The sequence below is a fragment of the Cellulomonas edaphi genome (genome assembly GCF_030362815.1).
GTDB lineage: Bacteria > Actinomycetota > Actinomycetes > Actinomycetales > Cellulomonadaceae > Cellulomonas > Cellulomonas edaphi.
In genome coordinates this window covers 228393-286063 of the sequence record NZ_JAUCGR010000003.1, presented here as the reverse complement: position 1 = coordinate 286063, position 57671 = coordinate 228393, and the positions used below count along the sequence as shown (strand labels likewise).

The following is a 57671-nucleotide window of genomic DNA, read 5'->3' as shown; positions in this document are numbered from 1 at the left end:
AGCGCCGTGCAGTACTTCCGGGAGGAGTTCGAGGCGGGCTGCCACACCCCCGCCGACGCGCTGTTCCCGCCGCAGGCCAGCGCACTGTTCGACTACACGCCGCGCAGGTCCGCGGCCCTCGTGGGGGTGCACGCATGACGATCACGTCCGCCGGACCGACCACGCCGCTGGTCCCCGCCGCGCCCGCACCGGTCGCGGCGAGCGACGCCGAGCTGGTGAGCTTCTCCATCGACGGCATCGAGACGTCGGCGCCCAAGGGCACGCTCGTGATCCGTGCCGCCGAGGAGCTGGGCATCCAGATCCCGCGCTTCTGCGACCACCCGCTGCTCGCGCCCGCCGGCGCCTGCCGCCAGTGCCTCGTCGAGGTGTGGGCGCCCGGGCGCGACGGCAAGCTCGCCAAGATGCCCAAGCCGCAGGCCTCCTGCACGCTCGAGGCTACCCCCGGGATGCAGGTCAAGACGCAGCACACCTCGCCCGAGGCCGACAAGGCGCAGCACGGCGTCATGGAGCTGCTGCTCATCAACCACCCGCTCGACTGCCCGGTCTGCGACAAGGGCGGCGAGTGCCCCCTGCAGAACCAGGCGATGAGCAACGGCCGAGCCACCACGCGGTTCGTCGACGTCAAGCGCACGTTCCCCAAGCCGATCGCCGTCTCGACGCAGATCCTTCTGGACCGCGAGCGGTGCGTGCTGTGCCAGCGGTGCACCCGGTTCTCCGAGGAGATCGCGGGAGACGTGTTCATCGACCTGCAGAAGCGCGGCGCGCAGCAGCAGATCGGCCGGTTCGACACGGACGTGCTGGGGTTCGTGGGCGACGTGCCCGCGGGCGCGGCGACCCTGGACACCAGCGGCAAGCCGTTCGCCTCGTACTTCTCGGGCAACACCGTGCAGATCTGCCCGGTGGGGGCGCTCACCAGCGCGGCCTACCGGTTCCGCTCGCGGCCCTTCGACCTGGTGTCCACGCCCTCGGTCGCGGAGCACGACTCCAACGGCTCCGCGATCCGCATCGACCACCGCCGCGGCGTGGTGCTGCGCCGCCTCGCGGGCGACGACCCGGCGGTCAACCAGGAGTGGATCAGCGACAAGGACCGCTTCGCGTTCACGTGGCAGTCCGCGCCCGACCGCATCACCACCCCGCTGGTCCGCTCTCGGAACGACGACGGTTCGCGCGGCGAGCTGGTCCCCGCCAGCTGGGTCGAGGCGCTGGGTGCCGCAGCGGCCGGGCTGCGTGCGGCCGGTGCCGTGGGCGTGCTGCCCGGCGGACGGCTCACGCTCGAGGACGCGTACGCGTACGGCAAGTTCGCGCGCGTGGCGCTGGGCACCAACGACGTCGACGGCCGGGCGCGCCCGCACTCCGACGAGGAGGAGGCCTTCCTGGCGCACCACGTCGCGGGCCGCACCCTCCAGGTGACGTTCGCGGACCTGGACCGGGCCCCCGCCGTGCTGCTCGTCGGGCTGGAGCCCGAGGAGGAGGCCGGGATCCTGTTCCTGCGGCTCCGCCAGGCCGTGGTGCACCACCGCACCCGCGTGGTGTCGGTGGCGGCGCTGGCGACGCGCGGGCTCGAGCGGCTCTCCGGCACGCTGGTCGCGGCCGCGCCCGGCACCGAGGCCGAGGTGCTCGACGGCATCGTCGGCGGCGCCCAGGACCAGCTGGGCGAGGCGGCAGACCTGCTCGCCGCGGACGGTGCGGTGATCCTGGTGGGCGAGCGCCTGGCCGCCGTCCCCGGCGGCTTCACCGCCGTGCTCGCGCTCGCGGAGCGCACCGGAGCACGGCTGGCGTGGGTGCCGCGCCGCGCCGGGGAGCGGGGTGCCGTCGAGGCCGGCCTGCTGCCCTCGCTGCTGCCGGGCGGTCGCACCGTCGCGGACGGCGCGGCGCGCGTCGACCTCGCCGCGGCCTGGGACGTGGACTCGCTCCCCGCGGCGCCCGGTCGCAACGCGTCCGCGATCATCGCCGGCGCGCGCGACGGGAGCCTGGGCGGGCTGCTCGTCGGCGGCCTGGAGCCCGCGGACCTGCCCGACCCGGCGCTCGCGCGCGACGCGCTGGACCGCGTGGGCTTCCTCGTCTCGCTCGAGGTGCGTGCGTCCGAGGTCACCGACCGGGCGGACGTCGTCCTGCCGGTCGCGCCGCCCGTGGAGCGCGGCGGCACGTTCGTCACGTGGGAGGGCCGTCCCCGACCGTTCCCGCAGGCGCTCGTCTCCCACGCGCTGCCCGACCACCGCGTGCTCGACCGCCTCGCGGACGAGCTGGGTGTCGTCCTCGGGCTGGGCAGCCTCGCGGAGGTGCACGCCGAGCTCGACCAGATCGGCGGCTGGGACGGTGCGCGTGCCGAGGCGCCGCGGGTGGCGGGCGCCGAGCCCGCCGCGGTGGCCCCGGGCACCGCGGTGCTGGCCACCTGGCACCAGCTGCTCGACGCCGGTCGCCTGCAGTCGGGCGAGCCGCACCTCGCGGGTACCGCGAAGGTCGCCACCGCGCGGATCTCGGCCGCCACCGCGGCCGCCGTGGGCGTGGCGGACGGGGGATCGCTGGCCGTGAGCACCGACGCGGGCACGATCACGCTCCCGGTGGCCGTCACGGACATGCCGGAGCACGTGGTCTGGCTGCCCACCAATGCCGCGGGCAGCGCCGTCCGCGACACGCTGCACGCCGACTCGGGCGACGTCGTCCGCATCGCCGCGGGGAACAGGGAGGTGGTGTGATGCTCACGGCTGCCATCGCACCCGTCACGGCCGACTTCAGCAACGACACCTGGTGGCTGTGGGTCATCAAGGCGGTCGCCATCATCGCGTTCCTGCTGACCAGCGTGCTGTTCGCCATCTGGTTCGAGCGCAAGGTCGTGGCCCGCATGCAGGTGCGGCCGGGCCCGAACGTGCACGGCCCGTTCGGCCTGCTGCAGTCCCTCGCGGACGCCATGAAGCTGCTGTTCAAGGAGGACATGACCGTCACGGCGGCGGACAAGGTCGTCTACGTCGTCGCGCCGATGATCGCGGTGTTCTGCTCGCTCCTGACGTTCGCGGTCATCCCGCTCGGCCCGTCGGTGAGCATGTTCGGGCACGAGACGCCGCTGCAGCTCACGGACTTCCCGGTGGCCGTCCTGTACATCCTGGCCTGCGCCTCGGTGGGCGTGTACGGGATCGTGCTGGGTGGCTGGGCGTCCAACTCCACGTACCCCCTGCTCGGCTCCGTGCGGTCGACGGCCCAGGTCATCTCCTACGAGCTCGCCATGGGCCTGTCGCTCGTCAGCGTGTTCCTCCTGGCGGGGTCGATGTCGACCTCGCAGATCGTGGAGTCGCAGAACACCATCTGGTGGGTGCTGCCGCTCCTCCCGGCCTTCGTGATCTACGTCGTGTCGATGGTGGGCGAGACCAACCGGCTCCCGTTCGACCTCCCCGAGGCCGAGGGCGAGCTGGTGTCCGGGTACATGACCGAGTACTCGTCCATGAAGTTCGCCTGGTTCTTCCTGGCCGAGTACATCAACATGCTCAACGTCTCGGCCGTCGCCACCACGCTGTTCCTGGGCGGCTGGCACGCTCCGTTCGGCATCTCGCAGATCAACGACGGGATGTTCAACGAGGGCTGGTGGCCCGTGCTGTGGTTCCTCGTCAAGCTCTGGGCCGTGATGTTCTTCTTCGTCTGGGTGCGCGGCTCGGTGCTGCGGTTCCGGTACGACCAGTTCATGAACATCGGCTGGAAGCGGCTCATCCCCGCCGCGCTGGTCTGGGTGGTGCTCGTCGCGGTGGTGCAGGGGCTGCGCACGTTCTGGCACCTCGACCGCTCGGCGCTGTTCGCCGCCGCCGCCGTACTCGGCGTCCTGGTGGTGATCAGCCTGCTGATCCCGGAGAAGAAGAAGCCTGTCGCCGCGGCGCCGACCGGGCCCCAGGTCTTCGACCCGTACGCCGGCGGGTACCCCGTGCCGCCGCTGCCGGGCCAGGTGCTGCCGCCCTCGCCGCGCGCCCAGCGCCGTGCGGCCGCGGCACTCGTCGGCTCGTCGTCCGAGCCCGTCCCGACCGCTGGAACTCCCGAGACCGACCCGGAGGTGCACGGTGGCTGAGCCGCGCAAGAAGCCCGCCCCCGCCGGCGGGCAGGTGGCCCGCCCGACGGGCCGGCAGGTCGCCCGCCCGGCAGGGAAGCCGGCACCAGCGCAGTCGTCCGCGGCCGTCCAGCCGCGCTCGGCCGCGGCCGACGTCGGCGCACCCGCCAGCTACGAGCCGCTCATGAAGCCGGCGGGCGGCCTGCGCGGCCTGCTCGCTCCCGTCGGCGGGTTCGGCGTGACGCTGTCCAACATGTTCCGGCCGACCGTCACCGAGGAGTACCCCTCGGAGAAGGTGCCTGCCAAGCCGCGCTACCACGGCCGCCACCAGCTCAACCGGTACGCCGACGGCCTGGAGAAGTGCATCGGGTGCGAGCTGTGCGCGTGGGCCTGCCCGGCGGACGCGATCTACGTCGAGGGTGCGGACAACACTCCCGACAACCAGCGCTCGCCCGGCGAGCGGTTCGGCGCGGTCTACCAGATCAACTACCTGCGCTGCATCTTCTGCGGGCTCTGCATCGAGGCGTGCCCCACCCGCGCGCTGACCATGACCAACGAGTACGAGCTCGCGGGCCCCACGCGCGCCGGGATGATCTGGGAGAAGCAGGACCTGCTGGCGCCGCTGCGCTCGGGCATGCTCGCCGCCCCGCACCCGATGGTCGAGGGGACGACGGACACGGAGTACTACCGCGGCGAGGTCACCGGAGCCACCGACGCCCAGCGCGCCTGGGTGCGCGAGCACCGTCCCGACGACCCGACGCTGCCCGAGGGCGACGGCATCGACGCCGCGAACGAGCGGCTGGCCGAGGCGGGCGCGACCGCAGCCGAGATGGCCCGCCTGGTCGCGGCCGCCAACAAGCAGGGCACCCGATGAGCGCGCTCGTGGCGGCCGTGCCGGCCGTGCTCGCGGAGGGCGGGCAGACGTCCGGCGCCGAGGAGGCGCTGTTTTGGGTGCTGGCGCCCGTGATGGTGCTGGCTGCGCTCGGGCTGCTCTTCGCCCGCAAGGCGGTGCACGCGGCGCTCTCGCTGATCGTCGTGATGATCTCGCTCGCGTTCATGTACGTGGCGCAGGGAGCCGTGTTCCTGGGCGTGGTCCAGGTGGTCGTCTACACCGGCGCGATCATGATGCTGTTCCTGTTCGTGCTCATGCTGGTGGGCGTCGGCTCGTCCGACTCGCTGGTCGAGACCATCCGCGGGCAGCGCTGGGCGGGCTGGATCGCGGCGCTCGGGCTGGTCGCGGTGCTGGCCGGCGTCCTGGGCACCGCGCTGTACCCGGAGTCGGTGGGCCTGGAGGAGGCGAACGCGCGCTCGAACCCCGAGGGCGTCGCGGAGGTCATCTTCGCCGACCACGTCTTTGCCATGGAGGTGGTGGGCGCGCTGCTGGTCACGGCCGCCCTCGGTGCCCTGGTGCTCACGCACCGCCGGCGCCTGGGCCCCAAGCGCGGCCAGCGCGAGCTCGCCGACCTGCGCGTCGAGGGTGGTCACCACCTCGCGCCGCTGCCCGCCCCCGGCGTGTACGCGCGGCACAACGCGATGGACGTGCCCGCGCTCGACCCGTACGGCAACCCGCTCGAGTCGTCCGTGCCGCGCGTGCTGCGCGTGCGGGGGCAGGAGGCGGATGCCGCCGAGTACGCGGCGCGCATCGACCGTGTGCTGGCGGGCCGGGCCGCGAAGCCCGACGAGAACCCGCCGCCCGCGGCCGACCCCGCCGGACAGGCCGTCAACGCGCCCGACATCGCCGACGCCGTCGCGGGCGTCGACCTCGAGGGGGAGACCAAGTGAGCCTCGACAACTACCTCGTGCTCGCAGCGATTCTCTTCTCGATCGGCGCGGCGACCGTGCTGCTGCGACGCAACGCGATCATCGTGTTCATGGGCGTCGAGCTCATGCTCAACGCGACCAACCTGCTGCTCGTGACGTTCTCGCGCCTGCACGGCCAGCTGGACGGCCAGGTGCTGGCGTTCTTCGTCATGGTCGTCGCCGCGGCCGAGGTCGTCGTGGGCCTCGCGATCATCGTGTCCATCTACCGAACCCGACGCTCGGCCTCGGTCGACGACGTGAACCTGCTGAAGAGCTGAGGGGCGGACCGTGAACACCCTGACGTCCTGGGCGACGAGCGCGCCCTTCGCCGACATCGGCCCGGCGGCCGCCGAGCCCGTGAGCGCCGGGATCTACGCCGTCGCGCCGCTGCTCGTCGGGCTCCCCCTCGGCTCGGCCGCGCTGCTGCTGCTCCTGGGCCGCCGCTCCGACAGGTGGGGGCACTGGCTCGGCGTGCTCGCCTCGGCGGCCGCGTTCGTCGTCGGGCTGCTGACCTTCCTGGCGATGCTCGACCGGGACGCGAGCAACCGCGTGCTGGACGTGCGCGTCGGCGACTGGATCGATGCCGGCGCCTTCCACCTGAGCGCAGGCATGCGGCTGGACCCGCTGTCGATGACGTTCGTGCTGCTCGTGACGTTCGTCGGCACGCTCATCCACGTCTACTCGGTCGCCTACATGGACCACGACCGCGACCGCCGCCGGTTCTTCGCCTACCTGAACCTGTTCGTGGCCGCGATGCTCGTTCTCGTGCTGGCCGACAGCTACCTGCTGATGTTCGTCGGCTGGGAGGGTGTCGGCCTGGCGTCGTACCTGCTCATCGGCTTCTGGAACCATCGCACGCCGTACGCGGTCGCGGCCAAGAAGGCTTTCGTCGCGAACCGCATCGGCGACATCGGGCTCATCGTGGCGCTCGGGCTCATGTTCGCGACCTTCGGCGGCGTCGACTTCACCACGGTGCTCGGCGCGAACATGTCCGGCGTGAGCGAGGCGACGCTCACGGGCATCGGGCTCATGCTGCTGCTGGCCGCGTGCGGCAAGTCGGCGCAGTTCCCGCTGCAGTCCTGGCTCGGTGACGCGATGGCGGGCCCGACCCCGGTGTCCGCGCTGATCCACGCCGCGACCATGGTGACCGCCGGCGTCTACCTCATCGTCCGGTCGGCCCCGGTGTTCGACGCGGCGCCGACCGCGCAGCTCGTCGTGGTCGTCGTCGGAGCCATCACGCTGCTGTTCGGTGCGATCGTCGGCTGCGCGAAGGACGACATCAAGAAGGCGCTCGCCGCCTCGACGATGTCCCAGATCGGCTACATGGTCCTCGCCGCCGGGCTGGGGCCCGTGGGCTACGCGTTCGCGATCTTCCACCTGGTGACCCACGGCTTCTTCAAGGCCGGGATGTTCCTGGGTGCCGGCTCGGTGATGCACGGGATGGACGACCAGGTGGACATGCGCCGCTTCGGCGGCCTGGCCCGGTACATGAAGATCACGTACGTCACCTTCGGCCTCGGCTGGCTGGCGATCCTCGGCGTCCCGCCGTTCTCCGGGTTCTGGTCGAAGGACAAGATCATCGAGGCCGCGTTCATCCCCACGGACGGCCACACGTGGCGGGCCTGGCTGTTCGGCAGCGTCGCGCTGCTGGGCGCCGGCATCACCGCGTTCTACATGTCGCGCCTGTTCTTCATGACGTTCGAGGGCGAGCGCCGCTGGTCGACCAGGACCGACGGCAGCCAGCAGCACCCGCACGAGGCCCCGGCGCTCATGACCTGGCCGATGATCATCCTGGCGATCGGCTCGGCCGGCCTGGGGCTGGTACTCGGTCTCGGCAACCGGTTCGTCGACTGGCTCGCGCCGGTCACGGGGGAGCACGAGCACGGGGAGCCCGTGCTGGCCCCGGGCGTGCTCGTGGCGCTGACGCTCGTGCTGGTGGTCGTGGGGGCGGTCCTCGCGTGGCGCCGGTACGCCATCTCGACGGTCCCGGTGATCCCGCCCGTCGGCACCGCGCTCACCCGTGCGGCCCGCGTCGACCTCTACCAGGACGCGGTCAACGACGCGCTGCTCGTCGAGCCCGGTCAGCACCTGACCCGCTCGCTGGTCTACGTCGACAAGACCGTCGTGGACGGCGCCACCGTGGGCGTCGGCCAGACGACGGTCGGCCTCGGCCAGCTGCTCCGCAAGACCCAGACCGGTTACGTGCGTTCCTACGCCGCGACCATGCTCCTCGGTCTGGTCGTCCTCGTCGCCACCGTCCTGGTCATCCAGAGCTGAGGAGCGCACAACACGATGTCCTCCGACTTCCCCTGGCTGACTGCCCTCATCGTGCTGCCCCTGGTGGGCGCTGCGGTGCTGTGGCTGCTGCCCGCCGGAGCCCGACGCCACACGCGCACCGTCGCGCTGGCCTTCACGCTCGCCGAGGTCGCCCTCGGCGCGGGCGCGCTGCTCGCGTTCGACACCGGGGACGCCGGTGCGCAGCAGCTCGCCGAGACCCACCAGTGGATCCCGTCGCTCGGGGTGTCCTACGCGGTGGGCGTGGACGGCGTGGGCCTTGCGCTCCTGCTCATGTCCGTCGTCCTGGTCCCGCTGGTGGTGCTCGCCGCCTGGCGCGAGCAGGGCTCGACGGGCGCGCCGAGCGACCGGCTGCGGCACTTCCTCGCGCTCGCCCTGGTGCTCGAGGCCTTCATCGTCGCGGTCTTCTCCGCGCGGGACGTGTTCTTCTTCTACGTCCTGTTCGAGGCCATGCTCATCCCGGTCTACTTCATGATCGGCGCCTTCGGCGGTGCGCAGCGGCGGTACGCGGCGATCAAGTTCCTCATCTACTCGCTGACCGGCGGCCTCATCATGCTGGTGGCCGTCATCGCGCTCTACCTGCAGGGCCCGGGCGGCAAGCAGGGCTTCCTCACCGACAACCTCACGGCGCTGACGATCGACCCGACGCTCGAGAAGTGGCTGTTCGCGGGCTTCTTCCTGGCGTTTGCGATCAAGGCGCCCATGTTCCCGGTGCACACCTGGCTGCCCGACGCGGCGCAGAACGCGACCCCCGGCACGTCGGTGCTCCTGGTGGGCGTGCTGGACAAGGTCGGCACCTTCGGGATGCTCACGCTGTGCCTCCCGCTGTTCCCAGCCGCCTCGCGCTGGGCGGCACCGTTCGTGATCGTGCTGGCGATCGTCTCGATCATCTACGGCGCGCTCCTGGCGATCGGCCAGAAGGACCTCATGCGGCTGATCGCGTACACCTCGGTGTCGCACTTCGGCTTCATCGTGCTGGGCATCTTCGCCTTCACGTCGACCTCGGTGGCGGGCTCGTCCTTCTACATGGTCAACCACGGCCTCTCCACCGGCGCCCTGTTCCTCATCGCGGGCTTCCTGGTGGCGCGGCGCGGCTCGCAGGACATCGCGGACTTCGGCGGGCTGCAGAGGGTGGTCCCCGTCATGGCGGGCACGTTCCTGGTGGCGGGCCTGTCCGCTCTGTCGCTGCCGGGCCTGTCGACGTTCGTCTCGGAGTTCCTGGTGCTGGTCGGCACGTTCGCGCGGCACCCGGCGGCGGCGATCGTGGCCTCACTGGGTGTGGTGCTCGCGGCCGTCTACGTGCTGTGGACCTACCAGCGGATCTTCACCGGCCCGGTGCGGGACGGTCTCGAGACGATGCCGGACCTGCGCACGCGCGAGCGGTGGGCCGTCGGCCCGCTGATCGCGGCGATGCTCGTGCTCGGCTTCGTGCCCGGCCCCGCGCTGGACCTGGTCCGGCCGCCCGCCTCCGTCACCCTCGAGCAGGTGGGCGTCACCGACGTGCCCGCCAGCGCCGCTGAAGGGAGCACCCCGTGAGCACGTTCACGGCCCCGCACGTCGACTGGGCCCACCTGAGCCCGGTGCTCATCGTCCTGGGTGCGGCCGCCATCGGTGTGCTGCTCGAGGCGTTCGTCCCGGCGCGGCTGCGGCGCACCGTGCAGCTCAGCTTCTCCCTCGCCGCGCTCGCGGGCGCGCTGATCGCGGTCGCCGCGCTGTGGAGCGGGGTCAAGTCCTCGGGCGGCGTGCACGTGCTCGGCACCGCGCTGGTGGTCGACGGGCCCACCCTGGTGCTGCAGGGCACGATCGCGCTGCTCGCGATCGTCGCGCTGCTCGTCGTCGCCGACCGCACGAGCACCGGCGAGGACGCGTTCGCCCCTTCGGCCGCCTCGGTGCCGGGCTCGGACTACGAGGAGGCCGCGCGCCGCCTCGGTCTGCAGCAGACCGAGGTCTACCCGCTGCTGCTGTTCGCGACGGGCGGCATGCTGATCTTCCCCGCCACGGCGGACCTGCTCACGCTGTTCGTCGCGCTCGAGGTGCTCTCGCTCCCGCTGTACCTGCTCACGGGCATGGCACGCCGCCGTCGCCTGCTGTCGCAGGAGGCGGCGATGAAGTACTTCCTGCTCGGCGCGTTCGCCTCGGCGCTCATGCTCTTCGGCATCGCGCTCGTGTACGGCTACTCGGGCTCCCTGAGCTACGCCACGATCGCGTCGACGACGGCCAACCCGACGGGCACCGACTCCCTCCTGCTCGTCGGCGCCGTGATGCTCCTGGTCGGGCTGCTGTTCAAGATCGGCGCGGTGCCCTTCCACGCGTGGACCCCGGACGTGTACCAGGGCGCCCCGACGCCCATCACCGGGTTCATGGCCGCGTGCACCAAGGTCGCCGCGTTCGGCGCGCTGCTGCGCGTCGTCTACACGGTCATCCCGGGCCTGAAGTGGGACCTCGACGTGGTGATGTGGACCGTCACCATCCTCACGATGGTGGTCGGCACGGTCATCGCCATGGTGCAGACGGACATGAAGCGCCTGCTGGCCTACTCCTCCGTGGCGCACGCGGGATTCATCCTCACAGGCGTGGTCGCGCTGACCCCCGGCGGCGTCTCGGCCGTGCTGTTCTACCTGCTGGTCTACGGCGCGGCGACGATCGGTGCCTTCGGCGTCGTCTGGCTGGTGCGGGAGCGTGACGCGGACGGCGTCGTCGTCGGCGAGGCCACGCACCTGTCGCAGTGGGCCGGCCTCGGCCGGCGGCACCCGTGGCTCGCCGGATCGTTCGCGCTGTTCCTGCTCTCGTTCGCCGGGATCCCGCTGACGGCAGGATTCGTCGGGAAGTTCGGGGTGTTCTCCGCGGCGGTCGACGGCGGAGCGTGGCCGCTCGCGCTGCTCGGTGTGCTGGCCTCGGCAGGTGCCGCGTTCTTCTACGTGCGCATCGTCGTGCTGATGTTCTTCTCGGACGCTCCCACGGAGCCTGCGGCGGGGGAGCCGCTCGAGCCGTCGACGCAGGCCGACGTGGTGCTCGAGGGTGGTGCCACGCCCGCCGTGGCGACCCTCGTCGCCGAGAGGGCCCCGGCGCTGACCACCACCGTGGTGGGCACCGAGGGGTGGGCCACGGTGTCGATCGGCTTCTGCGTGCTCGTGACCGTGCTGCTCGGTGTGTTCCCCACCCCGGTGCTCGACGCCATCGCGCACATGTCGACCTTCCTGCCGTGAGGTCGGACGAGCACCCCGGCTCAAGATAGGTTCGTCCCGTGACTTCGACGACGGGCATCCCGCTGGCCGACCCGGAACTCGCGGATCGGCTCACCGCCCGCCTGGCCCTGGTGGAGGAGCGGCTGCGTGACGCCGTCGCGCACGCCGACGCCCTGGCCGACACCGCCTCGCGGCACCTGGTGAACGCCGGGGGCAAGCGGCTGCGGCCGCTGCTCACGCTGCTCACGGCCGAGCTCGGCGACGGCGCGCGCCGCGAGGTGCTCGACGCGGCGGTCGTCGTCGAGCTGACGCACCTGGCCACGCTCTACCACGACGACGTCATGGACTCCGCGCCGGTGCGCCGCGGGGCGCCCTCCGCCCACGAGGTCTGGGGCAACTCCGTCGCGATCCTCACCGGCGACCTGCTGTTCGCCCGCGCCTCGTCCACGGTGGCCGGCCTCGGCCCCGAGGCCGTGCGCATCCAGTCGGCCACGTTCGAGCGGCTGTGCCTCGGGCAGCTGCACGAAACGGTCGGCCCGCGGCCCGACGAGGACCCGGTCGAGCACTACCTGCAGGTGCTCGCGGACAAGACGGGCTCGCTCATCGCGACGTCCGCGCGGCTGGGGGCGATGTTCGCCGGCTGCCCGCCGCAGGTGGTCGCGACCGTCACCGCGTTCGGCGAGCGGATCGGCACCGCGTTCCAGCTGGCCGACGACGTCATCGACCTCACGTCGGACGGTTCCGTGACCGGCAAGACGCCGGGCACCGACCTGCGCGAGGGCGTGCCCACCATGCCCGCGCTCCTGCTCCGTGCCCGGGCGGCCGGGCCCGACGGCACGGACGACGACCGGGCACTGGTGGCCATGCTGGACGCCGACCTCTCCGGCGACGCGGCCCTCGAGCGGGCGGTCGCCGCGCTCGCGGTGCACCCCGTGGTCGAGAAGACCCGCGCGCTGTCGGTCGAGCAGACCCGGGCCGCCGTCGACGAGCTCGCGCCGCTGCCCGAGGGGCCGGTCAAGGAAGCCCTGGTGTCGTTCGCCGACCTGCTGGTGCACCGCGCATCCTGACGCCGGGATCTGGCACGATGTGCCGCGCGGCCGTTGCGGTCGCGGACCGAGGCTGGGGGTCAGGTGAGCAGCTCCACGTTCGGCGGGATCGGCGTCGCCGTGACGCCGGGCACCGTCGCGCCCATCGGCGGGCGCGTGCTCGCGTTCCTGGTCGACGGGTTCGTCGTGGGCGCCGCCTACGGGCTCGGCCTGGGCATCGTCGCCGCGCTCGGTCACCCCGGGTACGCCGTCCTGATCCCCGCGCTGCTCGCCGTGCTGGTCGGGATCGGGCAGTGGGTCGCCGAGTCGTTCACGGGTGCCACCGTGGGCGGTGCCGTGCTCGGGTACCGCACGGTCGCCGTGGACGACGGCCGCCCCGCGGGGCTGCTCGCGATCCTGGTGCGCCAGCTCGTGGTCGCGGCCGGCTCCCTGGCGTGCGGGGTCGGCCAGCTCGTCGTCGTCGCGTCGGGCGCCTGGGACGACGGGCCCGCCCAGCGCGGGTGGCACGACAAGGCGGCCCGCACGCTGGTGCTGCGTGCCTCCGCGCTCAAGCCGCGCCGGCCCGGTGGCACGGGAGCGTGGAACCAGGCCGTCGAGCGGGCCGTGGGGTCACCGCCCGCACAGCCGAGCCCCGCCGCGTCCCGCCCGCTCCCCGTGGTGCCGCCCATGCCCCCGCTCGCGCCCGCGACCGCCCCGCCCGTCGCGCGGTTCGCGCTCGCGAATGCGGATGCGGAAGCCGAGCCTGCGGCCGAGGATGTCGGCTCGCCGGCTCACGCGGGCGGATCGCCCCAGCCCGCGGCCACCGCGCTCCCGCCGGCCGGGGAACCGTCGCAGGCGGTCCGACCGGCAAGCGTGGCCGAGCGCGAGCAGCCCGACCAGCCCAAGCAGCAGGCGACCGCCCCTGCCCGTCCCCGCGGCGGTCCCGTCGCGTCGGCGTACCTCGAGCGACTCGCCGCGGCGGAGGCACACACCGACGACTCGCCGGTGCTGGACGAGACCCGCGCCGCAGCCGCGCGCGCGCAGGAGCCGCCCGCCCGCGCGCAAGACCAACCGCCCGCGCCCGCCCCGCTGATCACCGGTTACCCCGGGCAGCCCTCCACGGCTGTCCCGCCCGTCCCGCGCACGCAGGACCTGGGCGAGCTCGAGTACACGCGGATGCGCGAGAGCGTACCGACGGACCGCGCGGGCGTGCTGCGGCTGACGTTCGACACGGGTCAGCGCATCGACGTCACCGGCGACGGCCTCGTGGGCCGCAGCCCGGAGGGCGAGATGGGCATCGTCCACGTGGTCGTGATCGACGACCCGCAGCGTTCGGTCTCCAAGGTCCACCTCGCGTTCGGCCTGACCCCCGCGGGCGACGAGCTCTGGGTGGTCGACCGTGCCTCGGTCAACGGGACGGTGCTCGTCGACCCGGACGGCGTGGCCGCGACGCTCCCGGCGGGCACGCGCGCGCTGGTCGGTGCAGGCTGGACCATCCGGTTCGGTCAGCGCAGCGCCAAGGTCGAACGCCGCTGACCATGCCGGCGGACGCCCGAGGAGCCAGGAGTGCATCCGGCCAGCGAAGGACCCCGATGACCCAGCGGACCACGCCCTCGGTGAGGGCGGCATCGGTGCACATCGACGTGGGCGTGGCCACGGACCGCGCGCAGCGTGCCCACAACGAGGACGCGGTGCTCGCCGCCGACGGGGTGTACGTCGTCGCCGACGGCATGGGTGGCCACGAGTCGGGCGACGTCGCCAGCCGGACCGCCGTGGAGACGCTGCAGGCCCTGTCCCGGGGCGTCCCGGACGTCGCCCGCGCCCGGGCCGTCCTGCGCGCGGCGCACGCGCGCCTGCGGGCCCTGCCCGCGAGCGACGAGCTGCGCAGGCCGGGGACCACCGCCAGCGGCGTGGTGCTCAGCGAGCACGACGGCACCCCGTGCTGGTTGGTCCTCAACGTCGGCGACTCGCGCACCTACCGCATGGCGGGCGGCGTGCTCGAGCAGGTGACGCAAGACCACTCGGAGATCGCCGAGCTGGTGGCGAGCGGCGTCGTGCCGCCCCAGGATGCGGCGCGCTACCCCCGGCGCAACGTGGTGACGCGGGCGTTGGGCGGCGGCTCGGAGACGGTGGATCCCGACGTGTTCTGGCTCCCCGTGAGCCCGGGGGACCGGATGCTCGTGTGCTCGGACGGCCTGACCGACGAGCTCCCGGACAGCCGGATCGAGGCGGAGCTCAAGGCCGAGGCCGACCCGCAGGCCGCCGCCGACCGGCTGGTCGGAGCCGCGCTCGCGGCCGGGGGGTCGGACAACGTGACGGTGCTGGTGGTCGACGCGACGCTCCAGCAGCGCGCGTGACGAGCCCGCCCGCCGCCTCCCCGGTGGCCGCCTACGCCGACGCGGACTCCGACGTCGGCAACTGACCGGCCGAGCGGCGCACCAGCGCCTCGGCGCGCGAGTGCCGCAGCCCGTCCACGGACAGGATGGCGAGCGCGACCCACACGAGCGCGAACCCCCACCACCGGGCGGGCTCCATCTCCTCGTCCAGCACGACGACGCCGATGAGGAACTGCAGCACGGGCGCGATGTACTGCAGCATGCCGACGACGCTGAGGGGCAGCCGTCGCGCGGCGCTCCCGAACAGCAGCAGCGGGACGGCGGTGACCACCCCGGCGGAGACGAGCGCGACGGCGTGCCAGCCGCCGTGCGCAGCGAACGACGCGGTGCCCTGGGCCTGCAGCACCAGCAGGTAGCCGAGCGCCAGCGGCGTCAGCACGAGCGTCTCGGTGGCGAGGCCCGGGACCGCGCCGACCGATCGTCCTACCCGGTTCTTGATCAGCCCGTAGAACCCGAAGCTGAACGCGAGCGTCAGGGCGATCCACGGCAGCCGGCCGTAGCCGACGGTGATGACGACGACCGCGGCGGCGCCGAAGGCCAGCGCGACCCACTGCACCGGCCGGACCCGCTCGCGGAGCACGACGACGGCGAGGCCCACGGTGACCAGCGGGTTGATGAAGTACCCGAGCGCGGCGTCGACCACCCGGTCGGACAGGATGCCGACGACGAAGACGATCCAGTTCACCGCGAGCAGCACCGCCGCGAGCGCGAGCAATGTGAGGGTGCGGCGGTGGCGCAGCGTCTCGACGAACGGCTGCCAGGTGCGGGTGACCCGCAGCAGGAGCAGGCAGAACAGCAGCGACCAGACCACGCGATGGGCGACGATCTCGACGGCCCCGGCAGGCTGCAGCAACGGGAAGTAGAGGGGCAGCACGCCCCACAGGGCGTACGCGCCGATCCCGGCCACGAGGCCGGATCGGGTGGTGGTCGAGGGCACGCGCCGACTCTAGGCGGTTGACGGGAGCCGGGCCCCGCCCTAGTGTCCGTTTGCAGCAAGTTTCTACGGTTCTTGCCGTGGGCTTGCAGTCCCGCGTCGCCGGCCCCGGTCGTCGCGCGGCACACCTCCTCCCGGGTCCGGTCCGCCGGTCCCAGCGCGTGCGCGAAGCATGCGTCGCAGCAACGGCCGTCGCGACGAGGCGACGGCCGGGACAGGCCCGACGCCGTCGTCGGGCCCGACCTCGAGGAGATGCCGTCGTGCACACGACCCCCCGATCCACCGGCGCACGCCGCAGCGCGCTCGGTGCCCTGCTGGCCGCGCTGCTCGCGCTCGCCGGGCTGACCGCGCTCGGAGCCGCGAACCCGGCCGCCGCCGCACCGAGCGGCCCGCGCACCACTGCGGTGAACCTGTTCCAGTGGACGTGGAACTCGATCGCCCGCGAGTGCACGGACGTTCTCGGGCCAGCCGGCTACGGCTGGGTGCAGACCTCGCCGCCCAACGAGCACGTGCGCCTCGCCGGGCAGTGGTGGACCTCCTACCAGCCCGTGAGCTACAAGATCGAGTCGAAGCTCGGCACGCGCGCCGAGTACAAGGCCATGATCGACACCTGCCGGGCGGCGGGTGTCTCGGTGAGCACGGACGTGGTGATCAACCACATGAGCGGGCAGACGGGCAGCGGCACCGGCTGGGCGGGCACGCCGTTCAGCGAGGAGAGCTACCCCGGCCCGGCGGGCGGCTACGGGCCGCAGGACTTCCACAGCTGCCGCACCAACATCGCCAGCTACGGCGACCGCTACCAGGTGCAGAACTGCCGGCTCGTGGGGCTGCAGGACCTCGACACGGGCAGCGCGTACGTGCGCCAGGAGATCGCCGACTACCTCAACGACCTGATCTCGCTCGGCGTGCGCGGCTTCCGCGTGGACGCGGCCAAGCACATCGCCGCGACCGACCTCGCGGCGATCAAGGCCAAGATCTCCGACCAGAGCGTCTACATCGTGCAGGAGGTCATCGGCGCCTCGGGCGAGCCCGTGCAGCCCAGCGAGTACACCGGGATCGGCGACGTCCACGAGTTCACCTACGCGCGCAACCTCAAGTCGGTCTTCAACGGGGGCAGCCTCGCATCGCTGCAGGGCATCGCGAGCGCGTCCTGGCTGCTGCCCTCGGATCGTGCGGGAGTCTTCGTCGACAACCACGACACCGAGCGCAACGGCGAGACGCTCAGCTACAAGGACGGCTCGAGCTACCGGCTCGCGAACGTCTTCATGCTCGCGTACCCGTACGGCGCGCCCACGGTGTACTCGGGCTACGCGTTCTCGAACAACGACGCGGGCGCTCCGCAGCAGGGCAGCGGCAAGGTCGACGACGCGGTGTGCGGGCAGGGCACCTGGACGTGCGCGCACCGGTGGAACGAGACCGCGCACATGGCCGGGTTCCGCAACGCCGTGGCGGGGACGTCGCTGACGCAGTGGTGGGACAACGGCGGCAACCAGATCGCGTTCGGCCGGGGCGATCGCGGGTACGTGGCGCTCAACCGCGCCGGGTCGGTGCTCACCCGCACGTTCACGACGTCGCTGCCGGCCGGCCGGTACTGCGACGTGATCAGCGGTGGCGTGAGCGGTTCCGGATGCTCGGGCACGGCGGTCGACGTCTCGTCGTCGGGCACGGCCACCTTCACGGTGCCCGCGAACGGCTCGGTGGCCCTGCACGTCGGCGCGCGGGTGGGCAGCACGACGAGCCCGACGACCGACCCGAGCACGGGGACCGGGACGACCGTCTACTACGCCACGACCAAGGGCTGGTCGGCCTACCGGATCCACTACCGCGTCGGCACCGGGTCGTGGACGGCCGTGCCGGGCGAGGCGATGGCGGCCGCGTGCACCGGCTGGGTGTCGCGCCAGGTGGCGTCGAGCGGGTCGGTCGTGACCGCGGCGTTCACCGACGGCAACGGGCAGTGGGACAACAACGGGTCGAGCAACTACACGTTGACCGGCGCGGTGGTCTCGGTGAAGGACGGCGTGGTGAACGGGACGAACCCGTGCGGGACCGGCAACCCGACGCCGACCCCGACGCCGACGCCCAGCCCGACGGGCACGGCCGCGCAGGCGTCCTTCGGCGTGCAGGCGACGACCGTGGTCGGTCAGAACATCTTCGTCGTCGGCTCCTCCGCGGAGCTGGGCGGCTGGGATCCGGCCCGGGCCGTCGCGCTCTCGTCGGCGACCTACCCGGTCTGGCGCGCGGCCGTGGCCCTGCCGCCCGGGTCGACCGTGCAGTACAAGTACGTGCGCAAGGAGGCGAACGGCGCCGTGACCTGGGAGTCCGGCGCGAACCGCACCGTGACGGTGCCGGCGAGCGGGACGCTCACGGTGACCGACTCCTGGCGCAGCTGAGCCGGCCGGGACCCTGACGGGTCCCGGTCATCGGACGGGGTGGCGCCGGCGCGTGGAGGTGTGGGCGCCACCCCTGCCCCGGTCCCGGCGTCCCGTTCTGTCCGCATCCTGGCTCCCGGGTGAGGTGACCCTGTGCCCCGGTCCTAGACTGGCACCAGCACAGCCCTGCTCCGTGACGTGTCCCGGCGGGGCTCCCCGACTGGAAGGCATCCGGTACTCGTGAGCACCCCGACCCTGCGCGTCGCCGTCGTCGGCGCCGGTCCCGCCGGCATCTACGCCTCGGACATCCTGTCCAAGAGCGGACTCGACGTCAGCATCGACCTGTTCGAGCGCCTGCCCGCCCCCTTCGGCCTGGTGCGCTACGGCGTCGCTCCGGACCACCCGCGCATCAAGCAGATCATCGTCGCGCTGCACAAGGTGCTCGAGCGCGGTGACATCCGCCTGCTCGCCAACGTCGACTACGGCACCGACCTCAAGCTCGACGACCTGCGGCAGTTCTACGACGCGGTGATCTTCTCGACCGGCTCGATCCGCGACGCCGCCCTGCCGGTGCCCGGTGTCGACCTCGAGGGATCGTTCGGCGCGGCCGACTTCGTCTCCTGGTACGACGGCCACCCCGACGTGTCGCGGTCGTGGCCGCTCGAGGCGCGGCAGGTCGCCGTGCTCGGCGCCGGCAACGTCGCGCTCGACGTCGCGCGGATCCTCGCCAAGCACGCGGACGACCTCCTCCCCACGGACGTGCCCGCCAACGTCTACGACATCCTCAAGGCGTCGCCGGTCACGGACGTGCACGTGTTCGCCCGCCGCGGACCGGCCCAGGTGAAGTTCTCGCCGCTCGAGCTGCGCGAGCTGGGGCACGTGCCGGACGTCGACGTCATCGTCTACCCCGAGGACTTCGAGTTCGACGAGGGCTCGATGGCCGCGATCCACTCCTCGAACCAGACCAAGCAGGTCGTCAAGACCCTCACGGACTGGACCCTGAAGGACCCGGAGGAGAACTCCGCGAGTCGCCGCCTGCACCTGCACTTCCTGCACAAGCCCGTCGAGATCCTGGGCGAGGACGGCAAGGTGGTGGGCCTGCGCACCGAGCGCACCGCGCTCAACGGGGACGGCAACGTCACGGGCACCGGCCAGACGCAGGACTGGGACGTCCAGGCCGTCTACCGCGCGATCGGCTACTTCGGCTCGCCGCTCGTCGACATCCCGTTCGACGACGTCGCGGGCGTGATCCCCAACCGTGAGGGCCGCGTGGTCGACGTCGACGGCGAGCACCTGCCCGGCGTGTACGCGACGGGCTGGATCAAGCGCGGCCCGGTGGGCCTGATCGGGCACACCAAGTCGGACGCGTCCGAGACCATCCGCCACCTGGGCGAGGACGTCGCGGCCGCGGGCGAGTCGTTCTACACGGCCACCGAGCGTGAGCCGTCCGCCGTCACGGAGTTCCTCGCCGCGCGCGGGGTGGACGTCGTCGAGTGGACCGGCTGGGAGCTGCTCGACGCGTACGAGCGTGGCCTGGGCGAGCCGCACGGCCGGGAGCGCATCAAGGTGGTGCCGCGCGACGAGATGGTCGCGGTCGCGCTGGGCCGGCCCCTGGCCTGACGCGTCGGGGAACCGACGCACCGTCGAGGTCGTTGCACGGGTGCGGCATCCTCACGGAAGGTAGGTCCATGGGTCACCGGCACTACAACGGCGTCAAGACGGCGGCACTGTTCGGCCTCATGTGGGCCGCGCTGCTCGCCATCGGCTGGCTGCTGGGCGGCGGGACCGCGCAGTACGTGCTGCTGTTCGCGGGCCTGGGACTCGTGATGACCGCGGTCAGCTACTGGAAGTCCGACACGATCGCGATCAAGGCGATGCGCGCCCGGCCGGTGAGCGAGGCCGAGCAGCCCGCGATGTACCGCATCGTGCGCGAGCTCTCCACGGCCGCGCGGCAGCCGATGCCACGCCTGTACGTCTCGCCGACCGCCGCGCCGAACGCGTTCGCGACGGGCCGCAGCCCGGCCAAGGCCGCCGTGTGCTGCACCGAGGGCATCCTGGGCATCCTCGACGAGCGCGAGCTGCGCGGAGTGCTCGGGCACGAGCTCATGCACGTCTACAACCGCGACATCCTCACCTCGTCGGTGGCCGCGGCGATCGCCGGCGTGATCACGTCGCTCGCGCAGGTCGCCTTCTGGTTCGGCGGCGACCGCGAGCGCAGCAACCCGCTGGGCGGGCTTCTCCTGGTGCTGCTCGCCCCGCTGGCTGCGACCGTCATCCAGCTCGCCATCAGCCGGACCCGCGAGTTCGACGCCGACGAGGACGGCGCCAGCCTGACGGGCGACCCGCTGGCGCTGGCCTCCGCGCTGCGCAAGCTCGAGTCGGGGACCAAGGCCCGGCCGCTGCCCCAGGAGCGGGAGCTCGTCGACGTCTCGCACCTCATGATCGCCAACCCGTTCAAGGCCGAGGGCATGGCCAAGATGTTCTCGACGCACCCTCCGATGGCCGAGCGCATCGCCCGCCTCGAGGCGCAGGCCGGCACCATTGGTGGGATCACCCGGTACTGACCCCGCCCTTTTCGCGGGTGAACACACCCCGCGGATTCGTGTCACGGCGGCGTGACAGGTGATGATGGCGTGATGAAGGCCACTCCGTTCCGCCGCCTCGCCGCCGCTGGGGGAGCGGTCGCGTTGCTCGCCGTCCTTGCCAGCCCTGGTGTCGCAGACCCGCTGCCCGTCGACGAGCCGTTCAACGGCGCGACGTTCGCGGACCCCGCCTGGGTCCTGCCAGGTGGCTCCGCGAACTCCACGACGCTGACGGGTGACGCGCTCCGCTTGACGTCGGCGTCCCCGGGCTTCCAGGCAGGCAACGCAACCCTCGACGACGCATTCCGGTCCGACGTCGCCTTCACGGTCGACTTCGACTACGCGGCCTACGGCGGCGGCAACCCCGGCGACGCGATGACCTTCTTCCTCATGGACGCCGCCCAGGACCCGACCCTCGGCGGGAGCGGCGGGTCCGCCGGGTACTACGGCATGCAGGGCGCCTACCTGGCCGTCGGTCTCGACAACGCCGGCAACTTCGCCGCCGACAACCAGTTCACCAACGCGCCCAACACGGTGGTGCTCCGTGGCCCGTCCACCGCGACCCCCGATCCGTGGCCGGTGCTCTCCCGGACAGCCGTCCCCGGCGGTTCAGTGCAGACGGTGGCCGGCTCTCCCCGCCACGTCCAGGTGGTCGTGGAGCCCAGCGGGACGGACTCGATATTCGTCACCGTCCGGGTCAACGCAGTGGCCGGAGGTCCCCTGACCACGGTGTACGACCGCGTGGACGTGCGCACGCTCGGTCGCGGCACGCCGGCCCGGCCCGCCCAGTTCAACCTCGGTTTCTCTGCCGCCACGGGCGGTGCCACCAACAACTACGAGGTGTCGAACCTCGTCGCGAGCGCTGACGTCGACCTGGCCGTGGCCAAGTCGGGCCCGGCGTCGGTGGTCCCCGGCACGCGCGTCACCTGGGAGCTCCAGGCGACGAACGACGACACCAACCCCGTGGGCGACGCCGTGCTGACCGACTCGGTCCCGGCGGGCGTCGAGGACGTGACGTGGGAGTGCACCGGGAGCGCGACCGCGTGCCCGACGCCGCCCACCGGCGCCGCCTCCGGCGGAACCATCAGCGTCCCGCTCGACCTGCTGCGGGACGAGAGCGTCACCGTGACCGTCACGGGGACGGCGACGGACGCGCTCGCCCAGTCGTCGATCACCAACACGGCGACGATCACAGCGGCGAGCCGCACCGAGCTCGCGCCCGCCGACAACGAGGCGTCGTGGACCACCCGTGTCCAGGCGCTGCCGGACCTCGCGCCCACGGTGACGGTCGACCAGAACCCGCTGCGGTTCGGTGGAGCGGTCACCTGGACGGTCGACGTCGACAACCTGGCCGACGACGACGGTGAGGCGCCCGACGCCGCGGTCTCCGTGACGGTCCCGCCGCTCGTCGACCGGTCGAGCATCACCGCTCCGGCCGCCTGCACGCCGTCCCCCGCGGGCTTCCTGTGCAGCCTCGGCCCGATCGACGCCCTCGACGGCAGGACGCTGACCTTCTCGGGTACCGCGTCGGGCGACCTCGACGACTGCACCGACGGCGACTCGAGGTTCACGGCCACGACCTCCACGTCGGCCACCGACGCCGACCCGAGCAACGACGTCGACGCGGTGGACGTGCCCTGCACGGTCCCGGTGGACCTGGCGATCACCAAGTCCGCCTCGGCGGCCGAGGTGACGACCGGCGACGACCTCACCTACTCGGTGGTCGTCGCCAACCGTGGCCAGGTCCCCGCGCCCGACACCCGCGTCGACGACGCGCTGCCCGCCGGCTTCGACGACGCCACGTGGACGTGCCGGGTCTCCGACGGCTCGCCGTGCGCGCCGGCCTCAGGCAGCGGGGACGTCGACGGCGTGACCGCGACGATCCCCGCCGGCGGCTCGGCGACGATCGTCGTCGACGGCACCGCCACGCCGGTCGGGCAGCTGACGAACACGGCAACCCTCACCGCGTGCGCTGCCTGCACCGACGCGAGCACCTCCGACGACGCGGCGACCGTGACCACCACCGTCCTCGCGGCGGTCGTCCCGCCGACGCCGACCCCGACGCCGCCCTCGCCGACGCCCACCCCGACGCCCACGCAGACGCCCGGCGACGACGGCCTGGCGACCACCGGCAGCGACGCGGGGCCCCAGCTCGCGTGGGCCGGCGCCCTGGTTGCCGCGGGCGGTCTCGCGCTCTTGATCTCCCGCCGTCGCAAGACGGGCTCCTAGCGGGGAACACTTCCATGCCGTGACCGGTTGCGCTGGGCACCTGACCGATCACGCAAGGAGCCTCCGTGGACCCGATCTACACCGCCTCAGCCCTCTCGACCGGTGACGGCCGCAACGGCCACGTCCGCACGTCGGACGGCACGCTCGACGCGGACCTCGCGATGCCGAAGGAGCTGGGCGGCGCCGGCGAGGCGCTGAACCCGGAGCAGCTGTTCGCGGCGGGCTACGCGGCGTGCTTCCACTCGGCCCTGAGAAGCATGGCGCGGGCGGCCGGTGTGCCCCTCGTCGACGACTCGGTCACGGCCGAGGTGTCCCTGCACAAGCGGGACGACGGCGGCTTCGGCCTCGGTGTGGTGCTGCGGGTCGAGCTGCCCGGCGTCGAGTCCGCCCAGGCCGACGAGCTCGTCGAGCAGGCGCACGCCGTGTGCCCGTACTCGCACGCCACGCGCGGCAACATCGAGGTCGAGCTGGACGTCACCGTCTGAGCGTCCCCGGCGCGTCCGGCGGCCTCGTCACGCGGGGCCGCCGGACCGCGGTCGACTACCGGTAGTTCACGAACTGCAGAGCGGCATCCACCTCGGCGCCCTTGAGCAGCGCGATCACCGCCTGCAGGTCGTCGCGGCTCTTGGCCGTGACGCGCAGCTCGTCGCCCTGGATCTGCGTCTTGACGCCCTTGGGGCCCTCGTCGCGCACGATCTTGGCCAGCTTCTTGGCGACCTCGGACGACAGGCCCTCCTTGATGACGCCCTCGAGGCGGTACTCCTTGCCCGACGCCTTGGGCTCGCCGTCGCCGGTGTCGAAGGCCTTGAGCGAGATGCCGCGCTTGATCAGCTTGGACTGGAAGACGTCCAGGACCGCGAGCACCCGCTCGGAGGAGTTGGCGACCAGGACGATCTTCTCGCCGCTCCACGCGATCGAGGCGCCCACGCCCTTGAAGTCGTACCGCTGCGCGATCTCCTTCGCGGCCTGGTTCAGCGCGTTGTCGACCTCCTGACGGTCGGCCTTGCTGACGACGTCGAACGACGACTCGCTCGCCATGACTTCCTCCCTCGCCCCGCTGGGGCTGCTGCTGGTCGGTCCCGTCGCGCCGGGGGCGCGACGGAGGCCGTGCGTACCCGTTTCGCTCTGGGCGCCCCGGTGTTGCTATCCTTCCACGGCACGCCACGGCGGTGCCGTCCCAGCGACGGTCCACCGGCGGCTGCATCCCCGGCGGGTTACCCGAGTGGCCAAAGGGGGCTGACTGTAAATCAGCTGGCAACGCCTACGGGGGTTCGAATCCCTCACCCGCCACGTTGCCGAAGGGGCGCTCTCCGCCAGGAGGGCGCCCCTTCGTCGTCCGCCAATGGTGGCCGTCGGGCGGCCCGCGAGCCGCGGCCGGGCGGGTCGGCGGGCGACGATTTCGTCGTCGGTGCGTCGTCTTGTACTCTTGACCGCGCTGCCCCGATAGCTCAGTCGGCAGAGCGTCTCCATGGTAAGGAGAAGGTCAAGGGTTCGATTCCCTTTCGGGGCTCTGTGGTGTGTCCGGCCCCCGCGTCGCGCGATGCGGGGGACCGGGCAGGCACATGGCGGGGTAGCTCAGGTGGTTAGAGCACACGGCTCATAATCGTGGTGTCGCGGGTTCGAGTCCCGCTCCCGCTACCAACCAAGAACGAAGCGGTGCGTCGGCCGGCGCGCTGCGATCAGGCAGAAGCGAGCGCCTCCGGGCGCGAGAGGTGGCAAGACCATGGCCAGCAAGAGCTCGGACGTTCGTCCGAAGATCACGCTCGCGTGCACGGAGTGCAAGGAGCGGAACTACATCACGAAGAAGAACCGTCGGAACGACCCCGACCGGCTCGAGATGAAGAAGTTCTGCCCCCGCGACAACCGCCACACGGTGCACCGCGAGACCCGCTGATCTCAGCCCCATCGGGGCTCTCAGTGACATCAGGCACGCCCCGGCCCTCGGCCGGCAGGCGTGCCTGTGTCGTTGCGGGCAAGGTACAGACGGACAGACCACCCGCACGACGAGGGAGCCAAGGATGCCGGTCGACACGAGCTACGCGGGGCGGGAGTACCCGCCGAACGACGTCTACGAGGTGAGCCGCGTCAAGCTCGCCGAGTTCGCGGCCGCCGTCGGCGCCACGCATGCCGCGCACACCGACGTGCAGGCCGCGCAGGCGCTGGGGCACCCGGACGTCATCGCGCCGCCGACGTTCGCCGTCGTGGTCGCGCAGCGCGCCGAGGCGCAGCTGCTCGAGGACGAGGCGGCCGGTATCGACTTCAGCCGCGTCGTGCACGCCGACGAGCGCTTCACCCACCACCGTCCCATTCGCGCCGGTGACCGCCTGGTGACCGTCCTGCACGTCGACTCGATCGTCGAGCGCGCCGGGCTGGCGATGATCACCACCCGTGCCGAGATCGGCACCGAGGCGGGCGAGCGCGTCGCCACGGTCGTCTCGACGCTGGCCGTCCGTCCCGAGGAGTCCTGATGGCTGTGACGTTCGCCGAGCTGGCGGTGGGCCAGGAGGTCGCACGCGCGGAGGTCGTCGTGGACCGCGCGCGGCTGGTGCGCTACGCGGGCGCCTCGGGCGACTTCAACCCGATCCACTGGAACGACCGGGTGGCCACGGCCGTCGGTCTGCCGGGCGTCATCGCGCACGGCATGTGGACGATGGGCGCCGCCGCCGGGCCCGTGACCGAGTGGGCCGGCGACCCGGGCGCGATCGTCGACTACCAGGTCCGCTTCACGCGGCCGGTGCCCGTGCCGGACCCCGGCTCGACGACCGTCGAGGTCGTGGCGGTCGTCGGTGCGCTCGACGAGGCTGCGGGGACCGCGCGCGTCGACCTGACCGTGGCGGTCGAGGGCGCTCGCGTGCTCGGCAAGGCCCAGGCGGTCGTCCGCCTGTCCTGAGACGGGCTGGCCCCCGAGGCTCAGGACGGGGCGGGTCCCGTCGTCGTGCCCACGCGCAGCGTCACGGGCAGCTCGCGATGGTCCGGCTCGGCGCCGGCCAGCAGGTCCCTCACGAGGTGCCCGACGGCCGCGCCCTTCTCGGTCAGCGGCTGCACGACCGTGGTGAGGACATCCGTGCCCAGCCAGGGCAGCTCGATGCCGTCGAACCCGGCCACGGAGACGTCCTGCGGGACGCGCAGGCCCAGCTCGCGCGCGGCGAGCACGACGCCCGACGCGAGCAGGTCGGACTGGCACACCACGGCCGTCGGGCGGTCGGGTCCGGAGAGCAGCGCGCGCCCGGCGGTCGCACCGTGCTCGACCAGCGACGCGGGCGTCTGCCACACCGCGACCGGCGTCACCCCGGCGTCCGCCATGCCGTCCAGGCGCCGTCGGGTGATCGCCCAGACGCGCCCCGCCAGCTCCGGCTCACCGATGAACCCCTCGCCGCGGTCCCGGTTGAGGGGCAGGGTCACGCACGCGATGCGCGTGTGACCGAGCTCGACGAGGTGCCGCGTCACCTGCTCGATGCCGCTGCGGTCGTCGATGCCCACGGCGCCGATCCCGGGCAGCAGCTGGCCCTCGACCAGCACGGTGGGGATGCCACGCCGGCGCAGGGTCTCCAGCAGGGGATCGTCGTCGCCCCCGCCCCACATGACCACGGCCACGTCCATCGCTGCCGACTCGAGCAGAGGGTCGACGCCGGGGGAGTCGGGGTCGCTCAGGCTGGGGATGAGCAGCACGCCCAGGTCGAGCGGACCGAGCGTGCCCACCAGGCCGTCGAGCACCTGGGTCGAGACCGGGTCGCGGAAGGCGCGGCGCAGGGCGTCGCCGATGACGACCCCGACGATGCCGGAGCGGCCGCGGCGCAGCTGCCGGCCCAGCGGGTTCGGACCCGCGTACCCCAGCTGGGCCGCCGCCTCGTGCACCCGCTCGCGCGTGGCAGCCGCGATGGGCCCGGCGCCCGAGAAGGCGAGCGAGGCGGTCGACACCGAGACGCCCGCGGCGGCCGCGACGTCCGCAAGGGTCGGGCGTTGGGTGGACAGCTCGTACCTCCGGGTCCAGGGCGGCAGCACGACGACCGCAAGGTGTTTGACGCAGCGGTCAGCGTACCCGCAGAATGTGCGTGACCCTCAAATCGATTCGACCTGGCCGTTCTCGTGTGGATCGAATCGATTCGACCCTGCCATGCCCCGCCATGTATCGCCACGTCCCGCCGTACGGAGCAACTCCCCGTGAACCACCCCGCCCGGTCCGGGCGCCCCGAGCTCGCCCGTGCGCGCTGGCTGCTGATGGGACTCTTCGCGCTCACTGGCATCACCTTCTCGAGCTGGCTCGCGCGGCTGCCCACCGTCCGCGACTCGCTGGACCTGTCGACCGCCGAGCTGGGCGGGATCCTGCTCGTCGGGTCCGTCGGCGCGCTGCTGACCGTCACGGCGTCCGGGATGGTCGTGCAGCGGTTCGGCAGCCGGCGTGCCCTGCTGGCCTCGACGGCCGTCCTCGCGGTCGGCTACGTGCTCATGGGCCTCGGCCCCACGTTCGGCTCCGTGCTGCTGCTCGCCGTCGGCATCTTCCTCAACGGCGTCGCCGTCGCGCTCGGCAACGTGCCCATCAACGTGGAGTCGGGCCGGATCGAGCGCGCGATGGGCCGCACGGTGATCCCTCAGTTCCACGCGGCCTTCTCCATCGGCGCGGTCACGGGCTCCGCGCTCGGCGCGGCGGCCTCGCACCTCGACGTGCCGGTCGCGACCCAGTTCTCGCTCATGGCCCTCGTCGCCGTGGTGTGGCGTCTCGCGTCGCTGCGCGGCGTGGTGCTGCCCTATGCGCCCGACGAGCTGCCCCGTGCGCGGGCTCCGCTGCCGGCGACCCGACCGTCCGGGCGGCGTCGGATCGCGTCGGCGCTCGACTCCTGGCGCGAGCCCCGGACGCTGCTCATCGGGCTCGTCGTCATGGCTGCTGCGCTGTCGGAAGGGTCGGCCAACGACTGGCTCTCGCTCGCCGTCGTCGACGGTTTCGACCGCACCGAGGCGATCGGCGGCATCGTGCTGGGGCTGTTCGTCGCGTCCATGACCGTGGTGCGCCTGCTGGGTACCCGCCTGCTCGACCGGTTCGGCCGGGTGGCGGTGCTGCGTGCGTCCGGCCTGGTCTCGATCGTCGGTCTGCTCCTGTTCGGGTTCGCGCCGAGCCTGCCTCTGGCCGGCGTCGGCGTGGCGCTGTGGGGCTTCGGCGCGGCGCTCGCCGTCCCCGTGGGTATCGCCGCCGCGTCCGACGACCCGCTCAAGTCGGCGGGCCGCGTGGCTGTCGTCTCGTCCTTCGCCTCGGTAGCGTCGATCGCGGCCCCGCCGCTGCTGGGCCTGGCGGCCGAGTCGATCGGCGCGCGGCACGCGCTCACGCTCATCGCGGTGGCGATGGTCGTCTCCGTGCTCCTCGCCCGCCAGGTCGCTCCGGAGCGCCGGGCACCCGCTCCCGCCGCGGACGGCCCCGCCGCCGCCGTCGGGCCCCGCCCCGAGCCCGTGCACGCGCACTGAGACCCGCAGGAGGATCGATGACGACTCACACCGGAGCCACCATGAGCGAGCAGCGCATCGGGGCCGCGTCGCGCGCGGTCTACGTCGTCTTCTTCTTCGCCGGCTTCAACTTCGCCTCGTGGGCCTCGCGCCTGCCCGCCGTCCGCGACGGGCTGGGCTTCTCCGAGTCGCAGATGGGTCTGCTGCTGCTGGTCGGCGCGCTGGGCTCGCTGTTCGCCCTCCCGCTCGCGGGCATCGTCGTCGAGCGGCTGGGCGCCCGGCGCACGGTGGCGGCCTTCGGGCTGATCAACGCCGCCGGGCTGGTGATCGCGTCGGTCGGCGTCGGAACGGGGTCGGTGGTGCTGACCGCCGCGGGCCTCGTCACGTTCGGCATCGGCACGGGCGTCTGGGACGCCGCGATGAACCTGGAGGGCGCGGCGGTCGAGCAGAAGCTGGGCCGCACGATCATGCCGCGCTACCACGCCGGTTTCTCGTTCGGCACCTTCGCTGCGGCCGGCGTCGCAGCCGTCGCCGCCGGGCTGCACGTGCCGGTCTGGGTGCACCTGCCGGTCGCCGTCGCCGTCGCCTCCGTGTGCGTGCTGGTCGCGGTCCGGTCCTTCCTGCCGCCCGCCGAGGAGCACGCGGTCCACCCGTCGCCCGGCCCGCAGCCCGCGTCGAGCAGCCCGCGCGGAGCCCGTGGCGCGCTCGCCGCCTGGCGCGAGCCCCGCACCCTGCTCATCGGCCTCGTGGTCATGGCCGCCGCGCTCACCGAGGGCTCGGCCAACGACTGGGTGAGCCTCGCGGTCGTGGACGGCTGGGACGCGCAGGACGCCGTGGGTGCGCTCGGTTTCGCGGTCTTCGTCGGCAGCATGACGACGGCCCGGTGGTTCGGCACGTGGGTGCTCGACCGGTGGGGCCGCGTGGCCGTGCTGCGCGCCTGCAGCGGGCTCGCCCTCGTCGGCCTGGTGCTGTTCGGCCTGGTGGGCCCTCTGTGGCTCGCCGTCGTCGGGGTGATCCTGTGGGGCGCCGGGGCGTCGCTGGGATTCCCGGTCGGCATGAGCGCCGCCTCCGACGACCCGCTGCGCGCCGCCGCGCGCGTGAGCGTGGTCTCGACGATCGGCTACAGCGCGTTCCTGGCCGGCCCGCCACTTCTCGGCCTGCTCGCGCACCACGTCGGCTACCGGCACGCGCTGCTCGCGATCACCATCCCCGTCGTGCTCGGGCTCCTCGTCACCAGCGCCGCCGCTCCTCTGCGCACGTCCTCCACGAGCGGCGACTAGCCTGGCCGGGTGACCGACGTGACCACCGCTCCCGCACTGTCCGACCTCACCACGCTGCGCGTGGGCGGTCCCGCGAAGCAGTACGTCGCGACGAGCACCGAGGCCGAGCTCATCGACGCGGTCCGCACGGCGGACGACGAGGGCACACCCCTGCTCGTGGTCGGGGCGGGCTCGAACCTGCTGGTGGCCGACGAGGGCTTCGACGGCGTCGTGGTCCGCGACGTGCGCGGTGGCATCGACGTGCCCGACCACTCGGCGTGCGCCGGCGTGACCTATCAGGTCCCGGCCGGAACGCCGTGGGACGAGGTGGTCGACGAGGCCACGAGCCACCGGCTCTACGGCATCGAGGCGCTCTCGGGCATCCCCGGTTCCACCGGTGCCACCCCCGTCCAGAACGTCGGCGCCTACGGGCAGGACGTCTCCCAGACCATCGCCACCGTCCGCGTCTGGGACCGCGGCCAGGCCCGCGTCCGCACGCTGCCCTACGTGGACCTCCAGTTCGGCTACCGCACCTCGCTGCTGAAGCGCTCCATGAGGCACACGCCCGACGACGAGCGCAGCCCGTGGCACCCCACGCCGCGCTACGTGGTGCTGGACGTGACGTTCCAGCTCCGGCAGGGCACGCTCTCGGCGGCGATCGCCTACCCCGAGCTCGCGCGCACGCTGGGCGTCGCCGTGGGGGAGCGCGCGCCGCTGCTCGACGTCCGTGCCGCCGTCCTCGAGCTGCGCGCGGGCAAGGGCATGGTGCTCGACGCCGCCGACCCCGACACGGCGAGTGCCGGTTCGTTCTTCACCAACCCGATCCTGACGGCGCACGACGCGCAGAGCCTTCCGGCCGGCGCGCCGAGGTTCCCGGTGGCCGATGGCGCCGTCAAGACGAGTGCCGCCTGGCTGATCGAGCACGCCGGCTTCGCCCGCGGCTACGGCGACCCCGCCCGCGCGGCCCTGTCCAGCAAGCACACGCTCGCGGTGACCAACCGGGGTGGCGCGAGCGCGGCCGAGCTCGTGGCCCTCGCGCGCGAGGTGCGCGACGGCGTGCGCAGCACCTTCGGCATCACGCTGGAGGCGGAGCCGGTGCTCGTGGGCGTCTCCCTCTAGCCTGAGCCGTCCGAGGGTTCAGCCCGCGAGCCAGGCGTCGACGCCGGCGAGCAGCCGCGCCTTCGTCGCGCCGGACGCGCGGCTGGCGCGGATGGACGAGCGCGCGAGGTCGGCCAGCTCGGGATCGCTGAAGCCGAGCACGTCGCGCGCGCTCTGGTACTGCGCGACCAGCCGCGAGCGGAACAGCAGCGGGTCGTCGGCGCCCAGCGCGACCACGGCTCCCGCCTCGACCAGCGCGCGCAGCGGCACCTCGTCCGCCGAGCGGTACACGCCCAGGGACACGTTCGAGGCCGGGCACACCTCCAGGGCGATGCCGCTCGCAGCCACCCGCTCGAGCACGCGGGGGTCCTCCGCCGAGCGCACGCCGTGGCCCAGCCGGTCGGGCACGAGGTTGTCCACGACGTCCTCGACGTGGGCGGGGCCCAGCAGCTCGCCGCCGTGCGGGACCGAGGCGAGGCCGGCTCGTCGGGCGATCGCGAACGCGGCGGCGAACTCCGCCGTCTCGCCGCGCCGCTCGTCGTTCGACAGCCCGAAACCGACCACCTCGCCGGGCCCGTCACCGGCGTGCCGCGCCGCGAGCCGCGCGAGCGTGCGTGCCTCGAGCGGGTGGCGCATGCGCGAGGCGGCGACGATCACCCCGACCTCGATGCCGGCATCCTGGCCCGCCTGACGGGCCGCGTCGAGCACGATCTCCAGGGCCGGGGTGAGGCCGCCGACGAACGGCGCGTAGGACGTCGGGTCCACCTGGATCTCGAGGCGCCCGGACCCCTCGGCGGCGTCGTCGAGCGCCGCCTCGGACACGATCCGGCGCATGTCCTCCTCGCCGCGCACGCACGCACGCGCCGCGTCGTACAGGCGCTGGAACCGGAACCACCCGCGCTCGTCGGCAGGCACGCGCAGAGGGTCGTCCTCGAGCAGCTGCGCGGGCAGGCGCACGCCGTGCCGGGCGGCCAGGTCGGCGAGCGTGGAGACCCGCATCGAACCCGTGAAATGCAGGTGCAGGTGCGCTTTGGGGAGGTTGTCCAGATCACGCACGCGGTCAGTGTGCCATTGCCCGCCGAGCATCACCCGGACGGCTGGCGTAGCGAGACGGAACCTGGCAATACCCTGTGGGCGGCCGTGCCGCACGTGCGCCGGCGGGGGGCACCGGGAGGGCACCATGACATACGACGACTCGACGATCGCGGCGCATCCTCAGGCTCCGGCCGCGGAGCTCGCGCGCATCGTCAACCAGCGGCCGGATCTGCGTGCGGTGGTGGCTGCCAACCCGGCCGCCCAGCCCGCGCTGCTCGACTGGCTCGGCTCCCTGCGCGACCCCGCCGTGGACGCCGCCCTCGCGACGCGTGCCGCGCAGCAGGCGGCGGCGGCCCCCGCTCCCGCGGCGGCGGCCAGCTGGGCGCCGGCACCGCTCTCCGCCGCCGGCACGAGCTGGTCACCCGAGGCGGCCCCGGCCGGCTCGACCGTCCCACCGCAGGCGGCGACGCAGGGCTGGGGCCAGCCCGCAGCGCAGGCGTGGGGCCAGCCGGCGTCGGCCGCCGCGGCCACCGCTCCCGCCTGGGGCGGCGCCGGGGCCACGACCGTCGTGCAGGAGCTGCAGTTCGAGCCCTACGAGCCGGAGACGCGCTCGCGCAAGAAGCTCTGGATCGGCCTGGCCGTGACGGGCGTGGTGCTCGTGGCCGGCGGCGCGCTCGCCGCGTACCTCATGGTGTTCAGCAAGCTCGGCGGGGCAGCGACCCCGGAGGCGGCGGTCACCCAGCTGATCGAGGGCGCCGCGCAAAAGGACGGCGTCGCCATGTACGGCGTGCTCGCACCCTCCGAGGTCTCGTCGCTCGGCGACATGATGTCCCCGCTGGCCGACGCGACGGACGAGCAGGCCGATCCGCAGGCCATGCTGGACCTCCTCGACACCCTCGACATCGACCTGACCGGTCTCAAGACGTCGAGCGAGACCATCGGCACCGGTCTGGCCAAGGTGTCGATCGTCGGGGGCACGCTGACCGTCGACGGCGACGCCAAGGAGATCACGGCCGCGCTCGGCAAGGTCTACGGGCCCGTGATGGGCACGCAGGGCATGTCCGCGACGGACCTCGACCAGATGATGGACGAGGCGGCCACGGAGCTCGACAAGCAGCTCCCGTGGACCGTCGACGCGGCCGACCTCACCTGGGACACCGACCGTGGCACCAACCGGCCGTTCCTCGTCTCCGTCAAGGAGGGCGACTCCTGGTACGTCAGCCCCCTGATGTCGGTGGGCGAGTACGTCTTCACCTCCGGGTCGGCCGACCTGGTGCGCGGAGCGGTGCCGACGCAGGACGGCAAGGGCGCTGCGTCGCCCGAGGAGGCAGGCGTCGCCTTCACGCAGGCGCTGGGCCAGCTGTTCGCCGGCGACGCGGGCCCGCTGGCGGGAGTGCTGCCCACCGCCGAGGCGCGGTTCGCCGCCGTGTACGGCCAGGCGTGGCTCGACGAGCTGGACGAGGAGGACTTCGAGGGCGTCCCCACGGTCGAGGAGGCCGCGTTCACCTCCACGTCGATCGGTGACGGGCTGGCCCGCCTGAAGGCGACCAAGGTCGTCTTCGGCGGTGACGAGCCGGTCACCATCGAGGGCACGTGCGCCACCGACCCCACCGGCAACAAGCTGTGCCTCGCCGACAGCAAGATCGGCCAGCAGCTCGGGCTCGACCAGCTGGGTCTCGTCTCCGTCAAGGACGACGGGGGCTGGCGCGTGTCGATCCTGGCGACGTTCGGGGACATGACGCGCATCGTCGCGGACAAGATGGCCGAGCTGAAGGCGTCCGGTGAGCTCGACGAGGGCTCGCTGTTCTCGGAGCTCATGATGGGCTCGGCCGGCTTCGCCGGGGGACCGCTCGAGGACTCCGGCCTCGGCGACACGTCGGACGAGTGGCCGAGCCCCGACTCGGACCTCGGCGGCGGCTACACGTTCGACGAGGACGGGAACCTGCTCGACGCCGACGGCAACATCGTCGACCCGAGCCTGGGTACGGCCGAGTCCGGGGACTGACGCCGGCACGTCGGCGGCGGGCGCACCCGCCGCCGACGTCCGGGCGCGAGCCTAGACCGCCTCGCCGAGCAGCTTCTGGATCCGGCCGACGCCCTCCACGAGGTCGTCGTCCGACAGCGCGTACGACAGCCGCAGGAACCCGCTCGGCCCGAACGCCTCGCCGGGCACGACCGCCACCTCGGCCTCCTCGAGGATGAGCGTGGCGAGCTCGGCGGACGTCGTCACGGTGACACCGCGGATGGTGCGACCCAGCAGGCCCTCCACCGACGGGTAGGCGTAGAACGCGCCCTGCGGCGCCGGCACGGTGACGCCGTCGATCGCGGCCAGCATCTCCACCATGGTGCGCCGTCGGCGGTCGAAGGCCGTGCGCATCTGCTCGACGGCCGTGAGGTCACCGGTGAGCGCGGCGATGGCGGCGCGCTGCGAGACGTTCGCGACGTTGGAGGTCAGGTGGCTCTGCAGGTTCGTCGCGGCCTTGATCACGTCGGCCGGGCCGATCATCCAGCCGACGCGCCAGCCCGTCATCGCGTAGGTCTTGGCCACGCCGTTGAGGACGATGGTGGTGTCCTGCAGGGCGGGGACCACGCGCAGCATGGGCGTGAACACCGCGTGGTCGTAGGTGAGGTGCTCGTAGATCTCGTCGGTGATGACCCAGATGCCGTGCTCGAGCGCCCAGCGGCCGATCTCGGCGGTCTGCTCGGGGGAGTAGACCGCACCGGTCGGGTTGGACGGCGAGCAGAACAGCAGCGCCTTGGTGCGCGGCGTGCGCGCAGCCTCGAGCTGCTCGACGGTGACGAGGTACCCCTGGTCGACGCCCGCGAACACCTCGACGGGCGTGGCGCCGGTCAGCCGGATCGCCTCGGGGTAGGTGGTCCAGTACGGCGCGGGCAGCAGCACCTCGTCGCCCGGGTCCAGCACGGCGGCGAACGCCTGGTAGACGGCCTGCTTGCCGCCGTTCGTGACGAGCACCGACGACGGCGAGACCTCGTAGCCCGAGTCCCGCAGCGTCTTGGCGGCGATCGCCTCGCGCAGCGCCGGCAGCCCCGCGGCCGGCGTGTACCGGTGGTTGGCCGGGTCGGCGGCGGCGGCCACCGCGGCGTCGACGATGTACGACGGTGTCGGGAAGTCCGGCTCGCCGGCGCCGAAGCCGATCACGGGGCGCCCGGCGGCCTTGAGCGCCTTGGCCTTGGCGTCGACGGCGAGCGTCGCCGACTCGGCGATGGCTGCCAGACGGGCGGAAACACGGGGACGGGAGGTCGACTCGCTCACGGCTCCCATAGTGGCAGAGGTCACGCTCGGTGACCGCAGCCTTTCGACTCCGGGTGGGGGCGGTTCGACCCACCGCCTCGCGTCGCGTACAGTGATCCGTCGGCGGTTGACGAACGCCATGATGGTCCGCGCCCTGCGAAGGCTCGCTGGTCCATCGTGACGATCAGGGCCGTCGTAGGGCAGTGGCGCAATTGGTAGCGCAGCGGTCTCCAAAACCGCAGGTTGCAGGTTCGAGTCCTGTCTGCCCTGCGCACGCAGTCCCGTTCGGTCGCCCTCGGGTGGTCACCGGGGATGTGCGAGCAGGACCGCCGGACGGTCCGGCGCGACGCGTCGGTCGTCCGCGGCGTCGGCACCCGCTCCGGGACCGACCACGACGAGACGTAGGGGCCAGACGTGAGCGAAACAGCAGCCTCCGCTGCGCCGGGCGCCGACGCGCCGCGCACGCCTCACTCGACGGGCAAGTCGTCGAAGGAAGCGCGCAAGGGACTCTTCGCCCGCATCGCCCTGTTCGTCCGCCAGGTCGTCTCCGAGCTCAAGAAGGTCGTCCGCCCGACGCGGTCCGAGCTCGTCACGTACACCTCGGTGGTGCTCGTGTTCGTGGCTGTGGTCATGGCGTTCGTGACCGTGATCGACATCGGCATCGGCAAGCTGACCTTCTGGATCTTCGGCGGCTGATCCGCCCGACCGTCGGTCGACATGCCCGCGGGGTCGCCCCGCACCAACGTTTTGAGAAAGCAGGTTCGCACGTGTCGCAGGAGTCGCAGGAGCCCACGCCGGCCGCCGCCGAGCTCGAGGACGCCCTGGCGTCGGTCGAGGCGGTCGAGGCCCAGCAGGGCGACGTCGACGTCCCCGCCGTCGACGGCGAGACCGAGCAGGCGGACGACGAGCACGCCGACGACGCCCAGGCGGACGACGAGACTGCCGACGGCGCCCAGGACGAGGTCGCGCAGGCCGACGAGCCCGACGTCGAGGAGGACCCGGTCGCCGCGTTCAAGGCTCAGCTCAAGAGCCAGTTCGGCGACTGGTACGTCATCCACTCCTACGCCGGCTACGAGAACCGCGTGAAGGCGAACCTCGAGAACCGCACGCAGAGCCTCAACATGGAGGACTTCATCTACCAGGTGGAGGTCCCCATGGAGGAGGTCGTGGAGATCAAGAACGCGCAGCGCAAGGTCGTGCGCCGCGTCCGGATCCCCGGCTACGTCCTGGTCCGCATGGACCTGACCGACGAGTCGTGGGGCGCCGTCCGCCACACGCCCGGCGTCACCGGCTTCGTCGGGCACACGCACCAGCCCGTGCCGCTCACGCTCGACGAGGTCTTCTCGATGCTCGCGCCCACGCTCGAGGTCAAGGCGCCCGCCGCCGCGGCCGGTGGCGCGAAGGCCGCCCCGAAGATCCAGGTCGACTTCACGGTCGGCGAGTCGGTCACCGTCACCGACGGGCCCTTCGACACGCTGCCCGCCACGATCTCCGAGATCAACGCCGAGAACCAGAAGCTCAAGGTTCTCGTCTCCATCTTCGGCCGGGAGACCCCGGTCGAGCTCGCCTTCAGCCAGGTCGCCAAGATCTGACTGGGTCGCCCCGCCCCGGGGCGCCATTGCAACCGGGTCATCGCCCACGGCGTAGGTCCACGAAGAGGAAACGGAAGGCATCATGCCCCCGAAGAAGAAGGTCACCGGCCTGATCAAGCTCCAGATCAAGGCCGGCGCCGCCACCCCCGCGCCGCCGATCGGTCCGGCGCTGGGTCAGCACGGCGTCAACATCATGGAGTTCTGCAAGGCCTACAACGCGGCGACCGAGGCCCAGCGCGGCAACGTCATCCCCGTCGAGATCACGGTGTACGAGGACCGCTCGTTCACCTTCATCACGAAGACGCCGCCGGCCGCCGAGCTCATCAAGAAGGCCGCCGGTGTGGCCAAGGGCTCGCCGACGCCCCACACGGTCAAGGTCGCGACCCTGACCCAGGAGCAGGTCCGCGAGATCGCCTCGACCAAGCTCGAGGACCTCAACGCGAACGACCTCGCCGCCGCCGAGAAGATCATCGCCGGCACGGCGCGTTCGATGGGGATCAAGGTCGAGGGCTGATCAGAGCGCAGACGCAGGTAGGGCGAGCGCAGCGAGCCCTGCCGGAGTCGGAGCGGCGATCAGCCCGAGAAAGAGGGACAGCGGGCACGGCGAGCCGCAAGGACGAGCCGAACGTCTGACCCGCATGGAACAGCGAGCCACCCAGGCTCCCTGAGGAAACAGTGGCAGGGCCGGTGCGGCCCGACGAAGACCACGACTGCTACCAAGGAGAACGAGCAGATGCCCAAGCACAGCAAGGCGTACCGCGCCGCCGCCGAGAAGGTCGACTCCGACCGGATCTACTCGCCGCTCGAGGCCGTGCGCCTCGCCCAGGCGACGTCGACCACCAAGTACGACGCGACCGTCGAGGTCGCGTTCCGCCTCGGTGTCGACCCGCGCAAGGCCGACCAGATGGTCCGTGGCACGGTCAACCTGCCCCACGGCACGGGCAAGACGGCCCGCGTCATCGTCTTCGCGACGGGTGAGCGCGCCGAGCAGGCCCGCGCGGCCGGCGCCGACGAGGTCGGTGGCGACGAGCTGATCGACAAGGTGGCGAAGGGCTACACGGACTTCGACTCCGCCGTCGCGACGCCCGACCTCATGGGCAAGGTCGGTCGACTGGGCAAGGTCCTGGGCCCGCGCGGCCTGATGCCGAACCCGAAGACCGGCACCGTGACCATGGACGTCGCCAAGGCCGTCGCCGACATCAAGGGCGGCAAGATCGAGTTCCGCGTGGACCGTCACGCGAACCTCCACTTCATCATCGGCAAGACGTCGTTCTCCGACGTCGCCCTGGTGGAGAACTACGCCGCGGCGCTCGACGAGATCCTGCGTCTGAAGCCGTCGGCCTCGAAGGGTCGGTACATCGCCAAGGCGACGATCTCGACCACCAACGGCCCCGGCATCGCGCTGGACCAGAACAAGACGCGCAACCTCACGTCCGAGGACGACGCGGCCTGACGCTGCTGATCCGTACGACGAAGGCCCGATCCCCCCTGCGGATCGGGCCTTCGTCGTTCGTCGGCCTCCCGCCGAGCCCGCTCCCCCCTGCGGAGCGGGCTACACCGGTGGAGCGCCGGCACGCCGCCGGGCGTCGCCCGTCGGGCTCCCGACGGACGCGCCCAGCAGCGCCAGCGGCCGGCTCCACAGACCCGACAGCCAGGCGAGCGCCTCGTCGTCGGGCTCGGACAGGACGGCCAGCTGGGCCGTCCACTCGACCGCGGTGGTCAGCGTGCGTGCCACAGCCATGTCCCGGGAGGGCAGGGCGTCGCCGCCGTGCGCCCGGTACCGGCTGACGAACGTCGCCGCGGGGTCGATGCCCCATCGCGGGTCGAGCGCGGGGCCGAGCGCCACCGCGAGCCAGTCGGCTGCGGTCGCGACGTCCCACCGCGGGTCGCCGAGCACCCCCCGGCACGGCGACCCGTCGGCTGCGTCCAGGTGCGCGCGCACGGTGCCGTGCTCGCGCTCGATCGTCACGACGTCCCCACCGGGGTCGCCGTGCGTGTTCTGCACCGCCGACCAGCCGGCCAGCGTCCGGTCGAGGGCCCGCTGCGTGGCGGGGTGCGCCCGCACGGCCCAGACCTGGCCGGCTTCGACCGGGAGGTCGTCCAGCCAGGCCGGCAGCCCGTCCTCCAGCACCCAGGGCAGAGCCGGCTCGGCAGCCGTGATCGACACGCGCGAGCGGTGCAGGCCCACGAGGGCCGAGGCCCAGGAGCCGAGCATCGACACGAGGTCCGCGCGGAGCCGGGGCGACGGCCCGAGCTCGTGCATCCGCTCGACGACGTCCTCGAGCTCGCGCACCAGCGGGCGACGGGGCAGGTCGGTCGAGCCGTGGGTGGGCTGGACCGCGTGGAGCGCCGGTCGACGGTCGACGGGGTGTGCGACGTCGGTCACGGACATGCCTCGTTCCTCTCTCGTGCGTGACGGTCTGATGCCTGCCGGTCGGTGGCCCGGTCAGCGTCCCCGCGTGATGGCGGCGATGTAGCCGGCCCAGAACGCTTCCCGCAGGCGCAGGGCAGCGACGATCCGGGCGCGGCTCTGCGGGGCGGACGGCGCTCCGGTCGCGCCCTCGGTGAAGGGCTCGGTGAACGGTTCGGTGAAGGGCTCGGTGAACGGCTCGGTGAACGGCTCCGTGAAGGGCTCTGTGAACGGTTCGGTGAAGGGCTCCGTGAACGGGTCGGCTCCGACGGCCTCGGTGAACGGTTCGGTGAAGGGCTCGGTGAAGGGCTCCGTGAAGGGTTCGGTGAACGGCTCCGTGAAAGGTTCCGTGAACGGGTCCGCGCCGACGGCCTCGGTGAACGGCTCCGTGAAGGGTTCGGTGAACGGCTCCGTGAAGGGTTCGGTGAACGGCTCCGTGAACGGCTCGGTGAAGGGTTCGGTGAAGGGTTCAGCCCCGAGCGCCTCCGTGAACGGCTCCGTGAACGGCTCGGTGAACGGCTCGGTGAAAGGCTCCGTGAACGGTTGCCCGTGCACCCCGCCCGACCCACCGGGGCGACGGGCGCTCGCGCCGGCGTCCTGGCTCCCGGCCCCGTCGGTCCAGGCACCGGGCGCGGGACGTGCTGCCGGTCGTGCCGCCGGACGCGCGTGCGCCTGACCGTCACGGCCTGCTGCGGGCCGCCGCCGGCGCCGCGAGCCGTAGGCCGCCGAGATCGGCGGCAGCGCCGCGCCCCAGCTGCTGAACGCCGGCACACGGCGAGCCTGCGCCGCCTTCGACCGCGCAGCGGCCAACGCGCGGGCGCGCTGCACGCTGAGCACGTCGACCCCCAGCGTGTCCTGGACCACCGCGATGGGGCTGGCCACCGCGAAGCTGCCGTCGTCCTCGCCCGCCCACAGCAGCGCGACCACCCGGCCCTGCTCGTCGACGACGGCGGAGCCCGAGTCGCCGCCGGCCGAGAACGGCTCGCCGCCGGTCGGCTCGATGCGGACCTGCTCCCGCAGGGTGCGCCACCCGATCCCGGGACCGAAGTCGACGGACGTCGTGTAGTCGGTCGAGGTGACGGTGCCCGTCCGCAGCCCGGTGGTACGGCCGCTCTTGCGGACCGCCGCGCCTTCCGTCGCCGGGGTGGACCCCGTGACCGGACCGATGCCGACGATGCCAGGCAGCCAGCGCGCGCCGGGTGCCAGGGCCACGACCGCTGCGTCGATACGGTCGGTGAGCGTGCCACGCACGAGCGCGCCGATCCGGTCGGTGCGCGGGTTGCCGCGGTCCGCGAGGGCGGGCTGGATCCAGGTGCTGCCGAGGTCCTCCAGACCGTCCCCGGCGGCGACGTGCCAGTTGGTGAGGCCGAAGGTGCGGCCGGTGTGCCGCTCGACGACCAGCACGCCCAGCGTCCCGTTGACCGTCCGTCGCTGCGCGACGCCGTCGACGGGGATCGTCACGGAGTCGGCCGGGCCGAAGCTGAGCCCGCCGGCGAGGGGACGGGTGCGCAGCCGGGTGGCGGGGGCGTCGGCGGTCTCGTCGGCCGCCTGCTCCTGGACCGAGAGAACCGAGACACGGTGCTGCACCACGTCGGTCGGGATGCCGTCGATGGTCGCGGGGATGCGCTCCGCGTCGTCCAGCTCGTCGTCCCCCCGCTTGGCGGCGACGTGGACGACGATCGCCTGACGCCCGGTCGGGGCGCCGCCGGACCACTTCTCGCCGATGTCCACGCCGATCACGCCGCGGCGGGCGAGCAACGCGTCCTCGACGTTGCGCTTGGTCGGGCGGATCTGGTCGCGCGTGAGGTCCGCGCTCTCCTGCTCACTCATCTCGGGCGTCTCCTGGGGGATGGGGCTCGAACGGGCAAACTCTGGCCGCCGCACCAGTCCTCGAACCGCTGCGGCACGACGTCAAGAGTCCCGCCTCCGACGGCAGATACACACGAACGGGTGAAGAAATCCGGGCGTGTATCTGGGACGGCGCAGCAGCACTCCTTCCGGGCGTTCCGAGTCAGGACCAGCCGCCGCCCGCCAGGCGCCGACGCCGGTCCTTGTCCGGTTCGTGAGGGCCGCCCTACTCTGGCCGGGGCGGCCGCCCGACGAGCCAGCTGTGAGGGGTCCATGATGAGTGACGACCTGGTGGAGCCGGTCGACACCGCGCTCCGCGACCAGGGGGAGGGCCTGGCTGACCAGGCAGCGCGTGCGGTGCTCGCCTACCGGGCGGGCGAGACGGCACCGCTCGCTGCGCTGGTGCAGGTCATGACGCCACTGCTGTGGCACACCGTCCGTGCCCAGGGTGCCGACCAGGAGCAGGCCCAGGACATCGTGCAGAACGTCTGGCTGACCCTGGTGCGGGACATCGAGCAGATCCGTGACCCGCGCGCCACGCTGCAGTGGATGCTCGTCACCGCCAAGCGCGCCGCGTGGCGCACGGTGCGCCGCTCGCGCGACGAGCAGGTGCGCCAGACCAACGACGAGCACGCCACCGACTGGCTCACCGCGCCGGCCGAGGACCTGCCCGAGAGCGTCGCGGTCCGTTCCGAGCGCGACGAGGCGCTGTGGAACCACGTCCGCGTGCTCCCCGACCGGTGCCGCAAGCTGCTCGGCCTTGTCGCGATGGTCGAGCGACCCGACTACGCGGTCGTCTCCCGAGCCCTCGGGATGCCCGTCGGGAGCATCGGCCCGACGAGAGGCCGATGCCTCGCCAAGCTTCGCGCAGCACTCGCCGCCGACCCCACCTGGAGCACCTCATGAGCCCCGACGAAGCCACCCTCTCCCTCCTGGCCGGCGGCTTGCTCGACGAGGAGGACCGGGCGATCTTCGCGAGCCTGGCGCGCATGGTCGACGTCGCCGACCCGGTGCCGGAGGGTCTCGTCGACCGGATCGGCATGGCGCTGACCATCGAGGCGCTGCACGCCGAGGTCGCCGAGCTGCGGCTCGTCGGCGAGCCGGCGCTCGCGGTGCGTGCCGACGAGACCAGCATCGAGGCCGGCACCATCACGTTCACCACCGACGTCCTCACGGTCATGATCTCGGTCCACCCCGAGGCGGGTCTTATCCGCGTCGACGGCTGGGCGGCACCCGCCGAGGAGATCGAGGTCGAGCTGCACCAGGGTGGTGACATGACGGTCACCACGTCCGACGAGGACGGTCGGTTCTCGTTCGTCGACGTCGAACGCGGCCCCGCCCGACTCGTCCTGCGCCGCCCGTCCGACCCCACCGTGCCGGTGGTCACGCCCCAGATCGAGCTCTAGGCACACATGTCACCAGAGCACGGCCCGGCTGCGGCCGGTCCGTCAGCACTCGATGCGGTTGCCGAGCAGGTCAGCCGCGCCGACGCCGACAACGGGGAGGGGCGGCCCGAGCGCGCCCGCCGGCGGCTGCTGGCGGCGCTCGCGGCGCTCGACGAGATCGACGCGAGCGACACGGACCCCGCCGTCGTGCGCGTGCGTGCGCGTGCTCTGACCGAGCTGGTCAAGAGCGAGTCCGAGACGGGCAGCCGGGCCCGTGCGGCGGCGGACCGGCTCGCGGCCATGGTCGCCGCGGGCGCAGGCACCGTCTGGCCCGGCCTGCAGCCCGCAATCGACGGGACCCGCGGGCTGGCGGCGCTGCGCGCAGGTCGGCACGCCGACGCCATGAGCCTGCTCACCGCGGTCATCGACGCGCTCGACACCGCCGACCCGATCGACGGCTGCCGCGCCCTGCTCAACCGCGGCGTGCTGCACATCGAGCGCCGCGAGCTGGGCCCGGCGCGCCAGGACCTGGCCGAGTGCGCGCGCCGGTCGCGCCGCGCAGGCTTCGAGCGCCTGCTGTTCAAGGCCGAGCACAACCTGGGCTACGTCCACTTCTACGCGGGCCACCTGCCGGAAGCGCTCGCCCAGATGGAGGCGGCCGGCCGGTCCCTGCCCGGACCGCCGCGACCGACCGCCCTGCGCGACCGCAGCGACGTGCTGCTCGAGGCCGGGCTGGTGGGCGTCGCCGACAGCACGCTGGCCGAGGCCGCGGCCATGTTCGCCGCCCAGCGACTGACCCGCGACGTCGCCGAGTGCGAGTTGGGCCGCGCGGAGTGCGCCCTGCTCCGGGGCGACCTGGAGGCCGCGCGCCGGTTCGCCGCCTCCGCGCGGCGCAGGTTCCGGCGCCGCGGGGACGAGGCGTGGGCCGTCCGCGCCACGCTCCTGGCCCTGCAGGCGGACGCCGCCTCGTTCGCGGCAGCGCCCGCGCGCGGGAGGACCCGCACGGCGTGGACGGGCCTGTCCCGCCGCGCAGCCGTGCTGGAGCAGCTGTGCGCCGCCACCGGGCGCCGCACGTGGGAGCTCGCCGCGTCGTACGTCCGGATCGAGGCCGACCTCGCTCGGGGTGCGGTGCGCGAGCCGGGGGCGCTGCTCGACGCGCTGGGACCGGTGCGCACCGACGACCCTCTCGCGGTGCGGCTGCACGGCCGCCGCATCCGGGCGATGCTCGCCCTCGCCGCTCACGAGCCCGCCCGCGCGGGCCGCTACGTCCGTGCCGGCCAGCGCGACCTCGAGACCCACCGTGCCCGCTTCGGCTCCCTCGACCTGCGGACGGCGGGGGCCGTGCACGGCACGGCTCTGGCCGACCTCGACCTCCAGCTCGCCCTCGACACCGCGCGCCCGTCGGCGGTCCTCGAGGCCGTCGAGCGTGTGCGCTCCGTGATCAGTGGCTCGCCGCGCGTCAGCCCGCCGAGCGATCCGGAGACCGCCGAGCTGCTCTGGGACCTGCGCCGGCTGATCGACGCGGGCCGCGGGGCGCCGGACCTGCCTGCGTCCGACCCCGTGCGCATCCGCCACATGCGCGAGGCGCAGCGGCTCAAGCACGAGATCCTCGCGCGCTCGTGGCACGAGCGGGGGACGGCACGCGGGGCCCGGGCGACACGCTCTGCCGAGGTGCGTCGAACCCTGGAGGACCGCTCGGGGAGCGTGGTGCTCGACGTGCTCGAGCACCGTGGCGACCTGCTCGCGGTGCGCGTCGACGCGTCCAGCACCGTGCTGCACTCGCTCGGCCCGGCGGCCGGTCTCGCCGAGCAGGTGCGCCGCGTGCACGCCGACCTCGAGGTGCTGGCCAACCCGCTCGTTCCGGCTGACCTCCGCGCGGTGGCGAACCGGTCGCTCGACCGCAGCCTGGCCCGTATCGAGTCGCAGCTCGAACCGGCGCTGCGCGCGCCCGGCGAGCTCGTGGTCGTCGCGGGCGGCTGGCTCGGCGTCCTGCCGTGGTCCCTGCTGCCCGCTCGCGCCGGGCTGCCGACGGTCGTCGCGCCGTCCGTGCACCACTGGATGCGTTACGCGGGTACCGCGGCGCCCCAGCCGGTGCGGGTCAGCGTCGCGGCGGGGCCGGGCCTGCGGCACGCGGAGACGGAGGCCCAGGAGATCGGGCGCCTGTGGCCGCAGGGGGAGGTCCTCGTCGGGCAGGAGGCGACCGTCGCGCGCATGGTCGAGCTGCTCGCGTCGCCCGGGGTGGTGCACCTCGCCGCGCACGGCCGGCACGAGCCGGACAACCCGCTGTTCTCGTCCGTGCGGCTCGCCGACGGCCCGCTGTTCGCGCACGAGCTGGACATGGGCGGGACCGTGCCGGAGCTCGTCCTGCTCTCGTCCTGCGAGGTGGGACGCGCCAGCATCCGGGCTGGGGGAGAGGCGCTCGGCCTGGCGAGCGTGCTGCTGCGCACGGGGGTGGGGTGCGTGGTCGCGGCCGTGGCCCCGCTGCCCGACGAGACCGCGCTGCGCGTCATGACCCGCACGCACGCGCTGCTCCGCGACCAGGTGCCCATCGCCCAGGCGGTGGCGACCGCCGTCGAGGAGCACCGGGCGCAGAGCGGGGCGCTCGTGCCGCTGGTCTGCTTCGGCGCTCCCGTGTGAGGCGCCGGTCCTCGACGGATTTGGTCGGGGCGTGCCCATCGCGTACTGTTGCTCCCGCCCAAGACCGCCGGTTGTCGGCCCGACTCGTCGGACCGCCCGAAGTCCCGCTCAGCGGGAGCCAGCGCAGGTGAGAGTTCAGCTTCCCGGACCTGGTCCGGATGTCGAGCCCCGCGCCTGCGCGGGGCTCTTTCGTTCGTTCGGGGCACGGAGCCGGTGGCACCACCACTGGAAGGATTGCCATGGCGAGGCCGGACAAGGCAGCCGCAGTCGCAGAGCTCACGGACAAGTTCCGCGAGTCGAACGCGGCCGTGCTGACCGAGTACCGCGGGCTCACCGTCGCGCAGCTCAAGAGGCTCCGCGTCGCGCTCAGCGGCAACGCAACCTACGCCGTGGTGAAGAACACGCTGACCGCGATCGCGGCCAAGGAAGCTGGTCTGACCGGCCTCGACGACGCGCTCGCGGGCCCGTCGGCGATCGCCTTCGTCACCGGCGACCCGGTCGAGGCCGCCAAGGGACTGCGTGACTTCGCCAAGGCGAACCCGGCACTGGTCATCAAGGGTGGTGTCCTCGACGGACGCGCCCTGACCGCTGCCGACGTCACCAAGCTCGCGGACCTCGAGTCCCGCGAGGTGCTGCTGGCCAAGGCGGCCGGCGCGATGAAGGCCAAGCTCTACCAGGCTGCCTACGTCTTCACCGCGAACACCGCCCAGGCCGCCCGTGTCATCGATGCCCTGCGCCAGAAGCAGGAATCGGAAGCCGCAGCTGCCTGATCCCGGCACCCGCCGAGATCGCGCGCCGCGCACACCCACACCCTGCTGAGGCCGGCGAAAACCACCGCCGCCTGGCACCGAAGAAAGGAACGCCTCTCATGGCGAAGCTCAGCACCGACGAGCTCATCGAGCAGTTCAAGGGCCTCACCCTCATCGAGCTCTCCGAGTTCGTGAAGGCGTTCGAGGACGTCTTCGAGGTCACCGCGGCCGCTCCGGTTGCCGTTGCCGCCCCCGCCGCCGGTGGCGGCTCGGCCGAGGCCGAGGCCGAGGACGAGAAGGACTCCTTCGACGTCGTCCTCGAGGCCGCCGGCGACAAGAAGATCCAGGTCATCAAGGAGGTGCGCGCGCTCACGTCGCTCGGCCTCAAGGAGGCCAAGGACCTCGTCGACGCCGCCCCCAAGGCCGTCCTCGAGGGCGTCAACAAGGAGACGGCCGACAAGGCCAAGGAGCAGCTCGAGGGCGCCGGCGCCACCGTCACGCTCAAGTGATCTGAGCTCCGGCGCCCGTGTGGCGCCGGAGCGCACGAAGGCCCGCACCCCCTCGGGGGTGCGGGCCTTCGCCGTCCGGTCCGCCCGCTCGTCGCGGCGGACGACGGGCGAAGTGTGCGGCGCGGAGTTTCGCCCCACGGGTGGCGTGTGTCACCATGGCGCCGACGACGACGAGGTCGTCCATGGGCGGAAACGCCCGGGTCGCTGGCGGTCGTCCGTGCGGGGTGGACTTTCCCCGACGGGCTGAGTATGCTAGCGCTTTGCGCTGGCCTGTGCCCGCGATCCCGTATAACCCGAGCCCTCACACGTCGTACGTGCGCGACGTGGAGTGCTGCGAGGCCGGGGGGTCGTGATCCGCCGGGACCCATGCGCAGCGTGCAAACGAACTGCAGGGAAGGACCCCTCTTGGCTGCCTCGCGCACCCCTTCTGCTCCGTCCGCCGACGCCGTTGCGAACCGCACCGCATCTCGTCGCATCTCCTTCGCCAAGATCCATGAGCCGCTCGAGGTCCCCGACCTCCTCGGCCTGCAGACCGAGAGCTTCGACTGGCTCCTCGGCAACGAGCGCTGGCAGGCCCGCGTGGCCGCTGCGCTCGAGGCCGGGCGCCAGGACGTGCCCGAGACTGCCGGCCTCGAGGAGATCTTCGAGGAGATCTCCCCGATCGAGGACTTCGGCGGCACCATGTCGCTGTCGTTCCGCGAGCACCGCTTCGAGCCGCCGAAGTACACGGCCGAGGAGTGCAAGGAGAAGGACTTCACGTTCGCCGCTCCGCTGTTCGTCACCGCGGAGTTCGTGAACTACACCACCGGTGAGATCAAGAGCCAGACGGTCTTCATGGGTGACTTCCCGCTCATGAGCGAGCGCGGCACGTTCATCATCAACGGCACCGAGCGCGTCGTCGTCTCGCAGCTCGTCCGCTCGCCGGGCGTGTACTTCGAGCGCACGGCGGACAAGACGTCCGACAAGGACATCCTCACCGCCAAGATCATCCCGAGCCGCGGCGCGTGGCTCGAGTTCGAGATCGACAAGCGCGACAACGTCGGCGTCCGCGTCGACCGCAAGCGCAAGCAGAACGCCACCGTGCTGCTCAAGGCGCTCGGCATGACCGAGGGCGAGATCCGCGAGGAGTTCGGCGCGTTCCCGGCCGTCATCGACACCCTCGAGAAGGACCACGTCCAGACGCAGGACGAGTCGCTGCTCGACCTCTACCGCAAGATCCGTCCGGGCGAGCCGCCCACGGTCGAGGCCGGTCGCGCGCTGCTCGAGAACTTCTACTTCAACCCGAAGCGCTACGACCTCGCCAAGGTCGGCCGCTACAAGCTGAACAAGAAGCTCGGCATCGACGTGCCCCTGGCCGACTCGGTGCTCTCGCTGGCCGACGTCGTCGCCACCATCAAGTACCTCGCCGCGCTGCACGCCGACGTGGGCACGCTGCCCGGCACGCGCGCCGGCGAGGCCGTCGAGGTGCGCGTCGAGCCCGACGACATCGACCACTTCGGCAACCGTCGCATCCGTGCGGTCGGCGAGCTCATCCAGAACCAGGTCCGCACCGGCCTGTCGCGCATGGAGCGCGTCGTGCGCGAGCGCATGACGACGCAGGACGTCGAGGCGATCACGCCGCAGACCCTGATCAACATCCGCCCCGTGGTGGCGTCGATCAAGGAGTTCTTCGGCACCTCGCAGCTCTCGCAGTTCATGGACCAGAACAACCCCCTCGCGGGCCTGACGCACAAGCGTCGCCTCTCGGCGCTGGGCCCGGGTGGTCTGTCCCGTGACCGCGCCGGCATGGAGGTCCGTGACGTCCACCCGTCGCACTACGGCCGCATGTGCCCGATCGAGACCCCTGAGGGCCCGAACATCGGCCTGATCGGCTCGCTCGCCACGTACGGGCGCATCAACCCGTTCGGTTTCGTCGAGACGCCGTACCGCAAGGTCATCAACGGCAAGGTCAGCGACGAGGTGCACTACCTCACCGCCGACGACGAGGACCGCTTCGTCATCGCGCAGGCCAACGCGCCCCTCAAGGCCAACGGCCAGTTCGAGGAGGACCGCGTCCTGGTCCGCGTCAAGGGTGGCGAGATCGAGTACGTCGCCGGCGACGCCGTCGACTACATGGACGTCTCGCCGCGCCAGATGGTGTCGGTGGCCACGGCCCTGATCCCGTTCCTCGAGCACGACGACGCCAACCGTGCCCTCATGGGCGCGAACATGCAGCGCCAGGCCGTGCCGCTCGTCCGCTCCGAGGCGCCGTTCGTCGGCACCGGCATGGAGCGTCGTGCGGCGGTCGACGCGGGCGACGTCATCGTCGCGTCGAAGCCCGGCGTGGTCACCGAGGTGTCCGCCGAGCTCATCACCATCGCGAACGACGACGGCACCACCACGACGCACCGCGTCGCGAAGTTCCGCCGCTCCAACCAGGGCACCAGCTACAACCAGCGCGTGCTGGTCGACGCCGGCGCCCGCGTCGAGCCCGGCTCGGTGCTCGCGGACGGCCCGGCCACGGACGAGGGCGAGCTCGCGCTCGGCCGCAACCTGCTGGTCGCGTTCATGTCCTGGGAGGGTCACAACTACGAGGACGCGATCATCCTGTCGCAGCGCCTCGTGCAGGACGACGTGCTGTCCTCGATCCACATCGAGGAGCACGAGGTCGACGCGCGCGACACCAAGCTCGGCCCCGAGGAGATCACGCGGGACATCCCGAACGTCTCCGAGGAGGTCCTCGCGGACCTCGACGAGCGCGGCATCATCCGCATCGGTGCCGAGGTCGCGGCCGGCGACATCCTGGTCGGCAAGGTCACGCCCAAGGGCGAGACCGAGCTGACCCCGGAGGAGCGCCTGCTCCGCGCGATCTTCGGCGAGAAGGCGCGCGAGGTCCGCGACACGTCGCTCAAGGTGCCCCACGGCGAGTCCGGCACGGTCATCGAGGTGCGCACGTTCAGCCGCGACGACGGCGACGAGCTGCCCGCCGGCGTGAACGAGCTGGTCCGCGTCTACATCGCCCAGCGCCGCAAGATCACCGCGGGCGACAAGCTGGCCGGCCGCCACGGGAACAAGGGCGTCATCTCGACGATCCTTCCCGAGGAGGACATGCCGTTCCTCGCGGACGGCACGCCGGTCGACATCATCCTCAACCCGATGGGTGTGCCCGGGCGCATGAACGTCGGCCAGGTGCTGGAGGTCCACCTCGGGTGGATCGCCGCGCAGGGCTGGGACATCTCCCTGGCCACCGAGGGCGACCTGTCCTGGAAGGACAACGTCCCCGCCATCGCTGCGAGCAGCGAGCCGCGCAACCCGGTGGCGACGCCGGTGTTCGACGGTCTGCAGGAGAACGCCCTCTCGGGTCTGCTCTCCAGCACGCTGCCCAACCGCGACGGTGTGCGCACGGTGGGTGGCGACGGCAAGGCATTCCTCTTCGACGGTCGCTCCGGCGAGCCGTTCCCCGAGGCCGTGTCCGTGGGCTACATGTACATCCTCAAGCTGCACCACCTGGTCGACGACAAGATCCACGCCCGCTCGACCGGCCCGTACTCGATGATCACGCAGCAGCCGCTGGGTGGTAAGGCGCAGTTCGGTGGTCAGCGGTTCGGCGAGATGGAGGTGTGGGCCCTCGAGGCGTACGGCGCCGCCTACACGCTCCAGGAGCTCCTCACCATCAAGTCGGACGACGTGCCCGGCCGCGTGAAGGTGTACGAGGCGATCGTGAAGGGGGAGAACATCCCCGACTCGGGCATCCCCGAGTCCTTCAAGGTCCTCCTCAAGGAGATGCAGTCGCTGTGCCTGAACGTCGAGGTGCTGTCCTCGGACGGCGTCTCCATCGACATGAAGGACAACGACGACGAGGTCTACCGCGCCGCGGAGGAGCTCGGCATCGACCTGTCGCGCCGGCCCAACGCCAGCAGCATCGAAGAGATCTGACGCCGAGCCCCGCCGCCCTGCCTGACGGGTGGGCGGCGGGCGCCCGCACCCCTTGCACCATTTCCGTCCGCCGGTGAGAAGCCGGCAAGCGAAGGAAGTAGGACCCCCCTTGCTCGACGTCAACGTCTTCGACGAGCTGCGTATCGGCCTTGCCTCGGCCGACGACATCCGTGCCTGGTCGCACGGCGAGGTGAAGAAGCCCGAGACCATCAACTACCGGACCCTGAAGCCGGAGAAGGATGGCCTGTTCTGCGAGAAGATCTTCGGTCCCACCCGGGACTGGGAGTGCAACTGCGGCAAGTACAAGCGCGTGCGCTTCAAGGGCATCATCTGCGAGCGCTGCGGCGTCGAGGTGACCCGCTCGAAGGTCCGCCGTGAGCGCATGGGCCACATCGAGCTCGCCGCGCCCGTCACGCACATCTGGTTCTTCAAGGGTGTGCCCTCGCGACTGGGCTACCTGCTCGACCTCGCCCCGAAGGACCTCGAGAAGGTCATCTACTTCGCGGCGTACATGATCACCTGGGTCGACGTCGACGGCCGTCAGGAAGACCTCCCCAACCTCCAGAACGAGATCGACCTGGAGCGCAAGGAGATCGCCGACCGCCGCGACAACGACGTGAACACCCGCGCCACCAAGCTCGAGGCCGACCTGGCCGAGCTGGAGGCCGAGGGTGCGAAGGCCGACGCGCGCCGCAAGGTCCGCGACTCCGCCGAGCGTGAGATGGCGCAGATCCGCAAGCGTGCGGACCTCGAGATCGACCGCCTGGACACGGTCTGGGACCGCTTCAAGAACCTCAAGGTCGCGGACCTCGAGGGCGACGAGCTGCTCTACCGCGCCCTGCAGGACCGGTACGGCAACTACTTCGAGGGCTCGATGGGCGCCGCGGCGATCCAGAAGCGCCTCGAGGCGTTCGACCTCGAGGCCGAGTCCGACGCGCTGCGCGAGATCATCAAGACGGGCAAGGGCCAGCGCAAGACGCGTGCCCTCAAGCGTCTGAAGGTCGTCAACGCGTTCCTGACCACCAGCAACTCGCCCACCGGCATGGTGCTGGACGCCGTCCCGGTCATCCCGCCGGACCTGCGTCCGATGGTCCAGCTCGACGGTGGCCGTTTCGCGACGTCCGACCTGAACGACCTGTACCGCCGCGTGATCAACCGCAACAACCGGCTCAAGCGTCTGCTCGACCTGGGTGCGCCGGAGATCATCGTCAACAACGAGAAGCGGATGCTCCAGGAGGCCGTCGACTCGCTGTTCGACAACGGCCGCCGTGGCCGCCCGGTGACCGGCCCGGGCAACCGCCCGCTCAAGTCGATCTCGGACATGCTCAAGGGCAAGCAGGGCCGGTTCCGCCAGAACCTGCTCGGCAAGCGCGTCGACTACTCGGGCCGTTCGGTCATCGTGGTCGGCCCGCAGCTCAAGCTGCACCAGTGCGGTCTGCCCAAGCAGATGGCGCTCGAGCTGTTCAAGCCGTTCGTGATGAAGCGCCTCGTGGACCTCAACCACGCGCAGAACATCAAGTCGGCCAAGCGCATGGTCGAGCGCGCGCGCCCGGTCGTGTGGGACGTGCTCGAGGAGGTCATCACCGAGCACCCCGTGCTGCTCAACCGTGCGCCCACGCTGCACCGTCTGGGCATCCAGGCGTTCGAGCCCCAGCTGGTCGAGGGCAAGGCGATCCACCTGCACCCGCTCGTCTGCGCCGCGTTCAACGCGGACTTCGACGGTGACCAGATGGCCGTGCACCTGCCCCTGAGCGCGGAGGCGCAGGCCGAGGCCCGCATCCTCATGCTCTCGAGCAACAACATCCTCAAGCCGTCGGACGGTCGTCCGGTGACCATGCCCTCGCAGGACATGATCATCGGCCTGTACCACCTGACGTCGGACCGCGAGGACGCGCTGGGCTCCGGCCGTGCGTTCAGCTCGGTCTCCGAGGCGATCATGGCGTTCGACCAGCACTCGCTGGACCTCAACGCCGTCATCAAGGTGCTCTTCGACGATCTGGTGCTGGCTACCGAGGACGCGCCCGAGGGCTGGTCCGAGGGCGAGCCGCTGCTGTTCGAGACGACGCTGGGCCGCGCGCTGTTCAACGAGCTGCTGCCCGTCGACTACCCCTACGAGAACGGCGTCGTCGACAAGAAGCGCCTCTCGGTGATCGTCAACGACCTCGCCGAGCGCTACCCGAAGGTCGCCGTCGCGGCGTCCCTCGACGCGCTCAAGGAGGCCGGCTTCCGCTGGGCCACCCGCTCGGGTGTCACCATCGCGATCTCCGACGTCGCCACCCCGTCCGCCAAGGCCGGGATCCTCGAGGAGCACGAGAGCAAGGCCGCCAAGGTGCAGGGCCAGTACGACAAGGGCCTCATCACCGACGACGAGCGTCGCCAGGAGCTCATCGAGATCTGGACGCAGGCCACCGACCGGGTCGCCAAGGCGATGCAGGAGAACTTCCCTGCGCGCAACACGGTGTACCGGATGGTCGGCTCGGGCGCCCGTGGTAACTGGATGCAGGTCCGTCAGATCGCCGGTATGCGCGGCCTCGTGGCGAACCCGAAGGGCGAGATCATCCCTCGTCCCATCAAGTCCAACTACCGCGAGGGCCTGTCCGTCCTCGAGTACTTCATCGCCACGCACGGTGCCCGCAAGGGTCTGGCGGACACCGCTCTGCGGACCGCCGACTCGGGCTACCTCACGCGTCGTCTGGTGGACGTCTCGCAGGACGTCATCGTCCGCGAGGAGGACTGCGGCACCGAGCGCGGCCTGAGCATGCCGATCGGCGTGCCGGGAACGAACGGTCTGCGTCGTCACGACAAGGTCGAGACGAGCGTCTACTCGCGCACGCTGGCCACCGACGTCGAGGTGGACGGCGAGATCGTCGGCCACGCCGGCGACGACGTGGGCGACGTGCTGCTCGACCGCCTGCTCGAGGGTGGCGTCGACGCGCTCAAGGTGCGCTCGGTGCTCACGTGCGAGTCGCGCGTCGGCACCTGCGCCAAGTGCTACGGCCGCTCGCTGGCCACCGGCAAGCTCGTCGACATCGGTGAGGCCGTCGGCATCATCGCGGCCCAGTCGATCGGTGAGCCCGGCACGCAGCTGACGATGCGTACCTTCCACACCGGTGGTGTGGCGTCGGCCGACGACATCACGCAGGGTCTGCCGCGTGTCCAGGAGCTCTTCGAGGCCCGCACCCCCAAGGGTGAGGCGCCCATCGCGGAGTACTCGGGCGTCGTGACGATCGAGGAGGGCGACCGCTCGCGGCGCATCCTGCTCACGCCGGACGACTCCGAGATCGAGCCCGTGCCGTACCCGATCACCAAGCGCTCGCGCCTGCTCGTGCAGGACGGCGACCGGGTGACCGTCGGCATGTCGCTCGTCCAGGGTGCCGTGGACCCGAAGAAGGTCCTGCGTATCCTCGGCCCGCGCAAGACGCAGGAGCACCTGGTCGACCAGGTCCAGGAGGTCTACCGCTCGCAGGGCGTGGACATCCACGACAAGCACATCGAGGTCATCGTGCGGCAGATGCTGCGTCGCGTGACCGTGCTGGACTCGGGCACCACCGACCTGCTCCCGGGCGAGCTGGCCGAGCGTGGCCGCTTCGAGGACGCGAACCGCAAGGCCGTGTCCGAGGGTGGCCAGCCGGCCTCCGGCCGTCCGGAGCTCATGGGCATCACGAAGGCGTCGCTCGCGACCGACTCGTGGCTGTCCGCGGCCTCCTTCCAGGAGACGACTCGCGTCCTCACCGAGGCCGCGATGTCGGGTCGGTCCGACCCGCTGCTGGGCCTCAAGGAGAACGTCATCCTCGGCAAGCTCATCCCCGCCGGCACGGGCCTGCCCCGCTACCGCAACATCGCGGTGGAGCCGACCGAGGAGGCCAAGGCCGAGCTGTACCCGACCTTCGGCTACGACGAGATCGACTTCCCCGCCCTGGGCCTCGGCTCGGGCGAGGCGATCCCGCTCGAGGACATCGACTTCGGCGACTTCCGCTGACCGTCGTCCTCACCAGCTCGATCCCGAGGGGGTCCACCGCGGCGCGGTGGGCCCCCTCGGGGCCTTTGGTCCTCCCGACCGCCGGCCCCGCGGCGTACTCTCGTACGGAGAGGGAGGGCGTCCGTCGGCGGCCGGATCGCGAGCCGCTGGTCAGCCACTTTGACGCCCTCAGGGGGGCCGGGTAACGTAGGACACCGTGCCCGCGCCGTCGGGCCCTCGTGCGTGCACTCCGAACGGTTCGTCCGTCGGGGGGTGCCGGGTGGAGAACCGTTCACCGTCGCGTCGATCCGGCCAGGGAGACCTGGCAGGCCGCCGCCACGGAGAGCGGGGCGACACGCCCGGGCGCGGGGGTCGGTTCGGGACTCCAGACAAGCCGAGGCAGCCGCGCGACGGGCGGCACTCCTCGAACATGCCGGCCGTCCAGGGTGACGGGGTCCGGTCGACCAGAGCTCATCTATCAGACGGAGACGTAGTGCCTACGATCCAGCAGCTGGTCCGCAAGGGCCGGCAGGCGAAGACGAACAAGTCGAAGACGCCCGCCCTCAAGGGCAGCCCCCAGCGACGCGGTGTGTGCACCCGCGTCTACACCACGACCCCGAAGAAGCCGAACTCCGCCCTCCGCAAGGTCGCGCGCGTTCGGCTCTCGAGCCAGGTCGAGGTCACGGCGTACATCCCGGGTGTCGGTCACAACCTGCAGGAGCACTCGATCGTGCTCGTGCGCGGTGGCCGTGTGAAGGACCTCCCCGGCGTCCGCTACAAGATCGTCCGTGGTGCCCTCGACACGCAGGGCGTCAAGAACCGCAAGCAGGCGCGTAGCCGCTACGGCGCGAAGAAGGTGGGCTGATGCCTCGCAAGGGACCGGCCCCGAAGCGGCCGCTGACCGTCGACCCCGTCTACGGGTCCCCGGTCGTCACGCAGCTGATCAACAAGATCCTGCTCGACGGCAAGAAGTCCGTCGCCGAGTCGATCGTCTACGGCGCCCTCGAGGGCGTGCGTGAGAAGACGCAGGGCGACCCGGTCGTCGTGCTCAAGCGTGCGCTCGACAACGTGCGCCCGTCGCTCGAGGTGCGTTCGCGCCGCGTCGGTGGCGCCACGTACCAGGTGCCGGTCGAGGTGCGCCCCGTGCGCCAGACGACCCTCGCGCTGCGCTGGCTCACGGACTACTCGCGCGCCCGTCGCGAGAAGACCATGACCGAGCGCCTCATGAACGAGATCCTCGACGCGTCCAACGGCCTCGGTGCCGCGGTCAAGCGTCGCGAGGACATGCACAAGATGGCCGAGTCCAACAAGGCCTTCGCGCACTACCGCTGGTAATCCCGGCCCGGTCGCCGCGGCCCGCCTGCCCAGGCGGGCGGGCCCGCGGCACCCCCCACACGCCAACCGATAAGGGGCAATACTCGTGGCACTGGATGTGCTGACGGACCTCACGAAGGTCCGCAACATCGGCATCATGGCTCACATCGATGCCGGCAAGACGACGACCACCGAGCGGATCCTGTTCTACACCGGGGTCAACTACAAGATCGGTGAGACGCACGACGGTGCCTCGACGATGGACTGGATGGAGCAGGAGCAGGAGCGCGGCATCACGATCACGTCCGCCGCGACGACCTGTTACTGGAAGAACAACCAGATCAACATCATCGACACCCCGGGTCACGTCGACTTCACGGTCGAGGTCGAGCGCTCGCTGCGCGTGCTCGACGGCGCCGTCGCCGTCTTCGACGGCAAGGAGGGCGTCGAGCCCCAGTCGGAGACTGTGTGGCGTCAGGCCGACAAGTACGACGTCCCCCGCATCTGCTTCGTCAACAAGATGGACAAGCTGGGCGCGGACTTCTACTTCACGGTGAAGACGATCGTCGACCGCCTCAAGGCCAAGCCGCTGGTCATCCAGCTGCCGATCGGCGCCGAGAACGACTTCATCGGCGTCATCGACCTGGTCGAGATGCGCGCCCTGGTGTGGCGTGGCGAGACGGCTCTCGGTGAGAAGTACGAGGTCGAGGAGATTCCCGCCGACCTCGCCGAGAAGGCGGCGCAGTACCGCGCCGAGCTGCTCGAGGCCGTCGCCGAGACCGACGACGAGTTGCTCGAGAAGTTCCTCGGTGGCGAGGAGCTCACGGTTGCCGAGATCAAGGCCGGCATCCGCAAGCTCACCGTCGCGAGCGAGGCCTACCCGGTCCTGTGCGGCTCGGCGTTCAAGAACAAGGGCGTGCAGCCCATGCTCGACGCCGTCATCGACTACCTGCCGACGCCGCTCGACGTCCCCGCGGTCGAGGGTCACGACATGCGTGACGCCGAGGTCGTGGTGGAGCGCCACCCCGACGCGACCGAGCCGTTCTCGGCCCTCGCGTTCAAGGTCGCCGCGCACCCGTTCTTCGGCAAGCTGACCTACGTCCGGGTGTACTCGGGCAAGGTCTCGCAGGGCGCCCAGGTGCTCAACTCGACCAAGAACAAGAAGGAGCGCATCGGGAAGCTCTTCCAGATGCACTCCAACAAGGAGAACCCGGTCGAGGACGCCACGGCCGGCCACATCTACGCGTTCATCGGTCTCAAGGACGTCACCACCGGTGACACCCTGAGCGACCCGGCGGCCCCCGTGGTCCTCGAGTCGATGACCTTCCCGGAGCCCGTCATCGACGTGGCCATCGAGCCGAAGACGAAGGGCGACCAGGAGAAGCTGTCCGTCGCCATCCAGAAGCTCGCCGAGGAGGACCCGACCTTCCGCGTCAAGCACGACGAGGAGACCGGCCAGACCGTCATCGGCGGCATGGGCGAGCTCCACCTCGACATCCTCGTCGACCGCATGCGTCGCGAGTTCAAGGTCGAGGCGAACGTCGGCAAGCCGCAGGTGGCCTACCGCGAGACGATCCGCCGCACGGTCGACAAGATGGACTACGTCCACAAGAAGCAGACCGGTGGGTCGGGCCAGTACGCCAAGGTGCAGATGAGCTTCGAGCCGCTGGACCCCGCCGAGGGCGAGCTGTACGAGTTCGAGAACAAGGTCACCGGTGGCCGCATCCCGCGCGAGTACATCCCGTCGGTCGATGCGGGTATCCAGAGCGCGATGCAGCTCGGCGTCCTGGCGGGCTTCCCGCTGGTGGGCGTCAAGGCGATCCTGCTCGACGGTGCCGCGCACGACGTCGACTCCTCGGAGATGGCGTTCAAGATCGCGGGCTCGATGATCCTCAAGGAAGCGGTCCGCAAGGCCGACCCGGTTCTGCTGGAGCCGGTCATGGCCGTCGAGGTCCGTACTCCCGAGGAGTACATGGGTGACGTCATCGGCGACATCAACTCGCGCCGCGGCATGATCCAGTCCATGGAGGACGCCACGGGCGTGAAGGTCGTTCGCGCCCAGGTGCCTCTCTCCGAGATGTTCGGGTACGTCGGTGACCTGCGGTCGAAGACCCAGGGTCGCGCGGTGTACTCGATGCAGTTCGACAGCTACGCCGAGGTTCCTCGGAATGTTGCCGAGGAGATCATCAAGAAGACCCGGGGCGAGTAGTCCCACAGGTCGAACCCTGTAGTTCCATCACATAAACCGACCCGTAGGACAGCTCGCTCGGCAGGTACCGTCCGGTACCGGCAGACGGGCAATCTCTACCAAGTCCTGAGGAGGACACCCAGTGGGCAAGGCGAAGTTCGAGCGGACGAAGCCGCACGTCAACATCGGGACCATCGGTCACGTCGACCACGGCAAGACGACGCTGACGGCCGCGATCTCGAAGGT

46 protein-coding genes and 4 tRNA genes (2 of these 50 cut by a window edge) are annotated in these 57671 nt (G+C 71.9%); 43 read left to right on the top strand and 7 right to left on the bottom strand.

All coding sequences use genetic code 11. The features are described from left to right. The 12 genes from nuoF to QRT05_RS12745 all read left to right on the top strand — a co-directional run. Nucleotides 1-138 carry the end of an NADH-quinone oxidoreductase subunit NuoF gene (nuoF, locus tag QRT05_RS12800; protein WP_289447649.1) on the top strand. The gene continues 1200 nt to the left of window position 1, outside the view, so only the last 138 of its 1338 coding nucleotides appear in the window; its start codon lies beyond the left edge, outside the window; the stop codon is at nt 136-138. Further along, nucleotides 135-2696, top strand: a complete 2562-nt coding sequence (locus QRT05_RS12795) for an NADH-quinone oxidoreductase subunit G (RefSeq protein WP_289447648.1) — start codon at nt 135-137, stop codon at nt 2694-2696. The genes nuoF and QRT05_RS12795 overlap by 4 nt, the downstream gene beginning before the upstream one ends. Further along, nucleotides 2696-4048, top strand: coding sequence for an NADH-quinone oxidoreductase subunit NuoH (gene nuoH, locus QRT05_RS12790; RefSeq protein WP_289447647.1), 1353 nt, complete (start codon nt 2696-2698; stop codon nt 4046-4048). Before QRT05_RS12795 ends, nuoH begins: the two co-directional genes overlap by 1 nt. Beyond that, nucleotides 4041-4901 (top strand): NADH-quinone oxidoreductase subunit NuoI, encoded by an 861-nt coding sequence (gene nuoI / locus QRT05_RS12785; protein WP_407650344.1) that lies wholly within the window; start codon nt 4041-4043, stop codon nt 4899-4901. Before nuoH ends, nuoI begins: the two co-directional genes overlap by 8 nt. Beyond that, nucleotides 4898-5809 carry an NADH-quinone oxidoreductase subunit J gene (locus QRT05_RS12780; protein ID WP_289447646.1) on the top strand — a complete coding sequence of 304 codons (912 nt, stop codon included), beginning with the start codon at nt 4898-4900 and terminating at the stop codon, nt 5807-5809. Before nuoI ends, QRT05_RS12780 begins: the two co-directional genes overlap by 4 nt. Beyond that, nucleotides 5806-6105, top strand: a complete 300-nt coding sequence (gene nuoK / locus QRT05_RS12775; protein WP_289447645.1) for an NADH-quinone oxidoreductase subunit NuoK — start codon at nt 5806-5808, stop codon at nt 6103-6105. The genes QRT05_RS12780 and nuoK overlap by 4 nt, the downstream gene beginning before the upstream one ends. A 10-nt stretch (nt 6106-6115) precedes the next feature. Continuing rightward, a complete protein-coding gene (gene nuoL / locus QRT05_RS12770; protein WP_407650343.1) occupies nt 6116-8104 on the top strand; it encodes an NADH-quinone oxidoreductase subunit L in 1989 nt (662 codons plus the stop codon). 15 nt (nt 8105-8119) lie between these two features. Further along, on the top strand, nt 8120-9658 hold the full coding sequence (locus QRT05_RS12765) for an NADH-quinone oxidoreductase subunit M (protein WP_289447643.1): 1539 nt from the start codon (nt 8120-8122) through the stop codon (nt 9656-9658). Next, on the top strand, nt 9655-11328 hold the full coding sequence (gene nuoN, locus QRT05_RS12760; RefSeq protein ID WP_289447642.1) for an NADH-quinone oxidoreductase subunit NuoN: 1674 nt from the start codon (nt 9655-9657) through the stop codon (nt 11326-11328). Before QRT05_RS12765 ends, nuoN begins: the two co-directional genes overlap by 4 nt. Before the next feature lie 38 nt (nt 11329-11366). After that, a complete protein-coding gene (locus QRT05_RS12755) occupies nt 11367-12374 on the top strand; it encodes a polyprenyl synthetase family protein (protein ID WP_289447641.1) in 1008 nt (335 codons plus the stop codon). Between the two features lie 63 nt (nt 12375-12437). Then, nucleotides 12438-13868 carry an RDD family protein gene (locus QRT05_RS12750; protein WP_289447640.1) on the top strand — a complete coding sequence of 477 codons (1431 nt, stop codon included), beginning with the start codon at nt 12438-12440 and terminating at the stop codon, nt 13866-13868. A 56-nt stretch (nt 13869-13924) separates the two neighbouring features. Next, on the top strand, nt 13925-14689 hold the full coding sequence (locus QRT05_RS12745) for a PP2C family protein-serine/threonine phosphatase (protein WP_289447639.1): 765 nt from the start codon (nt 13925-13927) through the stop codon (nt 14687-14689). Between the two features lie 31 nt (nt 14690-14720). Here the strand turns inward: QRT05_RS12745 and rarD are convergent, their stop codons facing one another. Beyond that, the gene (rarD, locus tag QRT05_RS12740) at nt 14721-15665 is read right to left on the bottom strand and encodes an EamA family transporter RarD (protein WP_289447638.1); all 945 of its coding nucleotides are present in this window, start codon (nt 15663-15665) and stop codon (nt 14721-14723) included. 257 nt (nt 15666-15922) lie between these two features. On the opposite strand from rarD, the gene QRT05_RS12735 reads away from it, so the two are divergent. The 5 genes from QRT05_RS12735 (at nt 15923) to QRT05_RS12715 (ending at nt 23327) form a co-directional block, all read left to right on the top strand. Beyond that, the gene (locus QRT05_RS12735; protein ID WP_289447637.1) at nt 15923-18052 is read left to right on the top strand and encodes a carbohydrate-binding module family 20 domain-containing protein; all 2130 of its coding nucleotides are present in this window, start codon (nt 15923-15925) and stop codon (nt 18050-18052) included. A gap of 219 nt (nt 18053-18271) precedes the next feature. Further along, on the top strand, nt 18272-19651 hold the full coding sequence (locus QRT05_RS12730; protein WP_289447636.1) for an FAD-dependent oxidoreductase: 1380 nt from the start codon (nt 18272-18274) through the stop codon (nt 19649-19651). A gap of 68 nt (nt 19652-19719) precedes the next feature. After that, the gene (gene htpX, locus QRT05_RS12725; RefSeq protein WP_289447635.1) at nt 19720-20595 is read left to right on the top strand and encodes a zinc metalloprotease HtpX; all 876 of its coding nucleotides are present in this window, start codon (nt 19720-19722) and stop codon (nt 20593-20595) included. Nucleotides 20596-20667: 72 nt separating this feature from the next. After that, nucleotides 20668-22842, top strand: coding sequence for an LPXTG cell wall anchor domain-containing protein (locus QRT05_RS12720; protein ID WP_289447634.1), 2175 nt, complete (start codon nt 20668-20670; stop codon nt 22840-22842). Between the two features lie 65 nt (nt 22843-22907). Continuing rightward, complete coding sequence (locus QRT05_RS12715; protein WP_289447633.1) at nt 22908-23327, top strand: organic hydroperoxide resistance protein; 420 nt, start codon at nt 22908-22910, stop codon at nt 23325-23327. 55 nt (nt 23328-23382) lie between these two features. Here the strand turns inward: QRT05_RS12715 and QRT05_RS12710 are convergent, their stop codons facing one another. Continuing rightward, nucleotides 23383-23880 (bottom strand): YajQ family cyclic di-GMP-binding protein, encoded by a 498-nt coding sequence (locus QRT05_RS12710; protein WP_289447632.1) that lies wholly within the window; start codon nt 23878-23880, stop codon nt 23383-23385. A 170-nt stretch (nt 23881-24050) separates the two neighbouring features. Here QRT05_RS12710 and QRT05_RS12705 point away from each other — a divergent pair. From QRT05_RS12705 to QRT05_RS12680, 6 genes are all read left to right on the top strand, one after another. Further along, nucleotides 24051-24132: transfer RNA gene (locus tag QRT05_RS12705), tRNA-Tyr, on the top strand. Between the two features lie 147 nt (nt 24133-24279). Further along, nucleotides 24280-24352: transfer RNA gene (locus QRT05_RS12700), tRNA-Thr, on the top strand. 54 nt (nt 24353-24406) lie between these two features. Beyond that, nucleotides 24407-24483: transfer RNA gene (locus QRT05_RS12695), tRNA-Met, on the top strand. Nucleotides 24484-24565: 82 nt separating this feature from the next. Beyond that, the gene (gene rpmG, locus QRT05_RS12690; protein ID WP_028045094.1) at nt 24566-24736 is read left to right on the top strand and encodes a 50S ribosomal protein L33; all 171 of its coding nucleotides are present in this window, start codon (nt 24566-24568) and stop codon (nt 24734-24736) included. Nucleotides 24737-24860: 124 nt separating this feature from the next. Then, on the top strand, nt 24861-25310 hold the full coding sequence (locus QRT05_RS12685; RefSeq protein ID WP_289447631.1) for an FAS1-like dehydratase domain-containing protein: 450 nt from the start codon (nt 24861-24863) through the stop codon (nt 25308-25310). Further along, nucleotides 25310-25732, top strand: coding sequence for a MaoC family dehydratase (locus QRT05_RS12680; RefSeq protein ID WP_289447630.1), 423 nt, complete (start codon nt 25310-25312; stop codon nt 25730-25732). Before QRT05_RS12685 ends, QRT05_RS12680 begins: the two co-directional genes overlap by 1 nt. A 20-nt stretch (nt 25733-25752) precedes the next feature. Here the strand turns inward: QRT05_RS12680 and QRT05_RS12675 are convergent, their stop codons facing one another. Next, a complete protein-coding gene (locus tag QRT05_RS12675; protein WP_289447629.1) occupies nt 25753-26844 on the bottom strand; it encodes a LacI family DNA-binding transcriptional regulator in 1092 nt (363 codons plus the stop codon). 159 nt (nt 26845-27003) lie between these two features. Between QRT05_RS12675 and QRT05_RS12670 the strand changes: the two genes are divergently transcribed. Genes QRT05_RS12670 through QRT05_RS12660 form a run of 3 tightly spaced genes read left to right on the top strand, consistent with a single transcriptional unit; the run spans nt 27004 to nt 30653 of the window. Next, on the top strand, nt 27004-28296 hold the full coding sequence (locus QRT05_RS12670) for an MFS transporter (RefSeq protein ID WP_289447628.1): 1293 nt from the start codon (nt 27004-27006) through the stop codon (nt 28294-28296). Nucleotides 28297-28313: 17 nt separating this feature from the next. Continuing rightward, complete coding sequence (locus QRT05_RS12665) at nt 28314-29555, top strand: MFS transporter (RefSeq protein WP_289447627.1); 1242 nt, start codon at nt 28314-28316, stop codon at nt 29553-29555. A gap of 9 nt (nt 29556-29564) precedes the next feature. Further along, on the top strand, nt 29565-30653 hold the full coding sequence (locus QRT05_RS12660) for a UDP-N-acetylmuramate dehydrogenase (RefSeq protein WP_289447626.1): 1089 nt from the start codon (nt 29565-29567) through the stop codon (nt 30651-30653). An 18-nt stretch (nt 30654-30671) separates the two neighbouring features. On the opposite strand, the gene QRT05_RS12655 is transcribed toward QRT05_RS12660, so the two are convergent. After that, nucleotides 30672-31688, bottom strand: coding sequence for an adenosine deaminase (locus tag QRT05_RS12655; protein WP_289447625.1), 1017 nt, complete (start codon nt 31686-31688; stop codon nt 30672-30674). 124 nt (nt 31689-31812) lie between these two features. On the opposite strand from QRT05_RS12655, the gene QRT05_RS12650 reads away from it, so the two are divergent. Further along, nucleotides 31813-33672: a variant leucine-rich repeat-containing protein gene (locus QRT05_RS12650; RefSeq protein WP_289447624.1), complete on the top strand. Its 1860-nt coding sequence runs from the start codon at nt 31813-31815 to the stop codon at nt 33670-33672. Nucleotides 33673-33723: 51 nt separating this feature from the next. Here the strand turns inward: QRT05_RS12650 and QRT05_RS12645 are convergent, their stop codons facing one another. Continuing rightward, a complete protein-coding gene (locus QRT05_RS12645) occupies nt 33724-34950 on the bottom strand; it encodes a pyridoxal phosphate-dependent aminotransferase (RefSeq protein ID WP_289447856.1) in 1227 nt (408 codons plus the stop codon). 167 nt (nt 34951-35117) lie between these two features. Between QRT05_RS12645 and QRT05_RS12640 the strand changes: the two genes are divergently transcribed. The 5 genes from QRT05_RS12640 to rplA all read left to right on the top strand — a co-directional run bounded on the left by QRT05_RS12640 (nt 35118) and on the right by rplA (nt 37965). Beyond that, a tRNA-Trp gene (locus QRT05_RS12640) sits at nt 35118-35190 on the top strand. Nucleotides 35191-35334: 144 nt separating this feature from the next. Next, the gene (gene secE, locus QRT05_RS12635; RefSeq protein WP_289447623.1) at nt 35335-35616 is read left to right on the top strand and encodes a preprotein translocase subunit SecE; all 282 of its coding nucleotides are present in this window, start codon (nt 35335-35337) and stop codon (nt 35614-35616) included. A 71-nt stretch (nt 35617-35687) separates the two neighbouring features. Then, on the top strand, nt 35688-36512 hold the full coding sequence (nusG, locus tag QRT05_RS12630) for a transcription termination/antitermination protein NusG (RefSeq protein ID WP_289447622.1): 825 nt from the start codon (nt 35688-35690) through the stop codon (nt 36510-36512). An 82-nt stretch (nt 36513-36594) separates the two neighbouring features. Then, the gene (gene rplK / locus QRT05_RS12625; protein ID WP_289447621.1) at nt 36595-37026 is read left to right on the top strand and encodes a 50S ribosomal protein L11; all 432 of its coding nucleotides are present in this window, start codon (nt 36595-36597) and stop codon (nt 37024-37026) included. Nucleotides 37027-37245: 219 nt separating this feature from the next. Next, a complete protein-coding gene (gene rplA, locus QRT05_RS12620; RefSeq protein WP_289447620.1) occupies nt 37246-37965 on the top strand; it encodes a 50S ribosomal protein L1 in 720 nt (239 codons plus the stop codon). Between the two features lie 99 nt (nt 37966-38064). Here the strand turns inward: rplA and QRT05_RS12615 are convergent, their stop codons facing one another. Both QRT05_RS12615 and QRT05_RS12610 read right to left on the bottom strand, forming a co-directional pair. Continuing rightward, a complete protein-coding gene (locus QRT05_RS12615; RefSeq protein ID WP_289447619.1) occupies nt 38065-38898 on the bottom strand; it encodes a hypothetical protein in 834 nt (277 codons plus the stop codon). 60 nt (nt 38899-38958) lie between these two features. Further along, a complete protein-coding gene (locus QRT05_RS12610; protein ID WP_289447618.1) occupies nt 38959-40752 on the bottom strand; it encodes a chymotrypsin family serine protease in 1794 nt (597 codons plus the stop codon). 294 nt (nt 40753-41046) lie between these two features. Here QRT05_RS12610 and QRT05_RS12605 point away from each other — a divergent pair, with 294 nt between their 5' ends. The 11 genes from QRT05_RS12605 to tuf form a co-directional block, all read left to right on the top strand. Then, nucleotides 41047-41676: an RNA polymerase sigma factor gene (locus QRT05_RS12605; RefSeq protein WP_289447617.1), complete on the top strand. Its 630-nt coding sequence runs from the start codon at nt 41047-41049 to the stop codon at nt 41674-41676. Then, nucleotides 41673-42176, top strand: coding sequence for a transthyretin-like family protein (locus tag QRT05_RS12600; protein ID WP_289447616.1), 504 nt, complete (start codon nt 41673-41675; stop codon nt 42174-42176). The genes QRT05_RS12605 and QRT05_RS12600 overlap by 4 nt, the downstream gene beginning before the upstream one ends. Nucleotides 42177-42182: 6 nt before the next feature. Then, the gene (locus QRT05_RS12595) at nt 42183-44792 is read left to right on the top strand and encodes a CHAT domain-containing protein (protein WP_289447615.1); all 2610 of its coding nucleotides are present in this window, start codon (nt 42183-42185) and stop codon (nt 44790-44792) included. Nucleotides 44793-45031: 239 nt separating this feature from the next. Continuing rightward, nucleotides 45032-45562, top strand: coding sequence for a 50S ribosomal protein L10 (rplJ, locus tag QRT05_RS12590; protein WP_289447614.1), 531 nt, complete (start codon nt 45032-45034; stop codon nt 45560-45562). A 98-nt stretch (nt 45563-45660) separates the two neighbouring features. Next, the gene (gene rplL / locus QRT05_RS12585) at nt 45661-46050 is read left to right on the top strand and encodes a 50S ribosomal protein L7/L12 (RefSeq protein WP_289447613.1); all 390 of its coding nucleotides are present in this window, start codon (nt 45661-45663) and stop codon (nt 46048-46050) included. A 405-nt stretch (nt 46051-46455) separates the two neighbouring features. After that, nucleotides 46456-49965, top strand: coding sequence for a DNA-directed RNA polymerase subunit beta (gene rpoB / locus QRT05_RS12580; protein ID WP_289447612.1), 3510 nt, complete (start codon nt 46456-46458; stop codon nt 49963-49965). A 109-nt stretch (nt 49966-50074) separates the two neighbouring features. Next, the gene (locus QRT05_RS12575) at nt 50075-53944 is read left to right on the top strand and encodes a DNA-directed RNA polymerase subunit beta' (protein WP_289447611.1); all 3870 of its coding nucleotides are present in this window, start codon (nt 50075-50077) and stop codon (nt 53942-53944) included. A gap of 472 nt (nt 53945-54416) precedes the next feature. After that, nucleotides 54417-54788 carry a 30S ribosomal protein S12 gene (gene rpsL, locus QRT05_RS12570; protein ID WP_013770160.1) on the top strand — a complete coding sequence of 124 codons (372 nt, stop codon included), beginning with the start codon at nt 54417-54419 and terminating at the stop codon, nt 54786-54788. After that, nucleotides 54788-55258 (top strand): 30S ribosomal protein S7, encoded by a 471-nt coding sequence (gene rpsG, locus QRT05_RS12565; RefSeq protein WP_289447610.1) that lies wholly within the window; start codon nt 54788-54790, stop codon nt 55256-55258. Before rpsL ends, rpsG begins: the two co-directional genes overlap by 1 nt. Nucleotides 55259-55343: 85 nt before the next feature. Next, complete coding sequence (fusA, locus tag QRT05_RS12560; RefSeq protein WP_289447609.1) at nt 55344-57446, top strand: elongation factor G; 2103 nt, start codon at nt 55344-55346, stop codon at nt 57444-57446. 121 nt (nt 57447-57567) lie between these two features. Then, a protein-coding gene (tuf, locus tag QRT05_RS12555) for an elongation factor Tu (protein WP_289447608.1) crosses the window boundary here: on the top strand, nt 57568-57671 show its 5' portion. 1090 nt of this gene lie beyond the right edge of the window; the window shows 104 of its 1194 coding nt (coding positions 1-104); the start codon lies at nt 57568-57570; its stop codon lies off the right edge, out of view.

Coding starts and splice junctions, on each gene's coding strand:
- QRT05_RS12605 (WP_289447617.1), top strand. CDS start 41,047: ATGAGTGACGACCTGGTGGAGCCGGTCGACACCGCGCTCCGCGACCAG.
- QRT05_RS12745 (WP_289447639.1), top strand. CDS start 13,925: ATGACCCAGCGGACCACGCCCTCGGTGAGGGCGGCATCGGTGCACATC.
- QRT05_RS12665 (WP_289447627.1), top strand. CDS start 28,314: ATGACGACTCACACCGGAGCCACCATGAGCGAGCAGCGCATCGGGGCC.
- QRT05_RS12685 (WP_289447631.1), top strand. CDS start 24,861: ATGCCGGTCGACACGAGCTACGCGGGGCGGGAGTACCCGCCGAACGAC.
- rplJ (WP_289447614.1), top strand. CDS start 45,032: ATGGCGAGGCCGGACAAGGCAGCCGCAGTCGCAGAGCTCACGGACAAG.
- QRT05_RS12595 (WP_289447615.1), top strand. CDS start 42,183: ATGTCACCAGAGCACGGCCCGGCTGCGGCCGGTCCGTCAGCACTCGAT.
- rplA (WP_289447620.1), top strand. CDS start 37,246: ATGCCCAAGCACAGCAAGGCGTACCGCGCCGCCGCCGAGAAGGTCGAC.
- QRT05_RS12650 (WP_289447624.1), top strand. CDS start 31,813: ATGACATACGACGACTCGACGATCGCGGCGCATCCTCAGGCTCCGGCC.
- QRT05_RS12780 (WP_289447646.1), top strand. CDS start 4,898: ATGAGCGCGCTCGTGGCGGCCGTGCCGGCCGTGCTCGCGGAGGGCGGG.
- QRT05_RS12645 (WP_289447856.1), bottom strand. CDS start 34,950: ATGGGAGCCGTGAGCGAGTCGACCTCCCGTCCCCGTGTTTCCGCCCGT.
- QRT05_RS12710 (WP_289447632.1), bottom strand. CDS start 23,880: ATGGCGAGCGAGTCGTCGTTCGACGTCGTCAGCAAGGCCGACCGTCAG.
- rplK (WP_289447621.1), top strand. CDS start 36,595: ATGCCCCCGAAGAAGAAGGTCACCGGCCTGATCAAGCTCCAGATCAAG.
- QRT05_RS12610 (WP_289447618.1), bottom strand. CDS start 40,752: ATGAGTGAGCAGGAGAGCGCGGACCTCACGCGCGACCAGATCCGCCCG.
- QRT05_RS12795 (WP_289447648.1), top strand. CDS start 135: ATGACGATCACGTCCGCCGGACCGACCACGCCGCTGGTCCCCGCCGCG.
- QRT05_RS12765 (WP_289447643.1), top strand. CDS start 8,120: ATGTCCTCCGACTTCCCCTGGCTGACTGCCCTCATCGTGCTGCCCCTG.
- rpmG (WP_028045094.1), top strand. CDS start 24,566: ATGGCCAGCAAGAGCTCGGACGTTCGTCCGAAGATCACGCTCGCGTGC.
- rplL (WP_289447613.1), top strand. CDS start 45,661: ATGGCGAAGCTCAGCACCGACGAGCTCATCGAGCAGTTCAAGGGCCTC.
- rpsG (WP_289447610.1), top strand. CDS start 54,788: ATGCCTCGCAAGGGACCGGCCCCGAAGCGGCCGCTGACCGTCGACCCC.
- QRT05_RS12600 (WP_289447616.1), top strand. CDS start 41,673: ATGAGCCCCGACGAAGCCACCCTCTCCCTCCTGGCCGGCGGCTTGCTC.
- QRT05_RS12720 (WP_289447634.1), top strand. CDS start 20,668: ATGAAGGCCACTCCGTTCCGCCGCCTCGCCGCCGCTGGGGGAGCGGTC.
- htpX (WP_289447635.1), top strand. CDS start 19,720: ATGGGTCACCGGCACTACAACGGCGTCAAGACGGCGGCACTGTTCGGC.
- nuoH (WP_289447647.1), top strand. CDS start 2,696: ATGCTCACGGCTGCCATCGCACCCGTCACGGCCGACTTCAGCAACGAC.
- QRT05_RS12680 (WP_289447630.1), top strand. CDS start 25,310: ATGGCTGTGACGTTCGCCGAGCTGGCGGTGGGCCAGGAGGTCGCACGC.